We start from the raw sequence: 57671 nt of genomic DNA on the forward strand, positions 1-57671 counted from the left end.
CCGAGCTCGCCGAGCTGCTCGCCGACCACGGCGTCCGCGTCACCCAGGCCACGCTGAGCCGTGACCTCGTCGAGCTCGACGCGGTGAAGGTGCGCAGCGCGGACGGCGCGCTGGTCTACGCCGTCCCCGGTGAGGGCGGGGACCGCTCCGCCCAGGCGCCGCGCGAGAGCGCCGCCGGGCGCGAACGGCTCGCCCGGCTCTGCGCCGAGCTCCTGGTGAGTGCGGAGGCCAGCGCCAACCTGGTCGTGCTCCGCACCCCGCCCGGGGCCGCGCAGTTCCTGGCGAGCGCCTTCGACAAGGCCGACCTCGGCGACATCCTCGGCACCATCGCCGGCGACGACACCCTCCTGGTCATCGGCCGCGACCCGCAGGGCGGCGACGCCCTGGCGCAGCGGTTCCTCGACCTGGCCAATGACCACCACCACGCCGGCTCCACCCACACCAGCACTGAAAAGGACTCCCAGTGAGCAAGGTCCTCACCTCCCTTCCCGTCGGCGAGCGCGTCGGCATCGCCTTCTCCGGCGGGCTCGACACGTCCGTGGCCGTCGCCTGGATGCGCGCCAAGGGCGCGGTCCCGTGCACCTACACCGCCGACATCGGCCAGTACGACGAGCCCGACATCTCCGGCGTCCCGTCCCGCGCGATGCAGTACGGCGCCGAGCTCGCGCGCGCCGTCGACTGCAAGACCCAGCTCGTCGAGGAGGGCCTCGCCGCCCTCGCCTGCGGCGCCTTCCACATCCGCTCGGGCGGCCGCGCGTACTTCAACACCACGCCGCTCGGACGCGCCGTGACCGGCACCATGCTGGTCCGCGCGATGCACGACGACGACGTCAACATCTGGGGCGACGGCTCGACCTTCAAGGGCAACGACATCGAGCGGTTCTACCGCTACGGCCTGCTCGCCAACCCCGACCTGCGCATCTACAAGCCGTGGCTCGACGCCGACTTCGTCACCGAGCTCGGCGGGCGCCACGAGATGAGCGCCTGGCTCACCGAGCAGGGCCTGCCCTACCGCGACAGCCAGGAGAAGGCGTACTCCACCGACGCCAACATCTGGGGCGCGACCCACGAGGCCAAGACCCTCGAGCACCTCGACGTCTCGCTGGAGACGGTCGAGCCGATCATGGGCGTGAAGTTCTGGGACCCGTCGGTCTCGATCGAGGCCGAGGACGTCACCATCCGGTTCGACCAGGGGCGCCCGGTGGCGATCAACGGCACCCGCTACGACGACCCGGTGGCGCTGGTCCACGAGGCCAACGCGATCGGCGGGCGCCACGGGCTCGGGATGTCCGACCAGATCGAGAACCGGATCATCGAGGCCAAGTCGCGCGGCATCTACGAGGCGCCGGCGATGGCGCTGCTGTTCATCGCCTACGAGCGGCTGGTCAACGCGATCCACAACGAGGACACCGTCGCGCAGTACCACAACGAGGGCCGCAAGCTCGGGCGGCTGCTCTACGAGGGACGCTGGCTCGACCCGCAGGCGCTGATGATCCGCGAGTCGGTCCAGCGCTGGATCGCCTCCCTCGTGACCGGCGAGGTGACGCTCCGGCTGCGCCGCGGCGAGGACTACACGATCCTGCGGACCGACGGCCCGGCGTTCTCCTACCACCCCGACAAGCTGTCGATGGAGCGCACCGAGAACGCCGCGTTCGGCCCGACCGACCGGATCGGCCAGCTCACGATGCGCAACCTCGACATCGCCGACTCCCGCGCCAAGCTCGAGCTCTACGCCTCGCAGCCGCTCGACCAGGGCCAGGTCCTCGTCGAGAACGGCACGCTCTACGGCGCGATCGAGGCGGGCGGCTTCGACCGGATCACCGGCAGCGCGTCCGGCGACGAGACGGACGGCGAGCCCCTCGACGAGTCCGCCCTCGACAACGCCGCGATGGAGTTCGGCACGGACTGAGCCCACGGACGCAGCACGCCGACGCACCGGCGCCCGGGGTCGAGGACCCCGGGCGCCGCTGCACGCACGAGGCGTGTCACTCCACGTCGTCGTCGACCCAGTCCAGGGTCTTGGTGACCGCCTTCTTCCAGTTGCGGTAGAGGCGCTCGCGCTCGTCCTCGGGCATCTGCGGGCTCCAGCGCTTGTCCTCGCCCCAGTTGTCGCGGATGTCGTCCTCGTTCTCCCAGTAGCCCACGGCGAGGCCGGCGGCGTACGCCGCACCGAGCGCCGTCGTCTCCGCGACCTTCGGACGGACCACGTCGACGCCGAGGATGTCGGCCTGGAACTGCATGAGCGTCTCGTTGACCACCATGCCGCCGTCGACGCGCAGCTCGGTGAGCGGGACGCCGGAGTCGGCGTTCATCGCGTCGAGCACCTCGCGGGTCTGGAAGGCGGTCGACTCGAGCACCGCGCGGGCGATGTGGTTGCGGTTGACGTAGCGGGTCAGGCCGACGAGCGCGCCGCGCGCGTCGGGGCGCCAGTGCGGGGCGAAGAGGCCCGAGAACGCCGGCACGAAGTACGCGCCGCCGTTGTCCTCGACCTTCATCGCCAGCTCCTCGATCTCGGCCGCGGAGCCGATCATGCCGAGGTTGTCCCGGATCCACTGCACGAGCGACCCGGTCACCGCGATCGACCCCTCGAGGGCGTAGACGGTCTCCTGCTCGCCGATCTTGTAGCAGACCGTCGTGAGCAGGCCGTTCTCGCTCGGCACCTGCTCGGTGCCGGTGTTGAGGAGCATGAAGTTGCCCGTGCCGTAGGTGTTCTTGGCGGTGCCCTTCTCCAGGCACGCCTGGCCGAAGGTCGCCGCCTGCTGGTCGCCGAGGATGCCGGCGATCGGGGTGCCGTTGAGGACGCCCGGCTTGCACTCGCCGTAGACCTCCGAGGACGACTTGATCTCGGGCAGCATCGACATCGGGATGCCCATGTCCGCAGCGATCGACTCGTCCCACGTCTGGTCCTCGAGCCGCATCAGCATGGTGCGGCTGGCGTTGGTCACGTCGGTGACGTGGACGCCGTCGTTGTCGGCGCCGCCGGTGAGGTTCCACAGCACCCAGGTGTCGGTGTTGCCGAAGACCAGGTCCCCGGCCTCGGCCTTCTCCCGCGCCCCGTCGACGTTGTCGAGGATCCACTTCACCTTCGGGCCCGAGAAGTACGTCGCCAGCGGGAGGCCGCAGATGGCCTTGTAGCGCTCGACGCCCTCGTCGCCGGCCAGCGCGTCGACGATCTTCTGGGTGCGGGTGTCCTGCCACACGATGGCGTTGTAGACCGGCTGCCCGGTGGTCTTGTCCCACACCACGGCGGTCTCACGCTGGTTGGTGATGCCCACCGCCGCGATGTTCTTGCTGTTGAGGTTGGCCTTCGCCAGCGCCCCGCCGATCACCTTGCGGGTGTTCTCCCAGATCTCGATCGGGTCGTGCTCGACCCAGCCGGCGCGCGGGAAGATCTGCTCGTGCTCGACCTGGTCGACCGCCACGACCGAGCCGGAGTGGTCGAAGATCATCGCGCGCGTGCTGGTGGTGCCCTGGTCGATGGACAGGATGTAGGTCGTGGGCATCGGTTGCCTCCGTGGGGTTTCCGTGTGGGGTGGGTGCTGGACGTGGACGTGCGGACGGTGGGGCGGGTGGCTCAGACGAAGCCGACGACGTTGGCGGCGAGGCCGCCGAGGATGCCGCCGACGAGGGGTGCCACGACCGGCACCCAGGCGTAGTCCCAGCCGCTGCTGCCCTTGCGGGGGATCGGCAGCAGGGCGTGCATGATGCGCGGGCCCAGGTCGCGGGCGGGGTTGATGGCGTACCCCGTGGGGCCGCCGAGGCTGGCGCCGATCGCGACGACGAGCAGGGCGACGGCCAGCGGACCGACCTCGGTGGGGGTGCGGCCGAACGAGAGGATCACGAACACCAGCACGAAGGTGCCGATCACCTCGGTGACGACGTTCCAGCCGTTCGAACGGATCGTCGGCATGGTGCTGAAGACTCCGAGCTTGGAGCCCTCGTCGGCGTCCGGGTCGTCGAAGTGCTTCTTGTACGCCGCCCACGCGAGCGTCGCGCCGAGCATCGCGCCGAGCATCTGGCCTGCGAGGTAGGTGAGCACGTCGGCGAACGAGAGGCCGGAGTCGCCGGCGGCGAGGATGCCGAACGTGACGGCCGGGTTGAGGTGGGCGCCGGACTTGTAGGCGACGTAGACGCCCGAGTAGACCGCCAGGCCCCAGCCGAAGTTGATCATCAGGGTGCCGCCGGCGTTGCCACCGGTCTTCGGCAGCAGGACGTTGGCCACCACGCCGCAGCCGAGCAGGATGAGGATCGCGGTCCCCATCAGCTCGGGGAGGAAGATGTCGCTGATCACGCGTTGCCTCTCGTCGAGAGTCGGAACGCCCGAGAACGTGACGCAGGCCACAGGCGTTGGGTCCCGGGCATCCTTGCACAGTGCCTAAGCGGTGCCGGGACGCAGAAATGCCGTCGGGGCAGGCTGAGTAGGGTGGTGACGACCCCACGCCACCCGTCTCACGGAGGTGCCTCGCCATGCCTCGTTCGTCCCGTCTCGGTCCCGAGGAGCGCGCCGCCGGCTGGCACTCGCTCGCCGACGCCGACATCGACGTGCTGGTCATCGGTGGTGGGGTCACCGGCGCCGGCGTCGCCCTCGACGCGGCCACCCGCGGTCTGCGCGTCGTCCTCGTCGAGCAGCGCGACCTCGCGTCCGGGACGTCGTCGCGCAGCTCCAAGCTGTTCCACGGCGGCCTGCGCTACCTCGAGCAGATGAACTTCTCGCTCGTCCGCGAGGCGCTGCGCGAGCGCGAGCTCATGCTGACCCGCATCGCCCCCCACCTCGTCCGCCCGGTGTCGTTCCTCTACCCGCTCCAGCACCGCGTCTGGGAGCGCCCCTACGTCACGGCCGGCCTGACCCTGTACGACACGATGGGCGGCGCCCGCTCGCTCCCGCGGCATCGCCAGCTCACCCGCTCCGGCGCGCTCAAGCTCGCGCCCGGCCTGCGCCGCGACGCCCTCGCCGGCGGCCTGCTCTACTACGACGCCCAGGCCGACGACGCCCGCCACACGATGATGCTGGCGCGCACCGCCGCGTCCTACGGCGCGACCGTGCTGCCCTCGGTCAAGGTCACCGGTCTGACCCGTGCCGGCGAGCGGATCGTCGGCGCGACCGTCACCGACGTCGAGACGGGGGAGGAGCAGACCCTCTCCTCGCGCGTCGTCATCAACTGCGCCGGCGTGTGGACCGACGAGGTCCAGACGATGGCGGGCGGTCGCGGCCGCTTCAACGTCCGCGCCTCCAAGGGCGTCCACATCGTCGTCCCTCGCGACCGGATCAACTCCGAGACCGGCATGATCCTGCGCACCGAGAAGTCCGTGCTGTTCGTCATCCCGTGGGGCACCCACTGGATCGTCGGCACCACCGACACCGACTGGGAGCTCGACCGCGCCCACCCGGCCGCCAGCCGCGCCGACATCGACTACATCCTCGACCACGTCAACACCGTGCTCGCCAAGCCGCTGACCCACGACGACATCGAGGGCGTCTACGCCGGCCTGCGGCCGTTGCTGAGCGGCGAGAGCGAGGCCACCTCCAGCCTGTCGCGCGAGCACGCGGTCGCCCGGCCGCAGCCCGGCCTCATCTCGATCGCGGGCGGCAAGTACACGACCTACCGCGTCATGGCAGCGGACGCGGTCGACGCTGCCCTGGTCGACCTGCCCTCGGGCGTCGGCACCTGCGTCACCGACCAGATCCCGCTGGTCGGTGCCCAGGGCTACCAGGCGCTGACCAACCAGACCGACCGGCTGGCCCGCGAGCGGCACCTGCCGACCTGGCGGATCACCCACCTGCTCGAGCGCTACGGCTCGCTGCTCGACGAGGTGCTCGAGCTGGCCGACGACGACGCCTCGCTGCTGGAACCGCTCCCGGGCGCCGAGGAGTACCTCAAGGTCGAGGTCGTCTACGCCGCCTCCCACGAGGGCGCGCTGCACCTCGACGACCTGCTCGCCCGCCGCACCCGCATCTCCATCGAGGCGCACGACCGGGGCGTTGCCTGCGCCGACGACGCCGCTCGGCTGGTCGCGCCCGTGCTCGGGTGGGACGACGAGCGGGTCGCCGACGAGGTGGCCGCGTACCGCGCCCGCGTGGCCGCCGAGCGCGAGTCGCAGGTCGAGGCCGACGACCTCGCCGCCAACGCCGAGCGCCTCGCGGCGCCCGACATCCGGGCCCGTGCCGTCGGGCGCGCGCTCGACTGACAGACTCAGGGTCGTGAGCGAGCCGGAGCAGACGACCGCGCCCGAGACCTCCGACGAGGCTGCCGCGGACGGGGCGACCCACCGCGGGAGCCTGTGGGGCGGGCGCTTCGCCAGCGGGCCGTCGCCCGAGCTGCAGGCGCTGTCCCGGTCGACCCACTTCGACTGGCAGCTCACGCCCTACGACCTCGCCGGCTCGCGCGCCCACGCCAACGCGCTGCACCGCGCGGGCCTGCTCACCGACGCCGACCACGCCGAGCTGCTCCGCGGGCTCCGGGTGCTGGGGGAGCGGTACTCCTCCGGCGACCTGCTGCCCGACCCCTCCGACGAGGACGTGCACGGCGCCCTCGAGCGTCTCCTGCTGGAGGAGGTCGGCCCCGAGGTCGGTGGCCGCCTCCGCGCCGGACGCTCGCGCAACGACCAGGTCGCCACGCTGTTCCGGGCGTACCTGCGCGACCACGCCCGGACCATCGCGTCCCTCGTGCTCGACCTGGTCGACGTGCTCGCCGACCAGGCTGCCGACCACCTCGCCTCCGGGCGCGAGACCGTGATGCCGGGCCGCACCCACCTTCAGCACGCACAGCCGGTGCTGCTGTCGCACCACCTGCTCGCCCACGCGTGGCCCCTGCTGCGTGACGTCGAGCGGCTGCGCGACTGGGATGCGCGCGTCGCGGCCGACTCGCCCTACGGCTCGGGGGCGCTCGCCGGGCAGACGCTCGGCCTCGACCCGGAAGCCGTCGCGGGCGAGCTCGGCTTCTCCGGGTCGTCGGCCAACTCGATCGACGGCACCGCGTCGCGCGACTTCGCGGCCGAGTTCGCGTTCGTCACCGCGCAGATCGGGGTCGACCTCTCGCGGCTCTCCGAGGAGGTCATCCTCTGGGCCACGCGGGAGTTCGACTTCGCGACGCTGCACGACTCCTGGTCGACCGGGTCCAGCATCATGCCGCAGAAGAAGAACCCGGACATCGCCGAGCTCGCACGCGGCAAGGCCGGCCGACTGGTCGGCAACCTGACCGGCCTGATGGCCACGCTCAAGGGCCTGCCGCTGGCCTACAACCGCGACCTGCAGGAGGACAAGGAGCCGGTCTTCGACTCCGTCTCCACCCTCGAGGTGCTGGTGCCCGCCGTGACCGGGATGGTCGCGACCCTGACCTTCAACGCCGACCGGATGGCCGAGCTCGCCCCGCAGGGGTTCTCGCTCGCCACCGACGTCGCCGAGTGGCTCGTACGCCAGGGGGTGCCGTTCCGGGACGCCCACGAGCTCGCCGGGGCGTGCGTGCGGCGGTGCGAGGAGCTCGGGTGCGACCTGCCGGACCTCGACGACGAGCAGCTCGCCGCGATCTCCCCGGCCCTGACGCCCGAGGTCCGCACCGTCCTCACCGTCGAGGGCTCTGTGGCCTCGCGCTCGGGACGGGGCGGCACCGCGCCGGTCCGGGTGCGCGAGCAGCTCGACGCACTCCGCGCCGCCAGCGCCACGCACCGTGGCCGGCTGGGCTGAGGGCGATCCCCTCGAGGTCGCTCCCCGCCTGCTGGGAGCGGTGCTCACCCATGCCGGGGTCTCGGTCCGCCTGACCGAGGTGGAGGCCTACCGGGGTCCGGACGACCCGGGCTCGCACGCCTTCCGCGGCCGCACCGCGCGCAACGCCACGATGTTCGGTCCGCCCGGACGGCTCTACGTCTACTTCGTCTACGGCATGCACCACTGCGCCAACCTCGTCACCGGACCGGAGGGCGACCCGGGTGCGGTGCTGCTCCGTGCAGGCGAGGTGGTCGACGGGCTCGCGACCGCGCGGGCCCGCCGTCCCGGGGCGGCAGACCGCGACCTCGCTCGGGGCCCGGCCCGGCTGTGCCGCGCCCTCGCGATCGACCTCGCCCACGACGGGACGCCGGCCGTCCTGGCAGCGGGGGAGCCGACCGCGGACGCGATGACCGTCGCGACCGGTCCGAGGGTCGGCCTGCGGCACGCCGCCGAGCGGCCGTGGCGCTTCTGGATCGACGGCCACGCCACTGTCAGCAGCTACCGACCAGCGGCACCGCGTGGTCAGGCAGGCCGCTGACCTGCGGTTTTGCGTGAGGGGTACCCCCGGTTTGGCACACCCGGCGGGATGGGTCTAATGTTTTCTCTGTCGCCAGGGAGCGGCGGGGAGCAAGGCCGGTCAGGCCGGGCTCCCGGCCCCGAGGCGATCGGCTCGAAGCGATCATCGGTCACGGTGACACCACCGAGCACAGCACGACCAGTTGCTCCACGCGACCGGGGTCCTGATGGGATCGCGATGTGGGTGCGTCTGATTCTTGAGAACTCAACAGTGTGTTTGATTAGTCGACGAATTAGTTTGTTATGCCCCGTTGGCGCCAGGCTTTGGTTTGGTGTCGCGGTTTCTTTGACAATGATTCTGGCTGATGCCCATGGCTTTGGTTGTGGGTGTCTTTCGCTAGTTTTGTTCAGTCAGGGGATGTGGCTCTTATTGATTGTCGCTCCTGCTGCTGGCGTCCTTTTGTGGGTGTTGGTGGGGGGGTGGTGTTTTTCGATGGAGAGTTTGATCCTGGCTCAGGACGAACGCTGGCGGCGTGCTTAACACATGCAAGTCGAGCGGAAAGGCCTCTTCGGGGGTACTCGAGCGGCGAACGGGTGAGTAACACGTGAGTAATCTGCCCCTGGCTTTGGGATAGCCACCGGAAACGGTGATTAATACCGGATATGACCACTTTACGCATGTTTGGTGGTGGAAAGTTTTTCGGCCAGGGATGTGCTCGCGGCCTATCAGCTTGATGGTGAGGTAATGGCTCACCATGGCTTCGACGGGTAGCCGGCCTGAGAGGGTGACCGGTCACACTGGGACTGAGACACGGCCCAGACTCCTACGGGAGGCAGCAGTGGGGAATATTGGACAATGGGCGGAAGCCTGATCCAGCAACGCCGCGTGAGGGATGACGGCCTTCGGGTTGTAAACCTCTTTCAGTAGGGACGAAGCGCGAGTGACGGTACCTACAGAAGAAGCACCGGCCAACTACGTGCCAGCAGCCGCGGTAATACGTAGGGTGCGAGCGTTGTCCGGAATTATTGGGCGTAAAGGGCTCGTAGGCGGTTTGTCGCGTCGGGAGTGAAAACGCCGTGCTTAACACGGCGCTTGCTTTCGATACGGGCAGACTAGAGGTATTCAGGGGAGAACGGAATTCCTGGTGTAGCGGTGAAATGCGCAGATATCAGGAGGAACACCGGTGGCGAAGGCGGTTCTCTGGGAATATCCTGACGCTGAGGAGCGAAAGTGTGGGGAGCGAACAGGATTAGATACCCTGGTAGTCCACACCGTAAACGTTGGGCGCTAGGTGTGGGGTCCATTCCACGGATTCCGTGCCGCAGCTAACGCATTAAGCGCCCCGCCTGGGGAGTACGGCCGCAAGGCTAAAACTCAAAGGAATTGACGGGGGCCCGCACAAGCGGCGGAGCATGCGGATTAATTCGATGCAACGCGAAGAACCTTACCTGGGTTTGACATACACCCTGCCGCTCCAGAGATGGGGCTTCTTTTGGGGGTGTACAGGTGGTGCATGGCTGTCGTCAGCTCGTGTCGTGAGATGTTGGGTTAAGTCCCGCAACGAGCGCAACCCTCGTTCTATGTTGCCAGCACGCCCTTTGGGGTGGTGGGGACTCATAGGAGACTGCCGGGGTCAACTCGGAGGAAGGTGGGGATGACGTCAAGTCATCATGCCCCTTATGTCCAGGGCTTCACGCATGCTACAATGGCCGGTACAAAGGGCTGCGATCCCGTGAGGGGGAGCGAATCCCAAAAAGCCGGTCTCAGTTCGGATTGGGGTCTGCAACTCGACCCCATGAAGTCGGAGTCGCTAGTAATCGCAGATCAGCAACGCTGCGGTGAATACGTTCCCGGGCCTTGTACACACCGCCCGTCACGTCACGAAAGTCGGCAACACCCGAAGCCGGTGGCCCAACCCTTGTGGAGGGAGCCGTCGAAGGTGGGGCTGGCGATTGGGACGAAGTCGTAACAAGGTAGCCGTACCGGAAGGTGCGGCTGGATCACCTCCTTTCTAAGGAGCACGCACCCCGACCATCAGCTGGCTGGCCACAAGGTCCAGTGCTGTCTGGTGGCGCATGGTGGTGTCTCACTAGTGGAATCGTCGACTGCCAGGTGTCTCGTGGTGTCTGGTGGGTGCAGCTTGCTGTGCTCGCAGATGCAGGGGCGCCTGGTCATGGGCCCCGCGTTGGTGGGGGCGTGGTTGGACACACTGTTGGGTCCTGAAGGATCAGCCGTGGGGTGCATGCCGTGAGGTGTGTGTCTTCGGGGCCGGGGTTTGTTCCTTGGCTTGGGTTGGTGTCTTCTGGTTCCTCCTGCTACCTGTTCGCGCCTGTGGGGTGTGGGTGGGGGTTGGTGGGGTTGTTGTTTGAGATCTGCATAGTGGACGCGAGCATCTTTCACAATCAGGTGTTTTCTGGCTGGTTGATCCTTCGGGTGAGGCTGGTTGGTTGAGAACTGGTTGTGGATAGTGTTTTTGCTGGCTGGTTCTTCCTTGTCTTGAGGGGGCTGGCCGGCGTTGCTGGTCTGCCCTGTGATTGTGGGGTGGGCTGGTGTTGTTCTTTGTGTTTGTTTTGGGACGTGTGTTGTTTTGACGTTGTTGAGACAAGCTATGAAGGGCACATGGTGGATGCCTTGGCATCAAGAGCCGATGAAGGACGTTGGAGCCTGCGATAAGCCCTGGGGAGTTGGCAACCGAGCTGTGATCCGGGGGTGTCCGAATGGGGAAACCCAGCACGAGTCATGTCGTGTTACCCGCATCTGAACACATAGGGTGTGTGGAGGGAACGTCGGGAAGTGAAACATCTCAGTACCGACAGGAAGAGAAAACAACAGTGATTCCGAGAGTAGTGGCGAGCGAAATCGGATGAGGCTAAACCGCGGTTGTGTGATACCCGGCAGGGGTTGCAGTCGCGGGGTCGTGGGACCTCTCATCACGTGCTGCCGTGCGTGGAGGAAGTAAGAAACCAGTGTGGAAGTCGAAGTCGGTTGGAAAGCCGTACCGTAGAGGGTGATAGGCCCGTAGACGTCAAGCGCTGGCTTCCGAGAGTGTTCCCAAGTAACACGGAACCCCTGAAATTCCGTGTGAATCTGGCGGGACCACCCGTTAAGCCTAAATACTCCTTGATGACCGATAGCGGACAAGTACCGTGAGGGAAAGGTGAAAAGTACCCCTGGCGGGGAGTGAAATAGTACCTGAAACCGTGTGCCTACAATCCGTCGGAGCCTTCACCTTGTGTGGGGGTGACGGCGTGCCTTTTGAAGAATGAGCCTGCGAGTTTGCGGTGTGTTGCGAGGTTAACCCGTGTGGGGAAGCCGTAGCGAAAGCGAGTCCGAACAGGGCGATTCAGTAGCGCGCTCAAGACCCGAAGCGAAGTGATCTATCCATGGGCAGGTTGAAGCGTCGGTAAGACGACGTGGAGGACCGAACCCACTTAGGTTGAAAACTGAGGGGATGACCTGTGGATAGGGGTGAAAGGCCAATCAAACTTCGTGATAGCTGGTTCTCCCCGAAATGCATTTAGGTGCAGCGTTGTGTGTTTCTTGCCGGAGGTAGAGCACTGGATAGCCGATGGGCCCTACAAGGTTACTGACGTTAGCCAAACTCCGAATGCCGGTAAGTGAGAGCGCAGCAGTGAGACTGCGGGGGATAAGCTCCGTAGTCGAGAGGGAAACAGCCCAGACCATCAGCTAAGGCCCCTAAGCGGTGACTAAGTGGAAAAGGATGTGGAGTCGCATTGACAACCAGGAGGTTGGCTTGGAAGCAGCCACCCTTGAAAGAGTGCGTAATAGCTCACTGGTCAAGTGATTCCGCGCCGACAATGTAGCGGGGCTCAAGTCATCCGCCGAAGCTATGGCATTCAGCGAATACATCAGCACCTACTTGATGGGTGTTCAGTGCGCTGGATGGGTAGGGGAGCGTCGTGTGGGCAGTGAAGCGCCGGAGTGATCCAGGTGTGGAGGCCACACGAGTGAGAATGCAGGCATGAGTAGCGAATCACGGGTGAGAAACCCGTGCGCCGAATGATCAAGGGTTCCAGGGTCAAGCTAATCTGCCCTGGGTAAGTCGGGACCTAAGGCGAGGCCGACAGGCGTAGTCGATGGACAACGGGTTGATATTCCCGTACCGGCGAAGTTTCGCCCATGACGAACCTGGTGATGCTAACCACCCGAAGCTCATCGGACCGGACCCTTCGGGGCGAGGCTGGTGGGTGGAGCGTGGGACCCGAGCTGGTAGTAGTCAAGCGATGGGGTGACGCAGGAAGGTAGCCCAACCACAGCGATGGTTGTCTGTGGGCAAGCGTGTAGGACGTCTGGTAGGCAAATCCGCCAGATCCACTTGGGTGTGGAGTCTGAGACGTGACGCGGAGCCAATACTGGCGAAGTGGGTGATCCTATGCTGTCGAGAAAAACCTCTAGCGAGAAACGAGCCGCCCGTACCCCAAACCGACTCAGGTGATCAAGTAGAGAATACTAAGGCGATCGAGACAACCATGGTTAAGGAACTCGGCAAAATGCCCCCGTAACTTCGGGAGAAGGGGGGCCGGATCCGTGAACCCACTTGCTGGGGGAAGCGGTGATGGCCGCAGAGACCAGGGGAAAGCGACTGTTTACTAAAAACACAGGTCCGTGCGAAGTTGTAAGACGATGTATACGGACTGACTCCTGCCCGGTGCTGGAAGGTTAAGAGGACCGGTTAGATTCCTTCGGGAGTCGAAGCTGAGAATTTAAGCCCCAGTAAACGGCGGTGGTAACTATAACCATCCTAAGGTAGCGAAATTCCTTGTCGGGTAAGTTCCGACCTGCACGAATGGAGTAACGACTTTCCCACTGTCTCAACCATGGACTCGGCGAAATTGCACTACGAGTAAAGATGCTCGTTACGCGCGGCAGGACGGAAAGACCCCGGGACCTTTACTATAGTTTGGTATTGGTGTTTGGTACGGCTTGTGTAGGATAGGTGGGAGACTGTGAAACCTCGACGCCAGTTGGGGTGGAGTCAACGTTGAAATACCACTCTGGTCGTACTAGATGTCTAACCTAGGTCCGTTATCCGGATCAGGGACAGTGCCTGATGGGTAGTTTAACTGGGGCGGTTGCCTCCTAAAATGTAACGGAGGCGCTCAAAGGTTCCCTCAGCCTGGTTGGCAATCAGGTGGCGAGTGTAAGTGCACAAGGGAGCTTGACTGTGAGACAGACATGTCGAGCAGGGACGAAAGTCGGAACTAGTGATCTGGCCACGGCATGTGGAAGCGTGGTCACTCAACGGATAAAAGGTACCCCGGGGATAACAGGCTGATCTTCCCCAAGAGTCCATATCGACGGGATGGTTTGGCACCTCGATGTCGGCTCGTCGCATCCTGGGGCTGGAGTAGGTCCCAAGGGTTGGGCTGTTCGCCCATTAAAGCGGCACGCGAGCTGGGTTTAGAACGTCGTGAGACAGTTCGGTCCCTATCCGCCGCGCGCGCAGGAAACTTGAGAAAGGCTGTCCCTAGTACGAGAGGACCGGGATGGACGAACCTCTGGTGTGCCAGTTGTTCTGCCAAGAGCACGGCTGGTTGGCTACGTTCGGAAGTGATAACCGCTGAATGCATCTAAGCGGGAAGCACGTTTCAAGATGAGGTTTCCCACCACGTAAGTGGGTAAGGCCCCCCACAGAACATGGGGTTGATAGGCCGGAGGTGTACAGCAGTAATGCCCAGCCGACCGGTACTAATAGGCCGAGGGCTTGTCCCAACCACGTACAAAACCACACACACCCACGCACACACGACCACGTGTGCGTACACGCGCAAAGACGAACACACATGTTCGCGTCCACTAGGCAGTTCCCAACCAACACACCCACCACCACCAGCACCAGCTGGAACGTAGGGGATGAGGTTGAAAGAGTTACGGCGGCCATAGCGAAACGGGAAACACCCGGTCCCATACCGAACCCGGAAGTTAAGCCTTTCAGCGCCGATGGTACTGCAACCGAGAGGTTGTGGGAGAGTAGGACGCCGCCGGACAACCATTGTGAAAGTGGGGTCGCCCTTCGGGGCGGCCCCACTTTTGCATACCCCCACACAGCCGGATCGATCTCGTCCTGCTCGAGGCCCGATGCCCAGCTGGATCGTCCGACCCGGTAGGTCCTGGGATGGGGGGGACAGGTCAGGACCAGGTCCAGACCGGGCTGCTCCGCGCGAGTCGGCCGGGCTGCAGCAGGGGTGACCCGTGCTGCGGCTGGATCCTCACGCATGCCTGCGCGTTGATCGGCGTTGTCGCGGGGGAGCGGTGCCCGTCCTCAGCGCGGGACGTACGTTCGGTTCGGTGGCGCCCGACCACCGGTGCCGCCGAAGAGTGGGTGATCTTTGCCTCGCCCGCCTGTGGCGAGAGCTCGAGCCGTGGAGCGCGTGTCCGAGGTCGGTCTGTCTCGCCCGGCGCCTGGTGACGCCGGCTCGCCGGGTCCGGGCGGCGCGCGATGGGGGTGGCAGCTTCGAGGATCGGCCCGCTCGAGACGTCTGCGTGCCGGCCCGGACGTGGCACCGCGCGGTCGGGCAGGCCGCTGACCTGCGGTTTTGCGTGAGGGGTACCCCCGGTTTGGCACACCCGGGGGGATGGGTCTACTGTTCTTCCTGTCGCCGCAAGCGGCGCCGCCACCCGGCCAGAAGGCCGGATGAGGCGGAGACCAGCTGCGACCACCGAAGCACGACGAAGCGCCAGTTTGACGGCGCGGAAGCGGCCCGGTAAGTTTCTGCAGGTTGCCCCGGTGGCCGAGCCAGTCAACTGGTGAGGGTCGGGTGCGTCTGATTCTTGAGAACTCAACAGTGTGTTTGATTAGTCGACGAATTAGTTTGTTATGCCCCGTTGGCGCCAGGCTTTGGTTTGGTGTCGCGGTTTCTTTGACAATGATTCTGGCTGATGCCCATGGCTTTGGTTGTGGGTGTCTTTCGCTAGTTTTGTTCAGTCAGGGGATGTGGCTCTTATTGATTGTCGCTCCTGCTGCTGGCGTCCTTTTGTGGGTGTTGGTGGTGGGGGTGGTGTTTTTCGATGGAGAGTTTGATCCTGGCTCAGGACGAACGCTGGCGGCGTGCTTAACACATGCAAGTCGAGCGGAAAGGCCTCTTCGGGGGTACTCGAGCGGCGAACGGGTGAGTAACACGTGAGTAATCTGCCCCTGGCTTTGGGATAGCCACCGGAAACGGTGATTAATACCGGATATGACCACTTTACGCATGTTTGGTGGTGGAAAGTTTTTCGGCCAGGGATGTGCTCGCGGCCTATCAGCTTGATGGTGAGGTAATGGCTCACCATGGCTTCGACGGGTAGCCGGCCTGAGAGGGTGACCGGTCACACTGGGACTGAGACACGGCCCAGACTCCTACGGGAGGCAGCAGTGGGGAATATTGGACAATGGGCGGAAGCCTGATCCAGCAACGCCGCGTGAGGGATGACGGCCTTCGGGTTGTAAACCTCTTTCAGTAGGGACGAAGCGCGAGTGACGGTACCTACAGAAGAAGCACCGGCCAACTACGTGCCAGCAGCCGCGGTAATACGTAGGGTGCGAGCGTTGTCCGGAATTATTGGGCGTAAAGGGCTCGTAGGCGGTTTGTCGCGTCGGGAGTGAAAACGCCGTGCTTAACACGGCGCTTGCTTTCGATACGGGCAGACTAGAGGTATTCAGGGGAGAACGGAATTCCTGGTGTAGCGGTGAAATGCGCAGATATCAGGAGGAACACCGGTGGCGAAGGCGGTTCTCTGGGAATATCCTGACGCTGAGGAGCGAAAGTGTGGGGAGCGAACAGGATTAGATACCCTGGTAGTCCACACCGTAAACGTTGGGCGCTAGGTGTGGGGTCCATTCCACGGATTCCGTGCCGCAGCTAACGCATTAAGCGCCCCGCCTGGGGAGTACGGCCGCAAGGCTAAAACTCAAAGGAATTGACGGGGGCCCGCACAAGCGGCGGAGCATGCGGATTAATTCGATGCAACGCGAAGAACCTTACCTGGGTTTGACATACACCCTGCCGCTCCAGAGATGGGGCTTCTTTTGGGGGTGTACAGGTGGTGCATGGCTGTCGTCAGCTCGTGTCGTGAGATGTTGGGTTAAGTCCCGCAACGAGCGCAACCCTCGTTCTATGTTGCCAGCACGCCCTTTGGGGTGGTGGGGACTCATAGGAGACTGCCGGGGTCAACTCGGAGGAAGGTGGGGATGACGTCAAGTCATCATGCCCCTTATGTCCAGGGCTTCACGCATGCTACAATGGCCGGTACAAAGGGCTGCGATCCCGTGAGGGGGAGCGAATCCCAAAAAGCCGGTCTCAGTTCGGATTGGGGTCTGCAACTCGACCCCATGAAGTCGGAGTCGCTAGTAATCGCAGATCAGCAACGCTGCGGTGAATACGTTCCCGGGCCTTGTACACACCGCCCGTCACGTCACGAAAGTCGGCAACACCCGAAGCCGGTGGCCCAACCCTTGTGGAGGGAGCCGTCGAAGGTGGGGCTGGCGATTGGGACGAAGTCGTAACAAGGTAGCCGTACCGGAAGGTGCGGCTGGATCACCTCCTTTCTAAGGAGCACGCACCCCGACCATCAGCTGGCTGGCCACAAGGTCCAGTGCTGTCTGGTGGCGCATGGTGGTGTCTCACTAGTGGAATCGTCGACTGCCAGGTGTCTCGTGGTGTCTGGTGGGTGCAGCTTGCTGTGCTCGCAGATGCAGGGGCGCCTGGTCATGGGCCCCGCGTTGGTGGGGGCGTGGTTGGACACACTGTTGGGTCCTGAAGGATCAGCCGTGGGGTGCATGCCGTGAGGTGTGTGTCTTCGGGGCCGGGGTTTGTTCCTTGGCTTGGGTTGGTGTCTTCTGGTTCCTCCTGCTACCTGTTCGCGCCTGTGGGGTGTGGGTGGGGGTTGGTGGGGTTGTTGTTTGAGATCTGCATAGTGGACGCGAGCATCTTTCACAATCAGGTGTTTTCTGGCTGGTTGATCCTTCGGGTGAGGCTGGTTGGTTGAGAACTGGTTGTGGATAGTGTTTTTGCTGGCTGGTTCTTCCTTGTCTTGAGGGGGCTGGCCGGCGTTGCTGGTCTGCCCTGTGATTGTGGGGTGGGCTGGTGTTGTTCTTTGTGTTTGTTTTGGGACGTGTGTTGTTTTGACGTTGTTGAGACAAGCTATGAAGGGCACATGGTGGATGCCTTGGCATCAAGAGCCGATGAAGGACGTTGGAGCCTGCGATAAGCCCTGGGGAGTTGGCAACCGAGCTGTGATCCGGGGGTGTCCGAATGGGGAAACCCAGCACGAGTCATGTCGTGTTACCCGCATCTGAACACATAGGGTGTGTGGAGGGAACGTCGGGAAGTGAAACATCTCAGTACCGACAGGAAGAGAAAACAACAGTGATTCCGAGAGTAGTGGCGAGCGAAATCGGATGAGGCTAAACCGCGGTTGTGTGATACCCGGCAGGGGTTGCAGTCGCGGGGTCGTGGGACCTCTCATCACGTGCTGCCGTGCGTGGAGGAAGTAAGAAACCAGTGTGGAAGTCGAAGTCGGTTGGAAAGCCGTACCGTAGAGGGTGATAGGCCCGTAGACGTCAAGCGCTGGCTTCCGAGAGTGTTCCCAAGTAACACGGAACCCCTGAAATTCCGTGTGAATCTGGCGGGACCACCCGTTAAGCCTAAATACTCCTTGATGACCGATAGCGGACAAGTACCGTGAGGGAAAGGTGAAAAGTACCCCTGGCGGGGAGTGAAATAGTACCTGAAACCGTGTGCCTACAATCCGTCGGAGCCTTACACCTTGTGTGGGGGTGACGGCGTGCCTTTTGAAGAATGAGCCTGCGAGTTTGCGGTGTGTTGCGAGGTTAACCCGTGTGGGGAAGCCGTAGCGAAAGCGAGTCCGAATAGGGCGATTCAGTAGCGCGCTCAAGACCCGAAGCGAAGTGATCTATCCATGGGCAGGTTGAAGCGTCGGTAAGACGACGTGGAGGACCGAACCCACTTAGGTTGAAAACTGAGGGGATGACCTGTGGATAGGGGTGAAAGGCCAATCAAACTTCGTGATAGCTGGTTCTCCCCGAAATGCATTTAGGTGCAGCGTTGTGTGTTTCTTGCCGGAGGTAGAGCACTGGATAGCCGATGGGCCCTACAAGGTTACTGACGTTAGCCAAACTCCGAATGCCGGTAAGTGAGAGCGCAGCAGTGAGACTGCGGGGGATAAGCTCCGTAGTCGAGAGGGAAACAGCCCAGACCATCAGCTAAGGCCCCTAAGCGGTGACTAAGTGGAAAAGGATGTGGAGTCGCATTGACAACCAGGAGGTTGGCTTGGAAGCAGCCACCCTTGAAAGAGTGCGTAATAGCTCACTGGTCAAGTGATTCCGCGCCGACAATGTAGCGGGGCTCAAGTCATCCGCCGAAGCTATGGCATTCAGCGAATACATCAGCACCTACTTGATGGGTGTTCAGTGCGCTGGATGGGTAGGGGAGCGTCGTGTGGGCAGTGAAGCGCCGGAGTGATCCAGGTGTGGAGGCCACACGAGTGAGAATGCAGGCATGAGTAGCGAATCACGGGTGAGAAACCCGTGCGCCGAATGATCAAGGGTTCCAGGGTCAAGCTAATCTGCCCTGGGTAAGTCGGGACCTAAGGCGAGGCCGACAGGCGTAGTCGATGGACAACGGGTTGATATTCCCGTACCGGCGAAGTTTCGCCCATGACGAACCTGGTGATGCTAACCACCCGAAGCTCATCGGACCGGACCCTTCGGGGCGAGGCTGGTGGGTGGAGCGTGGGACCCGAGCTGGTAGTAGTCAAGCGATGGGGTGACGCAGGAAGGTAGCCCAACCACAGCGATGGTTGTCTGTGGGCAAGCGTGTAGGACGTCTGGTAGGCAAATCCGCCAGATCCACTTGGGTGTGGAGTCTGAGACGTGACGCGGAGCCAATACTGGCGAAGTGGGTGATCCTATGCTGTCGAGAAAAACCTCTAGCGAGAAACGAGCCGCCCGTACCCCAAACCGACTCAGGTGATCAAGTAGAGAATACTAAGGCGATCGAGACAACCATGGTTAAGGAACTCGGCAAAATGCCCCCGTAACTTCGGGAGAAGGGGGGCCGGATCCGTGAACCCACTTGCTGGGGGAAGCGGTGATGGCCGCAGAGACCAGGGGAAAGCGACTGTTTACTAAAAACACAGGTCCGTGCGAAGTTGTAAGACGATGTATACGGACTGACTCCTGCCCGGTGCTGGAAGGTTAAGAGGACCGGTTAGATTCCTTCGGGAGTCGAAGCTGAGAATTTAAGCCCCAGTAAACGGCGGTGGTAACTATAACCATCCTAAGGTAGCGAAATTCCTTGTCGGGTAAGTTCCGACCTGCACGAATGGAGTAACGACTTTCCCACTGTCTCAACCATGGACTCGGCGAAATTGCACTACGAGTAAAGATGCTCGTTACGCGCGGCAGGACGGAAAGACCCCGGGACCTTTACTATAGTTTGGTATTGGTGTTTGGTACGGCTTGTGTAGGATAGGTGGGAGACTGTGAAACCTCGACGCCAGTTGGGGTGGAGTCAACGTTGAAATACCACTCTGGTCGTACTAGATGTCTAACCTAGGTCCGTTATCCGGATCAGGGACAGTGCCTGATGGGTAGTTTAACTGGGGCGGTTGCCTCCTAAAATGTAACGGAGGCGCTCAAAGGTTCCCTCAGCCTGGTTGGCAATCAGGTGGCGAGTGTAAGTGCACAAGGGAGCTTGACTGTGAGACAGACATGTCGAGCAGGGACGAAAGTCGGAACTAGTGATCTGGCCACGGCATGTGGAAGCGTGGTCACTCAACGGATAAAAGGTACCCCGGGGATAACAGGCTGATCTTCCCCAAGAGTCCATATCGACGGGATGGTTTGGCACCTCGATGTCGGCTCGTCGCATCCTGGGGCTGGAGTAGGTCCCAAGGGTTGGGCTGTTCGCCCATTAAAGCGGCACGCGAGCTGGGTTTAGAACGTCGTGAGACAGTTCGGTCCCTATCCGCCGCGCGCGCAGGAAACTTGAGAAAGGCTGTCCCTAGTACGAGAGGACCGGGATGGACGAACCTCTGGTGTGCCAGTTGTTCTGCCAAGAGCACGGCTGGTTGGCTACGTTCGGAAGTGATAACCGCTGAATGCATCTAAGCGGGAAGCACGTTTCAAGATGAGGTTTCCCACCACGTAAGTGGGTAAGGCCCCCCACAGAACATGGGGTTGATAGGCCGGAGGTGTACAGCAGTAATGCCCAGCCGACCGGTACTAATAGGCCGAGGGCTTGTCCCAACCACGTACAAAACCACACACACCCACGCACACACGACCACGTGTGCGTACACGCGCAAAGACGAACACACATGTTCGCGTCCACTAGGCAGTTCCCAACCAACACACCCACCACCACCAGCACCAGCTGGAACGTAGGGGATGAGGTTGAAAGAGTTACGGCGGCCATAGCGAAACGGGAAACACCCGGTCCCATACCGAACCCGGAAGTTAAGCCTTTCAGCGCCGATGGTACTGCAACCGAGAGGTTGTGGGAGAGTAGGACGCCGCCGGACAACCATTGTGAAAGTGGGGTCGCCCTTCGGGGCGGCCCCACTTTTGCATACCCACACGCCGGAGTACGCCGGCAACTGTCCACAGCGCCCTTTCAGCACGCATCCTCCACAGGCCCCAGGTCGCACGGTCGGTGATCGTCGGTCGTCTCGATCAGGGTGGTCCCAGGAGGTGACGCTGTGGAGCGGACACGAACGACGGACCAGGTCGAGCTGGTCAACGAAGCACGGCTCGTGGGGACGGTGACGCGACGCCCCGAGGCCAGGACGATGCCGAGCGGCGACGAGGTCGTCACGCTGCGGGTGTCGGTGCCCCGGGGCGACCGTGCCCTCGGGAGGACATCGAGTGGGGCGCCCGGTACGGACTCGGTGCCGTGCATCGTGTGGGCGGGTCGCGCCCGCCGTAGCGTGCTGACCTGGCGGCCCGGAGACGTCGTCGAGGTGACCGGTCCGGTCCGGGTCCGGTTCTTCCACGCAGGCGGTAGTACCCAGTCGCGGATCGAGGTCGAGGTGACCTCGGCCCGCGTCATGCGTCGCGCAACGGCCTCATGAGCACGCCGAGGCTCGGTTTGGGCTGGAACGAGGTGGCCTTCTCGGGCAGGAGCCCGCCGGCCTCGACGAGGTCCTTGACCTGTTCGAAGTCGGGGCTCGGGAGCAGGATCGCCGGGCACGATGGTCCGGCCAGCGCGAGTGCCTCCTCCACGCTGTGGTGGTGGTCGACCCGGCTGACGGCACGGGGGAGGAGAGGCAGGACCTCCTCGTGCAGCCAGGCCACCGCTGCGCGGTGCTCGAGACCGTGGGGGGCGATGGTCACCCAGGCGGTGCCGTCGGTCAGCGCGAGATGCGTGCTGTCGAGGACGGCAAGCGCAGCGTCGCGAGATGCTGCGGCGACGTCTGCGCCGGCCGCACGTGCGGCAGAGACGAGCTCGTCGAGGCTGCTGCCGGCGAGGGTGCGATGGATCGCGCCGAGGAACAGCGGCGTGTCGTCCTGGTCGACGAGCATCGCCAGCCCGCTGTCCCACGCCGTGCCCGGGTGTTGCTGCTGGAGCCGGAGATAGGCGGCGTAGCGGTGGTGGCCGTCGGCGATGAGACAGGTCGTCCGGGCCAGCAGGTCGTCGAGGCGTGCGAGCCGGTCCGGGTCGCGCACGGCCCAGATCCGTTGACGCTGGCCGGTGCGGTCGAGGTAGGACCAGTCGGGCGCCAGCCGCGCCACCTCGTCCAGCAGCGCTCGGAGGTCCGCGGACCCGTGGTGCACGAGCAGGATGGGTGCGGGGTTGAGCGCCATCTGCTGCATCCGGTCGGCGAGCTCACCGGCCTGGTCCGGGTGGATGGCCTCGTGCGGCCACACCGCGCGGTCGGCGGCGTCGGCGGCGCGACGTGCGACGTCGAGCGCGCCGACCAGTCCCCGGACCGTGAGGCCTTCGACGGTGTACTCGTGCAGGTAGATCGCAGGTGCCTGGTCCGCGCTCGCGCGTCCTTCGTCGATCCAGCGGGTCAGCCGGGTCGCGACGTCGCGGTAGGGTCGCGCGAGTGCCCGGGCAGAGGCCGGGTCCCCCACGCGTCCGGGAGCCAGCATCACCGCCGTGAACGGCACGAGCCGGAACGGCTTCGCGACGTAGGGGGGCACGATCGCCGCGACGTCCATCGGAGCATCGTAGGGGGACGACCGTCACAGCCCGGAGAGGGGTGGAACATGCTCGAGGAGTCCGCGGGACCGGTCCTGGAGGACCACGACCTGGTCATGTTCGACCTCGACGGCGTGGTCTATGTCGGTGACGCCGGCGTCGACGGCGCGGCCGACCGGATCGAGGAGGTCCGAGCGGCCGGTGCCCACGTGGCGTTCGTGACGAACAACGCCTCGCGCACCCCGGCGCAGGTCGCCGCGAAGCTCGAGGGGGTCGGGGTCCGAGCGGCGCCCACCGACGTCGTCACCTCCGCCCAGGCGGCCGCGCACCTGCTCGTGGAGGAGCACGGCGAGGGGGCGCGGATCCTCGCGCTGGGCGGCGAGGGACTCTGGACCGCCCTGGAGGAGGCCGGGCTCCGGCCGGTCGCTGACCCCGACGGGGCCGTCGCGGTCGTGAGCGGCTACGGCCCGGACGTGCGGTGGCGCGAGATCATGCGGGTCGCGACCCTGGTGCGTGACGGGCTGCCCTACGTCGCGAGCAACACCGACCTGACGATCCCGACGGCCTACGGGCTGGCGCCCGGCCACGGCGTGCTGGTGGAGACGATCGCGCGGTTCTCCGGAGTGACGCCGACGGTGGCGGGCAAGCCGGCCCGCCCGCTGATGGACGAGACCGTCCGCCGGGTCGGGGGAGAGCGGCCGCTGATGGTGGGTGACCGGCTCGACACCGACATCGAGGGCGCGCACGCCGTCGGCGTACCGTCCCTGCTGGTCCTGACCGGGGTCAGTGGGCTGGCCGACCTGGCGTCGGCCGGGGCGGACCTGCGCCCGACCTACATCTCGCCCACCCTGGGCGGCCTGTTCGAGCCGCACCCGGTGCCCACGGCAGACGAGGACCGGGTCGAGCTCGGCGGCTGGTCGGCCAGGGTCGAGGACGGGCGCCTCGTCGTGTCCGGTTCCGGTGCCGAGGCCGACTGGTGGCGGGTAGCCGCAACGGCGTGCTGGCTGCACCTCGACAGCTCCGGGAAGCCGGCCGACGTCTCCGACACGACGCCTCCCGGACCTGTCCGCCCCTCGCGACGCGAGTAGGCTCCCCGCCATGGACGAAGCAGTCGAGAGCGGACGCGACCGCGTGCCTGCTGCGCCGCTGCCCGACCTCGAGCCCACGGGTGTCGAGTCCGTCGACCGCGTCCTGACCGAGGTGGCCGCACTGGCCGACCGCCCCGTGGCCGAGCACGTCGCGGTCTTCGAGGGAGCCCACGAGCAGCTGCGCCGTGCCCTCGACGCGACTCCCGCGAGCCCTGTGGCCGACGAGCGGGGTGCCTGAGCGACCGTGCCGCCACGCCGACTCCGCCTGGACCAGGAGCTGGTCCGCCGTGGCCTCGCCCGCTCGCGCGAGCACGCCAGCGAGCTCGTCGCCGCCGGACGGGTGACCGTGTCCGGCGCCGTGGCGAGCAAGCCCGCGACGGGCGTCACGACCGACGTCGCGATCGTGGTCCGCGACGACCCGGACCGGGTCGACTACGTGTCGCGCGGTGGCCACAAGCTGGCCGGCGCGCTGCGCGCGTTCGCTGCCCACGGGCTCGAGGTCGAGGGCAGCCGCTGCCTCGACGCGGGCGCGTCGACCGGTGGCTTCACCGACGTGCTCCTGCGCGCCGGTGCCCGCGAGGTCGTCGCGGTCGACGTCGGCTACGGCCAGCTCGCCTGGTCGCTGCAGAGCGACGAGCGGGTCGTCGTCCACGACCGCACCAACATCCGGGAGCTGACCCCGGAGGTCGTCGGGGAGCCCGTCGACCTCGTGGTCGGCGACCTCTCCTTCATCTCCCTGGCACTCGTGCTGGACCCGCTCCTCTCGGTCACCCGGGACGACGGCGCACTGGCCCTGATGGTCAAGCCGCAGTTCGAGGTCGGCAAGGAACGCGTGGGCAAGGGCGGGGTGGTCCGCGACCTCGCGCTCCGTGCCGAGGCTGTCACGTCGATCGCCGACCTCGCCGCGGAGCGCGGCTGGGGCGCCGTCGCCGTGACGGTCAGCCCGCTGCCCGGGCCGTCGGGCAACGTGGAGTTCTTCCTGCTGCTGCGACACGGGCCCGCGGCGATCGGTGCCGAGGACGTTCGTGCGGAGGTGGAGCGCGCCGCGTCGTTGGGGGTGGCGGGTGAGAGGGTGGACCCGTGACGACAGCCAGCCCCGGCCGCCGGGTACTCGTGCTCGCCCACACCGGCCGCGCCGAGGTGCGTGACGTCGCCCGTGCCTGCGTCGTCGCCCTCAACGAGCACGGCCTCGCCGTCCGGTTGCTGACGGACGAGGCGTCCGACCTCGGCCTGGTGCCGGAGGACGGTCGCATCGAGACGACCAGCGCCGCGTCCGGTCCGGGCGAGGGCTGCGAGCTCGCACTGGTGATCGGCGGCGACGGGACCATCCTGCGCGCGGCCGAGCTCACTCGCGAGACCAGCACGCCGTTGCTGGGCGTCAACCTCGGCCACGTGGGCTTCCTCGCCGAGGCCGAGCAGGAGGACGTCGAGTCCACCATCGCCGCGATCGTGCACCGCGCCTACACCGCCGAGGACCGGCTGACCCTCGATGTGCGGGTCCTGCAGGGCAAGGAGGTCGTGGCGTCGACCTTCGCCCTCAACGAGGCGTCGGTGGAGAAGGCGTCGCGCGAGCGGATGCTCGAGGTGGTCGTCGAGGTCGACGGGCGCCCGCTGTCGCGCTGGGGCTGCGACGGTGTGGTCTGTGCGACACCCACCGGCTCGACGGCCTACAACTTCAGCGCCGGTGGCCCGGTCGTGTGGCCCGAGGTCGAGGCGCTGCTGATGGTCCCGCTGAGCGCGCACGCGCTGTTCGCCCGTCCGATGGTGGTCGCTCCCACGTCGGTGCTCGCGGTCGAGGTGCTCTCGACCACGGTGAGCGCGGGCGTGCTGTGGTGCGACGGCCGGCGCACCGTCGAGCTCCGGCCGGGGGCACGGATCGAGGTCCGGCGCGGCGACCGGCCGGTGCGGCTGGTGCGGTTGCACCGGGCGCCCTTCACCGACCGCCTGGTCGCCAAGTTCGACCTCCCGGTCGACGGGTGGCGCGGCGCGGCGGAGCGCGAGCGGCGACGCCGGGACGGGGGCGAGAGCGATGCTTGAGGAGATCCGGATCAGCCAGCTCGGGGTCATCGACTCCTCGACCCTCGAGCTCGGCCCGGGCCTGACCGTCATCACTGGTGAGACGGGCGCAGGCAAGACCATGGTCGTGACCGCGCTCGGCCTCCTGCTGGGAGGCCGGGCCGACAGCGGTGCGGTGCGCTCCGGTGCCAGGCAGGCGCGGGTCGAGGGCGTCGTGTCGACCGCCGACGCGTCGTCCACGCTCGGGTCCTTCCGCGAAGCCGTCGAGGAGACCGGGGGAGAGGTCGAGGACGAGCAGGTCGTGCTCGCCCGCAACGTCGCCGCCCAGGGTCGCTCGCGCGCGTGGGTGGGAGGCGCGTCGGTCCCGGTGACGACCCTCGCGGAGGTGGCCGAGCCGCTCGTCGCCGTGCACGGGCAGTCCGACCAGCACCGGCTGCTGCGCTCCGGGGCCCAGCGGGCGGCGCTCGACCGGTTCGGCGGCCCGGCTCTCGCGGCGACCGCGGCGACGTACGCCGACCTCTGGGCCGAGCTGGCGCGCACCGAGCGCACCCTCGTCGAGGTCGTGGGCTCCGCGCGCGAGCGGGCGCGGGAGGCCGACCAGCTGCGCTTCGGCCTCGGCGAGGTGGAGGCGGTCGACCCGCAGCCGGGCGAGGACGCCGACCTGGCGGCCGAGGAGACCCGTCTGGGGTTTGCCGACACCCTGCGCACCGCCGCGGAGTCCGCACGCGAGGCACTCTCGAGCGAGGAGGGCGCGCCGGACGCGCTCGGCACGACGAGCGCCGCACGGCAGGCGCTCGAGGGGGTACGACAGCACGACCCGACGGCCGGGGAGCTCGCCGACCGGCTCGCCGAGCTCGGTCACCTGCTGGTCGACGTGGCGGGCGACGTCGCGTCGTACGCCTCGAGCCTCGACACCGACCCCGCCCGCCTGGCCGCCGTCTCGGAGCGGCGCGCGGCGCTCAGCGCGCTGACGCGGAAGTACGGCGACAGCATCGACGAGGTGCTCCTGTGGGCCGAGGACGGCGCCAAGCGGCTGCTCGACCTGGAGGACACCGACGGCCAGATCGCCGAGCTCGAGGAGCGTCGCGACGCGATCCGCGCGGAGCTGGGCACGCTCGCCGCGAAGCTGACGAAGCAGCGCGTGGCGGCAGCAAAGAAGCTCGGGAAGGCGGTCAGCGACGAGCTGACGTCGCTGGCCATGCCGCACGCGACCGTGACCATCGCGGTCTCGCAGGCCGAGGTACCGACGCCCACGACCCCGGCCGGACCGCAGCTCCTCGTCGACGGCCGGTGGGTGCGGGGGACCGCGCACGGCGTCGACGAGGTGGAGTTCCTGCTCGCCGCCAACACCGGCGCCGACGCCCGGCCCCTGCACAAGGGCGCCTCCGGCGGCGAGCTGTCCCGCGTGATGCTCGCGCTCGAGGTGTCCCTCGCCGAGACCGGGTCGGTGCCGACGTTCGTGTTCGACGAGGTGGACGCGGGTGTCGGCGGTCGGGCCGCCATCGAGGTGGGACGCCGGCTCGCGGCACTCGCCCGGTCCTCCCAGGTGCTGGTGGTGACCCACCTGCCGCAGGTCGCGGCGTACGCCGACCGCCACGTCGTGGTCCACAAGTCCAGCGACGGGTCGGTGACCACGTCGGGTCTCGTGACCCTCGACGAGGCCGACCGCGAGCGCGAGCTCTCGCGGATGCTGGCCGGGGTCGAGGACTCCGACAGTGCCCGCGCGCATGCCCGCGAGCTGCTCGACGCCGCCGCGCCCGAGCGGGCGTGCCTCCCCGAAGGGCAGGGTCGCGGCTGACACCATGGCGCGGTCATGAAGTTCGCAGTCCGCACCCGTCCAGCCCACGCCCTGCCCGGCGTCCAGGGGCCCGCCCGGCTCCACCGGCGCACCGCCGCGATCCTCGGCCGGCTCGCGCCGGGTGACGTCGCCGTCCTCGACCACCTCGACCTCGACCGCGAGACCGCCCAGGCCCTGGTCGACGCGGGCGTGGTGGGGGTCGTCAACGCCGGCCCGATGATCTCCGGGCGCTTCGCCAACCTCGGTCCCCAGCTGCTGGTCGAGGCCGGTGTGGTCGTCGTCGACAACGCGGGCGCCGAGGTCTTCGACCGGCTCAAGGACGGAACGACCGTCCGTCTCGACGCGGGTGTGGTGCACGCCGGTGACACCCTCGTCGCCACCGCGCGCGAGCTGACTCCGGAGCTGGTGCGCAGCGAGATGACGGCAGCCCGGAGCGGGCTCGCCGCCCAGCTCGAGAGCTTCACCCACAACAGCACCGAGTTCCTGCGCCGCGAGCAGGACCTGCTCCTGCACGGCCACGGCGTCCCGCGCACGGAGACCTCGATGGCCGGTCGGCCGGTCGTGGTCGTCGTGCGGTCGCACGGCTGGGAGACCGAGCTGCGCGGGATCAAGGCGTTCGTGCGCGAGCAGCGACCCGTCCTCATCGGGGTGGACCACGGCGCGGACGCGCTCGCCAGCGCCGGCCACCGTCCCGACGTCGTCGTGGTCACCGGGGGCACCGACGACCTGCCGAGCGGAGCGGTGCTGCGCAAGGCACGCGACGTGGTGGTGCTCGTCGAGCGCGACGCCCCGCGGAGCGTGACCGAGAACTTCGAGCGGATGGGCATCCGTCCGCTGCGCTTCGAGACCTCCGCGACGACCGAGGACGCCGCGCTGCTCCTCGCCGCCGCCCGCGAGCCCGCGCTCGTCGTCGGCGTCGGGATGCACGCCACGCTCGACGAGTTCCTCGACCGGCGTCGCTCCGGCCTCGCCAGCACCTTCCTGACCCGGCTCAAGCTCGGGCCAGACCTGGTCGACGCGGCCGCGATCCCACGCCTCTACGACGGCGCCGTCCGTCCGCGCCACCTGCTCGGCGCGGTCGTCGCGGGCGTGCTCGCCGTCGCCGCCGCGATCAGCGTGACGCCGGTCGGCCAGCAGTGGGTCGACGACGCCACCCCCGTCGTCTCCCGGACCACCTCCGACCTGCTCCACGACGTACGAGGACTGTTTTCGTGATCACCCTGCGCCACCACCTCCTGACCATCGTCGCCGTCTTCCTGGCGCTCGCGGCCGGCATCGTCCTCGGCGGCGGTCCGCTGTCCGACGTCGGCGCCTCGGTCGCGAGCTCGAGCCAGGACGAGCCCACGGCCGCCGCCGGTGACCAGCCCGGCGCCGCCTACGACGCGGCGTCGCTGGAGGCGCTCGCGCCCTCCTACGTCGCCGGACGGCTCGCCGAGCGGTCCGTCGCCGTGGTCAGCGTGCCGGGCGCCGACGAGCGGCTCGTGACCGCGCTCGCGGACGGCATCGCCGCAGCGGGCGGATCGGTCAGCGGGCGCTACACGCTCACCGACGAGCTGGTCGACCCCGGCCAGAAGTCGCTCGTCGACACCCTCGGCGCCCAGCTGGTCACCCAGCAGGTGAAGGACGCCGTACCGGCCGAGGCGTCGACCTACGACCGGATGGGCCAGCTCCTCGGCCTCGCCGTCGCGACGAAGACTCCGGAGGGCGACGAGGTCAGCGGCAAGTCGCGCGCGGTCGTGGAGGCCGTCGCCGGCGCCGGCCTGCTGGCCGAGCCCGGCGACGTCTCGCAGCGTGCCCCGCTGGTGCTCCTCGTCCTCGGGCCCGACGCGAACGACGAGGGTGCGGACGCCGTGATCGGCGGCCTCGCGCAGGGCCTGGGCGCGCAGGCCGCGGGTGTCGTGGTCGCCGGGACCACCGCGGACGGCGGCGCGGGCCAGCTCGGCCGCTTCCGTGCCACTCCGGCCGCCGCCACCGTGGCGACCGTCGACGGGATCGACACGCCGGCCGGCCGCCTCGCGACTCTTCTCACACTGCAGCGCTCCCTGAGCGCACCGGGCGGTGCCTTCGGTGCGTCGGGTGCGGACGGCGCCCTTCCTCTCGGGTAGGATCGAAGCCCGTGAAGAGCCCGACGCCGACCAAGCACGTATTCGTCACCGGAGGCGTCGCCTCCTCCCTCGGCAAGGGGCTCACGGCCTCCAGCCTGGGCAACCTGCTGAAGTCGCGCGGTCTGCGCGTGACGATGCAGAAGCTCGACCCGTACCTCAACGTGGACCCGGGCACGATGAACCCGTTCCAGCACGGCGAGGTCTTCGTGACCAACGACGGGGCCGAGACCGACCTCGACATCGGTCACTACGAGCGGTTCCTCGACACCGACCTCAACCAGATCGCGAACGTCACGACCGGGCAGGTCTACTCGACGGTGATCGCCAAGGAGCGCCGCGGCGACTACCTCGGCGACACGGTGCAAGTGATCCCGCACATCACCAACGAGATCAAGGACCGGATCCTCGCCATGGGCGGTCCGGACATCGACGTGGTCATCACCGAGGTCGGCGGCACCGTCGGCGACATCGAGTCGCTGCCGTTCCTCGAGGCCGCGCGCCAGACCCGCCACGAGATCGGGCGCGACAACTGCTTCTTCATCCACGTCTCGCTGGTGCCCTACATCGGCCCGTCGGGCGAGCTGAAGACCAAGCCGACCCAGCACTCGGTCGCCGCGCTCCGCTCGATCGGCATCCAGCCCGACGCGATCGTGTGCCGCGCGGACCGCGAGCTGCCCGAAGGCATCAAGCGCAAGATCGCGCTGATGTGCGACGTCGACGACGACGCCGTCGTGACCGCCGCGGACGCGCCGTCGATCTACGACATCCCCAAGGTGCTCCACCGCGAGGGCCTCGACGCGTACGTGGTGCGTCGCCTCGACCTGCCCTTCCGCGACGTCGACTGGACCACGTGGGACGACCTGCTGCGCCGGGTGCACCACCCGTCGGAGGAGGTCACGGTCGCGCTGGTCGGCAAGTACATCGACCTGCCCGACGCCTACCTCTCCGTCAGTGAGGCGCTGCGCGCCGGTGGCTTCGCGCACGAGGCCAAGGTCAACATCCGCTGGGTCGCCTCCGACACGTGCGACACCGAGGCCGGTGCCGCCAAGCAGCTCGGCGACGTCGACGCGGTGCTGGTGCCCGGCGGCTTCGGCGTGCGCGGGATCGAGGGCAAGCTCGGCGCGCTGCGCTACACCCGCACCCACGGCATCCCGACGCTGGGGCTGTGCCTGGGCCTGCAGTGCATGGTGATCGAGTACGCCCGCAACGTCGCGGGCCTCGAGAAGGCCGGGTCCACCGAGTTCGACCCGGACACGGTCGAGCCGGTCATCTCCACGATCGAGGAGCAGAAGAAGTACGTCGAGGGTGCCGGCGACCTCGGCGGCACGATGCGCCTGGGCCTGCAGAAGGCGGAGCTCGCCGAGGGCAGCGTCGTGCGCGGTGCTTACGGTTCCGGCACGGTCGAGGAGCGGCACCGCCACCGCTACGAGTTCAACGACGCCTACCGCGAGACCCTCGCCGAGGCCGGGCTGGTCTTCTCCGGCGTCAACCCCGAGCTCGGGCTGGTCGAGTTCGTCGAGCTGCCCGCCGACGTCCACCCGTACTACGTCGCGACCCAGGCGCACCCCGAGCTGCGCTCGCGTCCGACCCGCCCGCACCCGCTCTTCGCCGGTCTGGTCGGTGCGGCCATCGAGCGTCAGCGCTCCGAGCGCTTCCCGCTCGACGAGTCGGGCCTGCGCCGCAAGGACGAGTCGCCCGCCGACGCCTGACGCCCGTACGGCCGGACTTGTCAGGCTCTTCCTGAACATGTCAGGCCGTGCACGGCCTGACATGTTCAGCGATCCCCGGTCAGCCGGGGATCGCTGAAAGGGCGCGAGGAAGCGCCCGGTCGGCCCGGTCAGAGGCGGCGGGCGGCGAGGACCCGGCCGAGCACGAACGAGTTCGAGCGCAGCTGGTTGCGGGCGTAGGCCATCAGGCTGGTGTCGTCGGCCGCGGCCTCCGCGGCGGCGAGGAAGGTCTCGTCGCCGGCGCCGAGGGGGTACATCGCCCGGATGGTGAGGCCCTGGTTGAGCAGGCCGCCCTTGAGCATGTGCAGCTCGTCGAGGTAGCGGTGGGTGAAGGGCGCGAGCAGCTCCGCCTGGCCGGGACGCCAGAAGGTGGAGCCGAGCACGAGCGTCTCGCGGCTGGCGGGGACGGCGTAGTCGACGAAGAACGCCTTCCAGACCTCCTCCTTCGCCTCCACCGTGGGATGGGCCGCGAGCACCGCGAGGCGGCGCATCCCGGCGTCGGGGTCCGGGTCGGACTCGAGCAGCCGCGCCACCCGGTCCTCGTCGAGGTCGCCGAGCTCGGAGCGGCGCACGGCGCACCGCCACGCGAGGTCGAGGTCGGTGGCCTGCTCGACCGCGCGGTCGAGCACGGCCCAGTGTTCGTCGGTCGAGGCGGACGCCGCGAGCGTGCGCAGGGCGGCCTGCCGGGCGTCGGGGACGTCGACGAGGCCCACGACGGCGTCGGCCAGCGCGCGCAGGAGGGCGGGTGACTCGGTGGCCGGTGCCCACCGGTCGGCGACGAGCAGCGCCTGGGCGAGGAACGGCTCGACGAGCGCCGGGCTGGTCTCCGAGGCGAGCGCGCGGGTGAGCGCGGCGGCCACGTCGCGCGGGGCCACGTCACCGAGCAGCAGCAGCTGGCCGGCGGTCGCGGCGACGAGGGACCGGTCCAGCGGGTCGTCGAGCTGGTCGATCCGCTCCAGCATCAGCCGCAGGGAGTCGGCGTCGGGCTTGACCGCGGCGAAGGTGAGGTCGCCGGCGTTGAGCAGGCGCAGGTCGCCGGCGGGCAGGTCGACCGGCGTCGAGGTGCCGCCGATCTCCACCGACGTCCGCCCGACGGGGGACAGGCCCTCGTCGGTGGCGTCGAACACCGCGACGTCGAGGCGGTGCGGGCGGGGCTCCTGCCCGTCGGGCGTCTCGACGACGAGGGTGTCGCCCTCCAGGGAGATCACGTCGGTGCCGGCCTCGTCGAGCCACGCCTTCGTCCACGCCGACAGGTCGCGGCCGGACGCGCGCGAGTAGCAGTCCATCAGGTCGTCGAGGCGGGTGTTGGTGAAGGCGTAGCGCGCGAAGTAGTCGCGCAGGCCCTCGACGAAGGCGTCCTCGCCGATGTAGGCGACGAGCTGGTGGAGCACGCTCTGGCCCTTGACGTAGGTGATCGCGTCGAAGTTCGACATCGCCGACGACACGTCGGCCACGTCGCCGCGGATGGCGTGGCGCGCGGGGCTCATGTCCATCTCGTACGCAGTGCGCTTGCCGGCGGCGAGGAAGGTGGCCCACTGGTCGGTGAACTCGCTGGCACCGGCCATGCCCCAGTTGGCGGCCCACGACGCGAACGCCTCGTTGAGCCACAGGTCGTCCCACCACTGCATGGTCACCAGGTCCCCGAACCACATGTGGGCCATCTCGTGGAAGATGAACTCCGCGCGGACGCCCCGCTGGGCGTGGGTCGGGGGAGTGCGGAAGAGCTGGCCGTCGCCGTAGGTGACGCAGCCCCAGTTCTCCATGGCCCCGCCGAGGTTCGGCACGAAGACCTGGTCGTAGCGCTCCTGCGGGAACGGACAGGCGAACCGCTCGCCGAAGAACGCGAGGCCCTGGCGGGTCAGGGTGACCAGCTCGTCGAGGTCGCGCTCGAGCACCGGCACCAGGGACTGGCGGCAGTAGAAGCCGAGGTCGTGGCCGTCGTGCTGGCGGCGCACCTCGTGGAAGGGGCCGGCGTTGACGACCACGACGTAGGTCGACAGGCGCGGGGTGTCGGGGTAGGTCCACACGCGGGCGTCGCCGTCCTCCGCGTCGACGACCGACTCGGGGGCGCCGTTGGAGGTCACCAGCCACGAGGACGGGGCGGTGACGACGAAGCGGTGCGGCGCCTTGAGGTCGGGCTGGTCGAAGCAGGCCCACACCCGGCGCGCCTCGTCAGGCTCCAGGCTGGTCCAGACGTAGACGAGCTTGTCGGTCGGGTCGACCGTGCGCAGGATCCCCTCGCCGGACGAGGTGTTGGTGGTGGACGCCTCGACGACGAGCACGTTGTCGGCGGCCAGCGCGGGCAGCGGCAGCCGGCCGTCGGCGCAGGCCGAGACGTCGAGGTCGGCGCCGTTGAGGGTCGCGCGCGCGACGTCCATCGCGACGTCGACGAAGGTCGTGGCGCCCGGCTCGGAGCAGGTGAACGTGATCGTGCTCCGCGAGGCGAACAGCTCGCCCTCGAGCAGCCCGGTCATGTCGACCTCGATGTCGTAGCGCTGCACCTCCAGCAGCGCGGAGCGGGCGGCGGCTTCGTCCTGGGTCAGGCTCGACAACGTCAACGTCATGAAGGTGACGCTACTCACTCCGGGCGCCGCGCTAGCGTGCGGGGCATGACCGACCCGAGCGCTGGACCTCCCGTCGACGCGATCTCCGACCGTCCGCAGACGTGGCCGGTGGTCTCGACGCGCGACCTGCACCGCGACGACTGGGTGGTCGCGCTGCGTGAGGACGTGATCACCCGGCCCGGCCACCCGGAGCAGTTCAGCAGGGTCAGCCTCGAGCACCCGGGAGCGGTCGTGGTCCTCGCCGTCGACGACGACGAGCGCGTGATGTGCCTGCGGCAGTACCGCCACACCACCGCCCACGAGTTCGTCGAGCTGCCGGCCGGCCTGCGGGACGCCGGCGACGAGCCCGCGGTCGAGACGGCGAAGCGCGAGCTGCGCGAGGAGGTCGAGCTGGAGGCGTCGAGCTGGCGGCGGCTGCTGAGCACGTACGCCAGCGCGGGGATCAGCGAGGAGGTGCACGAGATCTTCCTCGCCCGGGGCCTCACCCACGCGCCCCGCGGCGACTTCGAGATGCGGCACGAGGAGGCGGAGATGGAGCGCTTCTGGGCGCCGTTCGCCGACCTCCTCGACGCGGTGCTCGAGGGCCGGGTCCGGCAGGGTCCGCTGGTCCAGGCGGTGCTCGCCTACGAGGTGCACCGGCAGCGCGGGACCCTCGACGCCCCCTCCCCGTCGGCGGGGGCGGATCGGGAGTAGTCTCGCTCCCGCTGTGAGGCGAGCCACACCCGTGGCCCCTCTCTGATCCCTAGGAGCAAGGCAGATGAAGGTCGGAGTCCCGAAGGAAGTCAAGAACCGCGAGTACCGCGTGGCCCTGACCCCGATCGGTGTCCACGAGCTGGTCCAGCACGGTCACGAGGTCGTGATCGAGAAGTCCGCCGGTGTCGGCTCGCAGATCCCCGACGAGGAGTACGTCGCGGCGGGCGCCACGATGCTCGACTCCGCGGACGACGTGTGGGGATCCGCGGACATGATCCTCAAGGTCAAGGAGCCCGTCGCCGAGGAGTACGCGCGGATGCGGGAGGGCCAGACCCTCTTCACCTACCTCCACCTCGCCGCCGACAAGCCCCTCACCGAGGAGCTGATCAGCCGCAAGGTGACCGGCATCGCCTACGAGACGGTGCAGCTGCCGTCCGGCGGGCTGCCGCTGCTCTACCCGATGTCCGAGGTCGCGGGCTGCCTCGCGCCCCAGGTCGGGGCGTACTCGCTGATGAAGGCCAACGGCGGCCGCGGCGTCCTGATGGGCGGCGTCGGCGGCGTGGCCAACGCGAAGGTCGTCATCATCGGCGCCGGCGTCTCGGGCCAGAACGCCGCGAACATCGCGCTCGGCATGGGCGCCGACGTCACGCTGCTCGACACCGACCTGGACAAGCTGCGGATGTCGTTCTGGCGCTACAACAACCGCGTCCACGGCCTCGCGTCCTCCAAGCTCGCCATCGAGCAGCAGGTCATGGAGGCCGACATGGTCATCGGCGCCGTGCTGATCCCCGGCGCGGCCGCGCCCAAGCTGGTCACCAACGACCTCGTGTCGCGGATGAAGCCGGGCTCCGTGCTCGTCGACATCGCGATCGACCAGGGTGGCTGCTTCGAGGACTCCCACGCCACCACGCACGACGACCCGACCTACGAGGTCCACAACTCGGTGTTCTACTGCGTGGCCAACATGCCGGGCGCGGTGCCGAACACCTCGACCTACGCGCTGACCAACGCGACGCTGCCCTACGCCGTCGCGCTGGCCGACAAGGGCTGGAAGCAGGCGCTGCGCGACGACCGCAGCCTCGCGCTCGGCCTCAACACCCACGACGGCCACCTCACCAACGCGCCCGTCGGCACCGCGGTCGGCATCGAGTCGGTGGACCTGGACAGCGTCCTGGGATGATCCCGGGGTGAGTGCGGGGGCCACACCGGGACGAGCCGCCAGGACCTACCTCGACCACCTCGCGGTCGAGCGGGGCCTGGCGGCCAACACCCTCAGCTCCTACCGGCGCGACCTGGCTCGCTACCAGGAGTTCCTGGACGGGCAGGGCGTCGACGACCTGGACGCCGTCACCGAGGCGACGGTGACGGCGTTCCTGGTGAGCCTGCGCGAGGGCAGCGAGGGCCACCCGCCGCTGAGCGCGACCTCGGCGGCGCGCACGGTCGTCGCGGTCCGCGGCTTCCACAAGTTCGCGGTCTCCGACGGGCTGGCCGCCGCCGACCCGGCCGCGGCGGTGAAGCCACCGTCGCCGACCAAGCGCCTGCCGAAGGCGCTGCCGCTCGCGGACGTCGAGGCGATCCTGGACGCCGCCGGCGCGCCGGAGACGGTGCTGGCGCTGCGCGACCGGGCGCTGCTGGAGGTGCTCTACGGCACCGGCGCGCGGATCTCGGAGGCCGTCGGCCTCGACGTCGACGACCTCGACACGGTCGACGGCACGGTGCTGCTGCGCGGCAAGGGTGGCAAGGAGCGGCTGGTGCCGGTCGGCGGGTACGCCCGCGAGGCGGTGGCGGCCTACGTCGCCCGCGCCCGGCCCGAGCTCGTCGGCTCCGGACGCGGGGGACCGGCGATGTTCCTCAACTCCCGCGGCGGACGGCTCTCGCGACAGAGCGCGTGGGCGGTGCTCGTGAAGGCGGCCGAGCGGGCCGGCGTGACCGCGTCGGTCTCGCCGCACACGCTGCGGCACTCCTTCGCGACCCACCTCCTCGACGGCGGCGCCGACGTCCGCGTCGTGCAGGAGCTGCTCGGGCACGCGTCGGTGACCACGACGCAGGTCTACACGCTCGTGACGGTCGACAACCTGCGCGAGGTGTTCGCCACGGCGCACCCGCGGGCCCGCGAGTGACCGGATCGCCGGTGCGGCTGCGCCTCCTGGACGCCCCGACCTGGGCCGGCGCCCCCATCGTCGGCGCCCGCCCGCAGGCGCTGCTCGCCGCGCTGGTTCTCGAGCCGCGCGGGCTGAGCGTGGCCCAGCTGGTCGAGCAGGTGTGGGAGGACGAGCCGCCGGCCAACCCGGGCAAGGCGCTCCAGGTCCTGGTCTCGCGGGTCCGCGCGGCGACCTCCCCGGACGTGGTGGACCTGACCCCCACCGGCTACCGCCTCGGCCTCGAGCCGACCGAGGTCGACGTGCTGGCGCTCGGCCTGCAGGTCGGCGCGGCGCGCGACGCGCTGCGCGAGGGAGACGCCGTCCGGGCGGCGGTGCTGGCCGAGGAGGCCCGCGGCTGGCCCGACCCCGACCCCGAGGGCGCCGCCGGCCCGCTCGGCCGCCTGCGGTCGCTCGCCGGACGGACGGCGGATGCCGCCGACGACCTGCTCGGGCGCGCGCTCGGACGTCAGGGCCGCCACGTCGAGGCGCTGCCGCTCCTCGAGGCGGCCGCCGGGCGCTGGACCGACGACTCCGCGGTGCTGGCCGACCTGCTGCGCACGGTCGCCGCAGTCGGGGGTCCGGCCGTCGCGCTCGGGAGGTACGAGGCGTACCGGAGCGACCTGGCCTCCCGGCTCGGCGTCGACCCCGGCCCCGAGCTCCAGCGCCTGCACCGCGAGCTGCTCGCCGCGGACCGTCCGGTGCGCACGGGCGTCGACCTCGGCACAGGTGACCTGCTCGGACGGACCGAGGACCTCGCCCGGATCCGGGCAGGTCTGGCGACGGGCCGCCTCACCACCATCGTGGGACCGGGCGGCATCGGCAAGACGAGCGCGGCGCAGCTCGTCGCGCGGGAGTCCCCGCTGGCGCGGGTCCACGTCGTCGAGCTGGTCGGCGTCGGCACCGGCGACGACGTCGTCGCGGCGGTCGGCGCCGCGCTGGGCGTCCGCGGCTCGGTCACCACGCGGCTCGCCCTCACCCCGGCCCAGCAGGCCGACGTGAGGGGTCGCCTCGTGCAGGAGCTCGACCAGGGCCCGACCCTGCTGGTCCTCGACAACTGCGAGCACGTCCTGGAGCCGGTCGCCTCGCTGGTCGCCTTCCTGCTCGCCTCGACGCGTGACCTCGTCGTCCTCACCACCAGCCGCGCACCGCTGCGGCTCGCCGCCGAGCGGGTGGTGCCGCTGACCCAGCTCGCCGGTGAGGATGCCGCCGAGCTGTTCGTGCGGCGTGCGCGTGCGGTGCGCCCCGACGCGGGACTCGACCCGGACGCGGTGCGTGCGGTGGTCGAGCGGCTCGACGGTCTGCCGCTGGCGGTGGAGCTGGCCGCGGCGCGGATCCGCACGATGACCCTGTCGGAGGTGGCGGCCGCCCTCGACGACCGGTTCGCCACGCTGCGCAGCCGCGACCGCAGCACCCCCGACCGGCACCGCACGCTCGAGGCGGTCATCGGGTGGTCGTGGGACCTGCTCGCGCCCGACGAGCAGCGCGCCCTCGCCTGGCTGTCGGTGTTCCAGGACGGCTTTGACCGCGCGGCTGCCGTGAGCGTCCTCGGGCCGGACGGCTCCGACCTCGTCGACGTCCTCCTGGAGCAGTCGCTGCTGGTGCTCACCGAGGACGCCGGCACCGCGCGGCTGCGCGCGCTGGAGACGATCCGCGAGTACGCCGCGGCCCGGCTGGCCGGCAGCGGCAGCGCGGACCAGGCCGCGGGGGCGCAGCGCCGGTGGGCCCTCGGCCTGGCCGACCGGTGCCGCGACCTCGTGGTCGCGGCCGACCAGGCCGACCTCGTGGACGTCCTCGTGCGCGAGCAGAACAACCTCACCGACGTGCTGCGCCACGGACTCGGGACGGGCGACCGACCGCTCGTGGCCCGTCTGGTCGCCCTGCTGGGCAGCCTGTGGACCATCACCGGCGACCAGCCCCGCGTCTTCGCGGTCTGCGACGCCGCAGCGGAGGTGCTGACCGGGTGGGACGTGCCGGACGACCTGCGCCGCGACGCCCAGGAGGCCGCCGGCGTGCTGATGATCCACCTCAGCTGGATGCCCGGGGTGGAGCTGGGCGGGCTCCGCCACCTGCTGCTCCAGGGCGGCGCTCCGGAGGGGACGTGGGCCCTCATCGCGCACACGGTCCACGTGGACGACGGCCCGGCCACCGTCCGGCTCGCGGAGGTGGCGGCCGGCCAGTCGCGTCCCGAGCTGGCTGGCGCGCTGCTGCTGTGGGCGGCGATCGTCGCCGAGAACGACGGCGACGTCGAGGTCGCGCGCACCCATGCCGAGGCGGCTCTGGCCCACCGGCTCCCCCCGTACCTCGAGGCGTCGGTGCACGCCGAGCTCAGCCAGCTCGCGATGGCGGTCGGCGACCACCACCGGGCGGCGCGGCATGCCGAGGTGGCGTGGCCGCTGCTGGAGCGCATGCACGCCGTCACCGACGCCTACAGCCTCCAGGTCGCCACCGCGATCTCGCCGCTGCTGGAGGGCCGGGTCGAGGAGGCGGAGGCCATCCTCGACCGGTTCGGTCCGCCTGCAGGGGACACGGCCCAGACCGGTGCCCGGATGACGTGGCTGGTCGCACGGGCGGAAGTGGCCCTCGCGCGCGGCCGGCTCGACGAGGCGATCCGCGGCTACGACGCCGTGGTGGACATGGCCACCGACACCGTCGCGGGGGCGGGACCCGTCGCATCGCCCTGGGTGGCGCTCGCGGCGTCCGCGGCGCTGGTGGGCCGCGTCCGGCACGGGACCGACGACCCGGACCCGCGGGCCGACGAGCTGCGCGACCTCGTGGTCGCAGACGGCGGACCCGTGGCGGGGTCGCTCTGGTTCACCGACCTGCCGCTCAACGGCGTGCTGCTCGTCGCGTTGGCTGCGTGGACCCTGCGGTTCGGGCCCGACGACCAGCACGACGACGCCGCGCTGCTGCTCGCGGTGGCGCACCGCTGGGCCTACAACCGCAGCATCCCGGTGATGGCGTGGGAGCCGCTCGTGGAGCTGGCCGACGCCCGCGTCCCGGGGCGGGTCGGCGCGCTCGTCGCGGAGCTCGCCGACCGTCCGGGACCGGGCCTCGTGGGGGAGACCGCCGCCATCGTCGACCGGCTGCGGCGGGCCTGGATCACATCCGCCGGTTGAAGGCCCGCACCGAGAGCGGCGCGAAGATCGCGATGACCACCGCGCAGCCGACGAACGCCCACCCCACGTCGGCGGTCACCGCTCCCTCGTTGGCGAGGTCGCGGATCGCGGAGATGACCAGCGAGACCGGGTTGACCTCGGCGAAGGCGCGCAGCGGGCCGGGCATCGTGCCGGTCGGGACGAACGCGTTGGAGAGGAAGGTCAGCGGGAACATCACGAGCAGCGAGATCCCCTGCACGCCCTGGGCGTTGCGGCCGAGGATGCCGAAGAGCGTGAAGATCCACGCCAGCGACCATCCGGCGACCATCGCGAGCACGATCGCTCCGGCGACGCCCAGGATCCCGCCACCGGGGCGGTAGCCGATCGCGATGCCGACGACGAAGGTCAGCACCGACGCGATGAAGTAGCGCAGCAGGTCGGCCACCATCGGTCCCGCGAGCGGCGCGATGCGCGAGATCGGCAGCACCTTGAAGCGGTCGAAGACGCCGGTGTCCATGTCCGTGCGGAGCTGGACGCCGGTGGCGACGCAGGCGGTCAGCACCGTCTGGCCGATCAGGCCGGGGATGATCAGCGGCAGGTAGCTGCCGACGTCGCCGGAGATCGCGCCGCCGAAGATGTAGGCGAACATCGCGGTGAAGACCAGCGGCTGGATGGTGACGTCGAACATCACCTCGAGGCTGCGGCGCATCTTCATGGTCGCGCGCCACGCCAGGGTCAGGGTCTGGCTCACGGTGTCTGCGAGGGTGACCCGCTCGTCGGCGGTGCCGGTCTGGTGCTCGGTGGGGTCGGTGACGGTCACGGCGCTCATCGGGCTGCCTCCATGGTCTGGTCGTCGTGTGCGGCGTCGGTGTGGTCAGCGGCACCGGGCTCGGGGTCCGTGGTGGTGTCGTGCCCCGTGAGGGCGAGGAAGACCTCGTCGAGCGAGGGCTTCTGGACCGTCACCGACTCGATCGCGATGCCGCGGTCGCGGAGCGCGACGAGGACGTCGACGGCCTGGTCGGTGCGGGTGAGGGGGACGTTGACGCGGCGGGCCTCGGGCGTCAGGACGGCTTCCTCCCGGACCAGCCGGCGGGCCTCCTCGGCGACGACGGCGAGGTCGCCCGGGTCGGCGAGCTGGAGCTGGAGCGTGGACTGGCCCACCGACGACTTGAGCTCGTCGGCGGTGCCCTCGGCGACCTTGACGCCGCGGTCGATCACCGCGATGCGGTCGGCGAGCTGGTCGGCCTCGTCGAGGTACTGCGTGGTGAGGAGCACCGTGCAGCCGCTGCGGACCAGGTCGCGGATGGTGTCCCACATCTGCCCGCGGGTGCGCGGGTCGAGGCCGGTCGTGGGCTCGTCGAGGAAGATCAACGGTGGGCGGGTGAGCAGGCTGGCGGCGAGGTCGAGCCGGCGGCGCATGCCGCCGGAGAACGCCGAGATCGGCTTCTTCGCCGCCTCGGTGAGGTCGAACTGCTCGAGCAGCTCGGCGCCGCGGGTGCGAGCCTCGGTGCGGCCGATGCCCTGGAGCCGCGCGAACAACCAGAGGTTCTCGGTGGCGGTGAGGTTCTCGTCGACCGACGCGTACTGGCCGGTGACGCCGAGGAGGCGGCGTACGGCGTGGGGCTCGGTGCGCACGTCGCGGCCGAAGACCGCGGCGTCGCCCTCGTCGATGTGGAGGAGGGTGGCGAGCATCCGGAGCATGGTCGTCTTGCCGGCGCCGTTGGGCCCGAGGACGCCGAAGACCTCGCCGCGGGCGACCTCGAGGTCGATGCCGTCGACGGCGCGCTGGCCGCCGAACTGCTTGACGAGCCCGCGGGCAAGCACGGCCGGCTCGCGGCCGGTGTGGGTGTGGGTGGTCATGGGACGAGCGTGGCGCCGCTCGGTTTCACGGCGGTTGCACGGCGGATGCACGGCGGCTTCGCCGGCCCGGGCGGCGGGTGGTTGGATCGGTGCATGCCGGACCGCGTACGCCTCGACACGCTCGTGCCGGCCGGGACGGACCCCGACGCGGTCTACGACGCGTTCTCCGGCTGGGCGTCGGACCGTGGGCTGCCGCTCTACCCGCACCAGGACGAGGCGGTCATCGAGCTGCTCGGCGGCAACCACGTCGTCCTCGCCACCCCGACCGGGTCGGGGAAGTCGATGGTGGCGCTCGGTGCCCACGCCGCCGCGCTGGCCCGCGACGAGGTGAGCTTCTACACCGCGCCGATCAAGGCGCTGGTGAGCGAGAAGTTCTTCGCCCTGATCGAGGTCTTCGGCGCCGACAACGTCGGCATGCTGACCGGGGACGCCGCGGTCAACCCGGACGCCCCGATCATCTGCTGCACCGCCGAGGTCCTCGCCAACATCGCGCTGCGCGAGGGCCGGTCGGCCGACGTCGGCGTGGTGGTGATGGACGAGTTCCACTTCTACGCCGAGCACGACCGCGGGTGGGCGTGGCAGGTCCCGCTGCTCGAGCTGGTCGACGCGCAGTTCCTGCTGATGTCGGCCACGCTCGGCGACGTGTCGTCGTTCGTCGAGGACCTGCTGCGTCGCACGGGTCGCGGGACCGCGGTCGTCGACGACGCGGAGCGCCCGGTCCCGCTGTCGTTCCGCTGGTCGATGGAGCCGATCGACGACACCCTCGAGGAGCTGGTCTCGACCGGTCAGGACCCGGTCTACGTCGTGCACTTCACCCAGGCCGCCGCCGTCGAGCACGCCACGAACCTGCTCCGCGGTCTCGCGACGGGCGTGAGAGCGCCCTCCTCGACCAACGGGCTGCGCGCGGACAAGGACGCGATCGCCGAGCGGATCGGCGCGTTCCGCTTCGGCGCCGGCTTCGGCAAGACCCTGTCGCGGCTGGTGCGCAACGGGATCGGGGTCCACCACGCCGGGATGCTGCCGAAGTACCGCCGGCTCGTGGAGACGCTCGCGCAGGCCGGGCTGCTGCGGGTGATCTGCGGCACCGACACCCTCGGGGTCGGGATCAACGTCCCCATCCGCACCGTGCTGTTCACCGGGCTGGCGAAGTTCGACGGCAGCCGCCAGCGGGTGCTGCGCACGCGGGAGTTCCAGCAGATCGCGGGGCGCGCCGGGCGGGCCGGCTACGACACCGCCGGCTACGTCGTCGTGCAGGCGCCCGAGCACGTCATCGAGAACGAGCAGGCCAAGGCCAAGGCGGCCGCCCGGGTCGCGGCCGGGAAGAAGAAGTCCAAGGCGCAGCTCAAGAAGCCGCCGGAGGGCACGGTGGTGTGGACCGAGCAGACCTTCGACAAGCTCGTGGCCGGCGTGCCGGAGCAGCTGGTCAGCCGGATGAAGGTCGACAACGCGATGCTGGTCAACGTGCTGTCCCGGGAAGAGGACGCCTTCCCCGTCCTGCGCCGGCTGATGACCGACAACCACGAGGACGCCCGCGGGCGGGTCCGGCTGGCGCGGCGGGCGCTGCGGCTCTCGCGGTCGCTGCTGCGCACCGGCATCGTCACCCGGCTCGACGAGCCCGACGAGCACGGGCGCCGGTTCGTGCTCACCGAGGCGCTGCCCGAGGACTTCGCCCTCAACCAGCCGCTCGCCCACTTCGCGCTCGCCGCCTTCGACGTCCTCGACCCCGAGGCCGAGAGCTACGGGCTCGACGTGGTCTCGGTGGTCGAGGCAGTGCTGGAGGCGCCCCGGCAGATCCTGATGGCGCAGCAGCACGCGGCGCGGGGCGAGGCGATCGGTGAGATGAAGGCCGACGGCCTCGACTACGACGAGCGGATGGCCCTGATCGAGGAGATCACCTGGCCACAGCCCCTGCGCGAGCTGCTCGAGGCGCTCTACGAGACCTACCGGCAGACCCACCCCTGGCTGCCGGACGACGCCCTCGGGCCCAAGTCGGTGGTCCGCGAGATGTGGGAGAACGGGATGGGGTTCACCGACTTCGTGTCCCGCTACCAGCTCGCGCGGTCGGAGGGCCTGGTCCTGCGCTACCTCACCGACGCCTACCGCACGCTGCGCCAGACGGTGCCGGAGGCGCACCGCTCGCCCGAGGTCGAGGACGTCATCGAGTGGCTGGGGGAGACGGTCCGCCAGACCGACTCCTCGCTGCTCGACGAGTGGGAGGCGCTGTCGGACCCCGACCACGCCTCGAGCTCGGTGTCGCACCACGAGCCGCCGCCCCCGCCCCGTCCGCTGTCGCGCCAGGAGCGCCCGTTCCGCGTGATGGTGCGCAACGCGATGTGGGCCCGTGTCGAGGCGGTGGCGCGCGACGACCTCACCACGCTCGTACGCCTCGAGCGGGCGGCGGCCGACCGCACCGACCCGCCGCGCGAGGTGGTCGTGGGTCGCTCGGTGTGGGACGCGGCGCTCGAGGACTACTACGCCGAGCACGACCGCGTCCTCACCGACGCCGACGCGCGCGGGCCCGACCTGCTGGTCGTGGGGGAGGAGCGCACCGGCGAGCCGGTCGGTGCCGAGGAGGGCACCACGGCCCGGCTGCGCGACGTCCGCCAGACGATCCACGACCCGGAGGGCGACCACGACTGGGTGATCGAGGCGGTGGTCGACTGCGACGCCACGGACTCCTCCGGCGAGCTGGTGCTGGCGACCGCCGCGGTGCGCCGGCTCGGCGGCTGAGCGCGTACACAGGTTCGTCCACAACCGGGGCCGCCCCTGTGCACGGGACCGGGGCACCGTGCACAGCACACCGCCCGCGCCTGTGGGACCACGGGTCGGTGTTGGAGGTGCTGCAGGGGTGGTCCTAGAGTCGCGCGGAGGCGATCTCGGAACTGTCGACGTGTCGACAAAGTCCGGGGTGTCGGGCGTGGTCCAATCGGAGCAGTCGTCGACGCGTGAGGAGCGGACATGAGCGGTGCCGGATTCCCGGGTTCGGGGGACGTCGGGAGCAACGCGGCGCAGATGCCGCCGCTGGTCCGACCACCGCAACCCGGCGCGAGCACCGCACCCGCCAGCACCGCCACGTCCGCCGGCGCCCAGCCGGGACCTTCCCCTCGAGACGAGCACACCGTGACCCAGCCCATCCCGTTCGAGCGCCCCCTGGTCGCGGAGGCGCCCGCGGCCGACGTGCCGCTCGGCCCCACGGGCCGGCCGATGCCGGTCTTCCCCGAGCCAGTCGCGGTGAGCGAGCACGGCGGCGCCCGGGTGATCTCGATGTGCAACCAGAAGGGTGGCGTCGGCAAGACCACCACCACGATCAACCTCGGCGCGTCCCTCGCCGAGTTCGGCCGCCGGGTGCTGCTCGTCGACTTCGACCCGCAGGGCTCGCTGTCGGTCGGGCTGGGGCTCAACCCGCACGAGATGGACCTCACCATCTACAACCTGCTGATGGACCGCGAGGTCGCCCTCGACGAGGTCGTGGTGCCGTCGGGCATCGAGGGCATGGACCTGCTGCCCTCCAACATCGACCTGTCCGCCGCCGAGGTGCAGCTGGTGCACGAGGTGGCCCGGGAGCAGACCCTCCAGCGGGTGCTGGCGCCGGCGCTCGAGCACTACGACGTCATCCTCATCGACTGCCAGCCCTCGCTGGGCCTGCTGACCGTCAACGCGCTCACCGCGTCCGACGGCGTCATCGTGCCGCTGGAGTGCGAGTACTTCGCGCTGCGCGGCGTGGCCCTGCTCAAGACCACGATCGACAAGGTGCGCGAGCGGCTCAACCCCAAGCTCGAGATCGACGGGGTCGTCGGCACGATGTTCGACGGACGCACGCTGCACAGCCGCGAGGTCATGGAGCGGCTGGTCTCGGCCTGGGGCGACAAGGTGTTCCACACCGTCATCCGGCGCACCGTCAAGTTCTCCGACGCGACGGTCGCCGGCGAGCCGATCACGTCCTACGCGTCGTCCTCGACCGGTGCCGACGCCTACCGCCAGCTCGCGAAGGAGGTGCTCACCCGGTGGCCCGCCGAGTGAGCATGCCGGCCGCGGACGACCTGTTCCGGCCGACCTCGCCGAACGCCCCGACCACCCCCGCCGAGCCGGGGCCGCGACGCGTCCGCGCCGTCGAGGAGGCCGAGCCGGGCCCGCGCCGGCCCAGCGGCCGGGTGCGGCACGACGAGAAGATGACCGTCTACGTCACCGCCGACGAGCTGCTCGACATCGAGCACGCCCGCCTCACCCTGCGCCGTGCGCACGGCCTCGCCGTCGACCGCGGCCGGCTGGTGCGCGAGGCGCTCGCGCTGGTGCTCGCCGACCTCGAGGCGCAGGGCGTCGACAGCCCCCTGGTGCAGCGGCTGCTCGACGAGTGAGCGCACCCGCCGACCAGGCGCCCGAGGCGCCCGCGTTCGCCGTCCGGCTCGACAACTTCGAAGGCCCCTTCGACCTGCTGCTGGGGCTCATCGCCAAGCACAAGCTCGACATCACCGAGGTCGCGCTGTCGCAGGTCACCGACGAGTTCATCGCCCACGTCAAGGCGCTGGGCGAGACGTGGGACCTCGAGCAGACCACGTCGTTCCTCGTCGTGGCCGCCACGCTGCTCGACCTCAAGGCCGCGCGGCTGCTGCCGCAGGGCGACGTGGAGGACGAGGACGACCTCGCGCTGCTCGAGGCGCGCGACCTGCTCTTCGCGCGGCTCATGCAGTACCGCGCCTACAAGCAGGTGGCCGCCGTCCTGGAGCAGCGGCTCGCGGCGGAGGCGCTGCGCCACCCGCGCGCGGTGGGCCTCGAGGAGCGCTTCGCGACGCTGCTCCCCGAGGTGCTGATCGGGGTCGGGCTCGAGCAGTTCGCCCAGCTTGCCGCGCGGGCGATGGAGCCCAAGCCGGTGCTCGAGGTCTCGCTGCAGCACATCCACGCCGCCAAGGTCAGCGTGCGCGAGCAGGCCCAGGTCGTCGTCGACCGGCTGCGCCGCAGCGGCACCCTCACCTTCCGCGCGCTCTGCGGCGACTCGCCCGACCGGCTCACCACCGTGGCGCGGTTCCTGTCGCTGCTCGAGCTGTTCCGCGAGGGCGCGGTCGCCTTCGACCAGGTCACGCCGCTGGGCGAGCTGACCGTGCGCTGGACCGGCGCCGAGGACGGCGACGTCGACATCCACGACGAGTTCGACGGCGCGCCGCCGGCGGACGATGATGAGGCCGGGGCGCCCGGGACGGACGCCCCCGAGGAGGAGCAGTGACCGACCAGCCGGATCCCGCGGGCGAGCCCGCGGAGCCCGACACCCTCGAGGTGCCGCTCGTCGAGCTGCGCCCCGCGCTCGAGGCGATCTTGATGGTCACCGACGAGCCGCTCGACCGGGTGCGGCTCGCGTCGGCGGTCGGCCACCCGGTCGCCGACGTGGAGGCGGCGCTCGAGGAGCTCTCCGCGGACTACACCGCGCAGGGTCGCGGGTTCGACCTGCGCCAGGTCGCCGGCGGGTGGCGGTTCTACTCGCGCCCGGAGCTGGCCTCCGTCGTCGAGTCCTTCGTGCTCGACGGCCAGCAGGCGCGGCTCACCCAGGCGGCGCTGGAGACCCTGTCGGTGGTCGCCTACCAGCAGCCGGTCTCCCGCGCGCGGGTCTCGGCGATCCGCGGCGTCAACGTCGACGGGGTGATGCGCACGCTGCTCAGCCGCGGCCTGGTCGAGGAGGCCGGGCAGGACGAGCACAGCGGCGCGCACCTCTACCGCACGACGTCGTACTTCCTCGAGCGCATCGGCATCGGCTCCCTCGACGAGCTGCCCGAGCTCGCGCCGTACCTCCCCGACATGGACGACCTCGAGGACGAGCTGGCCAGCGTCGCCGGCCTCGACGCGCCAGCGACCCCCGCCGAGACGTCCGCCCCCGACAACGACGAGCCCGCCGCGCGGCCGCACCCGTCGCCGCACAGCGGCAACGGCACCGAGCCCGACGGCGGGACGGAGACCGCATGAAGCCCCACGACGCCCCCGACAACGACCAGCCCGCCTCCCAGCGGCCCGACACCGACGCCGACGGCCAGATCCGCCTGCAGAAGCTCCTGGCCCAGTCGGGCGTGGCGAGCCGGCGCAAGTGCGAGGAGCTGATGCTCGACGGCCTGGTCGAGGTCGACGGCGAGGTCGTCACCCGCCTCGGCACCAAGGTCGACCCGCGCACGGCGGTGATCCGCGTCGAGGGCAAGCGCCTGCCGCCGATCAGCGACAAGGTCTACCTCGTGCTCAACAAGCCGCGCGGCGTGGTGTCGACGATGTCCGACCCCGAGGGCCGGCGCACCCTCGGCGACCTGGTCGCCGACCGACCCGAGCGGCTGTTCCACGTGGGCCGGCTCGACACCGACACCGAGGGCCTGATCATCCTCACCAACGACGGCGACTTCGCCCAGCACCTCGCCCACCCCTCGCACGAGGTCGACAAGACCTACGTCGCGGAGGTCGAGGGCGAGGTCCACGTCCGCACCGTCCGCGAGCTGCTCGCCGGCGTGACCCTCGACGACGGGCCGGTGACCGTCACCCGCGCACGCGTCGTGGGTGGCGATCCGCGCAAGGAGGGCAGCAACCGCTCGATCGTCGAGCTCACGATCCACGAGGGCCGCAACCGGATCGTGCGCCGGCTCCTCGACCACGTCGGCCACCCGGTGCGCCGCCTCACCCGCACCGAGATCGGCCCGGTCACCCTGGCCCGGCTGCGGTCGGGGGAGATGCGCGAGCTGACCGTCGCCGAGCTCGGTGAGCTGATGGACTCCGCGGAGCTCTGACAGCAGGGCGGCCCTTGGCGGTGCGTGAGCGACATTCTGCAGCTCCTGGATGTGGGTGACGCACCGCTCGTGACGTGGCGTCAGAACCACGCGCCCGGCGGTGGTGGCCCAGCCACATTCCACGGACGCAGAACGTGGGTGGCGCACCGCTGGTGAGGCGGACCGGACCTGATCCCGACTGGACGCGCGTACGGTGGCGACATGGCCCCCGTGCACCCGGTGCTGGCGCCGTACGTCGTCTCCGTGACGGCCTACGACGTGGTGCACGCCGCGCCGTCGGGGGTGCACATCGGGATGCCGTCGACCGAGCTGACGTTCGTGCTGCCGGTCGGCGAGCCGCTCGAGGTCTCCTGGGCGGGCGACCCGGGCTCGCGCACCACGACCTGGGCGTCGGCCTCCGGCCTGCACACCTGGCCCGCGTCGATCCACCACGGCCCACGCCAGCGGGGCGTCCAGCTGGCGCTGACCCCCGCCGGAGCACGCGCGCTGTGGGGCACGCCGGCCGCGGACCTGGCGGGCTGCCTGCTCGACCTGCGCGACGTCGATCCCGGGTGGGCCGACCTGCCGGAGCGGCTCGCCGAGGCACCGACCTGGTCGGCTCGCGTGGCGCTCGTGGAGCGCGCGCTGCTGCGGGCGCTGCGTCGGCACGACGCCCCGGTGTTGCGGCCCGAGGTCGGACGCGCGATGGCGCTGCTGACCCGGGGCGCCCGGGTCGAGGCCACGGCGCAGGACGTCGGGTTCAGCCGGCGTCGCCTCTCCACCCTCGTGCGCGACGAGGTGGGCGTGACCCCGCAGGACCTCCAGCGGCTCGGGCGCTTCACCGGAGCGCACCGACGGTGGCGCGCCTGCCTCCTCGCAGGCACCGGCTCGCTCGCAGGCGTGGCGGCCGCGTCGGGGTACGCCGACCAAGCGCACCTCGCGCGGGAGTGGAACGCCTTCGCCGGGTGCAGCCCGACGGAGTGGGCGCGGCGGGAGTTCCCCTCCGTCCAAGCCACGCACGGTCCCGACGCGCCACGCTGACGGCATGACGACCTCCAGCACCGACATCTCCCGCACGACCCTCTGGCACACCTTCTCCGTGCGCGACGCCGACGCGATGACGACGTGGCTGCGCGCGGTCGGCTTCACCGAGCACGCGACCTACCGCGACGAGACCGACCCCTCGGTCGTGGTCCACGCCGAGTGGGCGTGGCCCGGAGGCGGCGGGATCATGTTCGGCTCGGTGCGACCCGACGGCGTGCTCGACGGGACCGGGCCGGCCGCGGCGTACCTCGTGACCCCCGATCCCGATGCGGTCTTTGAGGCTGCGGTCGCGGCCGGAGCGACGGTCGTGCGGCCGATGGTCGACCAGGACTACGGCGGGCGCGGCGGCAGCGTGCTGGACCCGGAGGGAAACCACTGGTCCTTCGGGAGCTACCAGCCCGCCTGATCACCGGCAGGCGAGACACCCCGGTCTGGAGCCGGCCACGCTGGCCTAGGGTTCTGCCATGGCAGTACGGGCAGTGCGAGGCGCGACCCAGCTCGACGAGGACACCCGTGAGCACATGCTCGACCGGGTCGCCGAGCTGGTCACCGACGTGATGGCGGCCAACGGGCTCGCGGTCGACGACTTCATCTCGATCATCTTCACCGCGACCAGCGACCTCACCAGCGAGTTCCCCGCCTATGCCGCGCGCCAGCTCGGCTTCTCCGACGTGCCGCTGGTGTGCGCCCGCGAGCTCGAGATCGAGGGCTCGATGCCCCGCGTCGTGCGGCTGATGGCGCACGTCGAGACCGACCTGCCGCGCGCCGACGTCACCCACGTCTACCTGCACGGCGCCGCCAACCTGCGCCGCGACCTGACCCGCACCACGAGCCATGACTGAGCCGGCCGGTCCGGGGGACGTCCCGGGGCCGGTCCTCGTCGTCGGCACCGGCCTGCTCGGCACGTCGCTGGCGCTCGCCTGCCGCCGCGTCGGGCTGGAGGTGCTGCTCGAGGACGTGTCTTCGGAGCACCTGCGCACCGCGTCCGGCCTCGGCGCCGGACGCCCGCTGCTCGAGGGCGACCAGCCGGGGCTGGTCGTCGTCGCGACCCCGCCCCAGCACCTCGCGGTGAGCATCCGGGCGGCACTTGACACGTGGCCCGACGCCGTCGTCACCGACGTCGGGAGCGTCAAGGAGGCGCCGCTCGTCGCGCTGCGCGAGACGGGGGAGGACGACCTCGAGCGCTACGTCGGCGGGCACCCGATGGCGGGCAGCGAGCGGTCCGGCCCGCTGGCCGCGAGCGCCGCGCTGTTCGACGGACGCCCCTGGGCGGTGACCCCGCACGAGGGGTCCGACCCGGCCGCGGCCGACGCGGTCGAGGCGCTGGCCCGGCTGTGCGGCGCGGTGCCGACCCGGCTGTCGCCCGCCGACCACGACCGCGCCGTCGCGCGTACGTCCCACCTGCCGCACCTCGCGGCCGTCCTCGTCGCCGGCCGGCTCGCCGACGCCCCGTCGGCCCACCTCGCGCTGTCGGGGCAGGGCGTGCGCGACGTGACCCGCGTGGCGGCCAGCGACCCCGCGCTCTGGCTCGAGATCCTGGGCGCCAACTCCACCGCGGTGCTCGACGTCCTCGGCGAGGTACGCGCGGACCTCGAGGCGCTCATCGGCGCCGTCGCGGTGCCCGGCTCGGCGGACCTGACCGCGATCCTGGCGCGCGGCAACGCCGGCACGGCGGCCATCCCGGGCAAGCACGGCGGTCCGGTGCGTCCGACCCGCTCGGTGTTCGTCTCCGTGCCCGACCACCCGGGCGAGCTGGCCCGGCTGTTCGGCGACGCCGGCGAGGTCGGGGTCAACATCGAGGACGTCCACATCGACCACGACCCCGGGCGCCCGGTGGGCCTCACCGAGCTCGTCGTCGAGGAGGCACGCGCCGAGCACCTGCTGGAGGCTCTCGAATCCCGCGGGTGGACCACCCACCGGTAACCTTCTCGCCCGTGAGCAGCGCCGACACCGCACCGATTCCCGGGTCCCTCGTCATCGCCGTCGACGGCACCTCGGGCTCGGGCAAGTCGAGCACGTCGCGCGGCGTCGCCGACCGGCTGGGCCTGCGCTACCTCGACACGGGCGCGATGTTCCGCGCGATGACCTGGTGGCTGCTGCGCGAGGGCGTCGACGTCCACGACGTGGCCGCGGTGACCGCGGCGGCCGGCCGCCCGCGCATCGAGTCGGGCACCGACCCGCTCGGGCCGACCATCACGGTCGACGGCACGGACGTGTCGGTCGAGATCCGCAGCGACGAGGTCAACGCGGCGGTGAGCCCGGTCAGCGCCGTGCCCGAGGTGCGCAGCCGGCTGCTCGACCTCCAGCGCGAGGTGATCGGCGCCGGTGGGATCGTCGTCGAGGGCCGCGACATCGGCTCCGTCGTGTGGCCGCAGGCCGAGGTGAAGGTCTACCTGAGCGCCGACCCCGACGCCCGCGCGGCCCGTCGCGCCGCGGAGGAGGGCGGCTCGGACCTCGCCACCACCCAGCAGTCGCTCCTCGAGCGCGACCGGATCGACTCCGGGCGCGCCACCGCGCCGCTGACGATGGCCGACGGTGCCGTCCACGTCGACAGCACGCACCTCACCCTCGCCGAGGTCATCGACCGCATCGTCGCGCTGGCCACGCAGGCGACCCGCGAGGACGCGTGATCGCCGCCGACCTCCCGGCGAGCAGCACGGAGCACCCGCCCACCCGGATGCTGCACGGGCTCCGGCCGCTGTCGGCCTGGCTGCTGCGGCGCCGCTGGACCGTCCGGGTGCACGGGGCCGAGCACCTGCCGGCAGAAGGTGGCGCGATCCTGGCCGCCAACCACGTCGGCGCGGTCGACGGCCCGCTGCTGGCGATCTTCGCGCCGCGCCCGGTGCACGCGCTGACCAAGCAGGAGATGTTCGCCGGGCCCCTCGGCGCCTTCCTGCGCGGCGCCGGCCAGGTGCCGCTCGACCGGTTCCACCCCGACCCGGCCGCGATCCGCTCGTGCCTGCGGGTCGTGCGGGACGGGGGAGTGGTCGGCGTCTTCCCCGAGGGCACCCGCGGCGCCGGGCTGCTGGACAGGTTCCACCACGGCGCGGCCTACCTCGCGCTGGTGACCGGCGCGCCCGTCGTGCCGGTGACGATGATCGGCACCCGCCCGCCCGGCGGCGGCACCAACGCGCTCCCGCCGCGCGGTGCACCGATCGACATCGTCCTCGGCGAGGCGTGGCGCACGGCACAGCAGCCGTGGCCGCGCACGCGGGAACACGTGGCCGCGGCGTCGGTGTTGTTGCGAGGACACATGCTGTCCGAGCTGGACGGCGCCCTCTCGCGGACGCGGCGATCCTTGCCCGGGCCCCTTCCTGCGGGACAATCCGAGGACGACCCCGAGACCGGGCTCGTCGAGCACCCCAGAGAGCTGTGAGCACGCATGAGTGAGTACGACGCCACCAGCGTCGAGTCGTCCGACCCGACCGACCCCGCCGGGCCCGCCCCGGTCCTCGCGGTCGTGGGCCGCCCCAACGTCGGCAAGTCGACGCTGGTCAACCGGATCATCGGCCGCCGCGAGGCGGTCGTGGAGGACCGTCCCGGCGTGACCCGCGACCGCGTGTCCTACGACGCCGACTGGAACGGCCGGGTCTTCACCGTCGTCGACACCGGCGGCTGGGACCCCGACGCCCGCGGCCTCGCGGAGCGGATCGCCGGGCAGGCCGAGGTCGCGGTGTCGCTGGCCGACGCGGTGCTCTTCGTGGTCGACGCGACGGTCGGCATCACCGACGCCGACGAGGCCGTCGTGCGCATCCTCCGCAAGTCCGGCAAGCCGGTCGTGCTCGCCGCCAACAAGGTCGACGACCAGCGTACCGAGGCCGAGGCGTACGGCCTGTGGAACCTCGGGCTCGGCGAGCCGTTCCCGGTCTCGGCGCTGCACGGCCGCGGCTCGGGCGACATGCTCGACGCGATCCTCGCCGCGCTGCCGGAGACGCCGGAGCAGTCCTTCGAGGAGGTCGGTGGCCCGCGCCGGATCGCGATCGTCGGCAAGCCCAACGTCGGCAAGTCCTCGCTGCTCAACATGCTCGCCAAGGAGGACCGCGTCGTCGTCGACGACGCCTCCGGCACCACCGTCGACCCCGTCGACGAGCTGATCCAGCTCGGCGACCGCACGTGGCGCTTCATCGACACGGCGGGCATCCGCAAGCGGGTCAACCAGGCCTCGGGCCACGAGTACTACGCCTCGCTGCGCACCACGACCGCGATCGACCGCGCCGAGGTCGCGGTGCTGGTGCTCGACGCCAGCCAGACCGTGTCCGAGCAGGACATGCGGATCATCCAGACCATCCGCGACGCGGGCCGGGCCATGGTGATCGCGTTCAACAAGTGGGACCTCGTCGACGAGGAGCGCCGCTACTACCTCGAGCGCGAGATCGAGCGTGACCTCGTCCAGCTGCAGTGGGCGCCCCGGATCAACTTCACCGCCCGCACCGGCTGGCACGTCGACCGCCTCGTGCCCGCGATCGACAAGGCCCTCGAGGGCTGGGAGACGCGCGTCGGGACCGGCGCGCTCAACACGTTCCTCGGCCGCCTCGTCGCCGAGCACCCCCACCCGGTGCGCAGCGGCAAGCAGCCGAAGATCCTCTTCGCGACCCAGCCGTCGGTGGCCCCGCCCACTTTCGTGCTCTTCACCAGCGGCAAGCTCGACGCCGCCTACCTGCGCTTCGTCGAGCGCCGGCTGCGCGAGGAGTTCGGCTTCGTCGGCACGCCGATCGTGATCGAGCAGAAGCCGCGCGAGAAGCGCAAGCGCTGAGGCCGCTCAGGGCGTGACGCCGGCCGCGACCAGCCAGTCGTACGGGTCGATCGGCGCTCCGCCTTCGGGACGCACCTCGAGGTGGAGGTGCGGCCCGGTGGCGTTGCCGCTGTCGCCGACGGCGCCGAGCGGGTCGGCGACGTCGACGTGCTGCCCGGCCTCGACGTCGGTCGCGCTCTGGTGGCAGTACCAGACCTCCGTGCCGTCCGGGAGGGTGACGATGGTCCGCAGTCCGTACGGCCCCGCCTCGGCGACCTCGGTCACGGTGCCTGCCGCGACCGCGACGATCTGCTCGCCGGTCGGTGCGCTGAAGTCCTGCCCGCCGTGCTCGGCCTCCCACAGCGGCCCGGTCAGGCCGAAGCCGGCAGACAGCGAGTAGGACGCCAGCGGCAGGACCGCCGTCACCCGGTCGGGGTCGCCGGTCCACCCGTACGTCGCGAGCACCCGCTGGCGCCCGAGGAGCGCCCGGTCGCGGGCGTCGGCGCGGCGGTTGAGCGAGGCCAGCGACCGCTGGCGCTCGCGGAGACGTCGCTGGAGCAGCATCGCCTGTGCCTGGTGGACGTCCTCGCGCACGTTCGACTCCGGCGCGGCGTCGGCGCGGGGAACGGCGAGCGACAGGCCGGACGTCGCGACGACGACGGCGAGCAGCAGGCCGGCCGGACGGGGGATGGCGCGCACGGGTTCCTCCAGGGGGTGGAGGATCCATGGTCTGGCGGGGTGTCCCGGACGTCCGGGGATCGGCGTGAAATGGCCCGGTCGGGCCCTTCCGTGCAGCCCGGACGGACCACCAGCGGGTCGATTCAACGAGGCCGTTGGTCCTGCGGTAGTGTTCCCCTCGCTCCACCGGCCTCGCGCCTGGAGCACTCGGGCTGTAGCGCAGCTTGGTAGCGCACCTGACTGGGGGTCAGGGGGTCGCAGGTTCAAATCCTGTCAGCCCGACCGAAAAATCGCCTCTGGCCTGCGGACACGCAGGGCAGAGGCGATTTCCGTTATTGACGTGGATCCTCAGAATGGTCGTTTACTGGTCGTAAACGATTTCTCGGTCTACGAATCCGCGCTCGCGTCTTCGCTCTCAGCGAGCCGCTCGAGGACCTCGGAGAGGTCGGCTGAGACCGGTGGCTTGGCGATGTAGTGGTCTCGGGTGACCTGGCTCGAGGAGTGGCCGAGCTGTCGCGAGGCGAGCTCCGACGTCGCTGCCTCGGAGATCAGTGTCGCCACCGTCTTGCGGAACGTGTGCGGGGTCACCCATTCAAAGCCGGTGTCTTTGCGGATCTGCCGCCACCGCCGCTCGATGTTGACGACCTGATGCCACGTGCCGTTGCGTGTCGCGAAGACGGCGTCGTTCTCGTTGGGTGTCGCGAACTCCCGGCGCACGCGTAGCAGCTCGGCCGCGAACCGGGGTAGCACCACGGTTCGCCGGCTGGTGTCCGTTTTCGGTGTGGGCTTGCGATACGTGCCCTTCCCGGTCTCGGTCTTGATCGTGCCCGACACCGTGAGGACGGGCAGGTCCCCATCGAGATCCAGGTCGCTCCAGCGCAGGGCCAGGACCTCGCCGATGCGGCACCCGGTGGCGAGCATCAGGTCGATGATGTCGGCCATGTCACTGGTGGCCCTGGGTCCAGGGCGGTCCGCGTTGACCCACCGGCGTACTGCTGCGCGGATTTCGATCAGGTCCTCGACCCGGAGAGCCTTGGTCTCCTGCCTGGGACGGTGGACCCGGGTCGTCCCGCGGGCAGGGTTCGTCGGGATGGCGTCGTGTCTGACCGCGAGGTCCAGCATGGCCCCGAGGACGACCTTGGCCTTGCGTTGCCGGTTCACGCTCTGATCGCGCAACCGCAGCAGGAGCCGGTCCAGGCGCCCCGTGGTGGCCTCGCGGAGCTTCAGCCCGCCAACACTGGGCAGCACCAGGTTGTCCAGCACCCGGCGGTACTCGTTGATCGTGGTCTGCTCGATCCGTCCTTCAGCCTCAAGACCAGAGATCCACAGGTTGGCCAGCTCGATCAGCCGGGTCTCTGCAGTGATGAGCTCGCCTGCTGGCGCGGTGCGCGTGCTCAGGACGTCTCGAAGCGCTCGCTCCGCAGCCGCCTTGCTCGGACCCGTCGCAGTGACACGACGAGTGTTGCCGTCGGTGTCACGGAACCGGGTCAATGCTCGGTAGCTTCCGTCGCGGATCTTCTCGGTAGTGATGGTTCCCCAGGTGCCGAGGGGCAGTGGCGGCCTGGCCATGGCTCTACTCGCCTGCTGCGGGCTCGAGGTGCTCGACGATCCAGGCGTCGAGGTCCGCGCGGCGGTAGCGCAGGCAACCGCCCATCTTCACGGCGCGTGGTCCGAACCCGGGCCGGCGAGTCCGCCATGTGTAGAGCGTCGCCTTCGGGATCGCGAGGTAGGCCGCCGCCTCGTCGATGGTGAGGATCATGCTCTCGTGGCCCGTGTCGACGGTGGTACTCATCGTGTGCTCCTTCGTGATCACGAGGACCAGGTTTGCCCTCGTAGCTGAAGGTGTGCAGCCCACACCGCGCAGGCTGTGGAGAATTGATCCCTGTTCGACCTCCTGGAGCGATCGCAGGTGTCACGCCGAGCGGGGGGTGCCAACTGGACCGACCGACGGGACTCTCTCGGCGCCCTCTGCTGCTACGTGACGTCGGTGGGCGGGTCGTGATCGAGCTTGCTGTGTTTTGCGCTCTTAGCCAGAGGATTGAGGTTCAAATCCTCTGGTGCGCTCGGCCGCAGCTCGCAGGTGTGCGCGCAGGCGCTCTCTCAATGCACACGGTCGTATTGAGGTCTACCTTGCGTGCGGTTCCTGGCCCCAGGAGTCGAACAGCAGGGTCGAGGAGAGCGCGTTGAACGGCAGGGGAATGCCGTGCTCGAGGCCCTTGAGGTGTGCAGCCTTGAGGTCCTTGAGCAGCACCGCCAGGGCCGTGTCCGCGGTCCACCCTGAGACGGAATCCCAGTTGCGGGCGACCCAGCTGTCCCCGGTGGAGACCTTGAAGAGGCTCAGCAGTTCGGACTCGGGAAGGTCGTAATGCGCGCCGAACCTGAGGCCCTCGGCGACGGCATGCATCGTGATCCCCAGGACGAGGTTGTTGACCAGCTTCGCGGCCTGGCTGTTGCCCGGGTTGGTGCCGTAGTAGAAGGTGTGCGAGCCGACGGCCTCGAAATACGGGCGTGCCGCCTCTACTCGGTCCTCATGACCGGAAGCCATGATGGACAGCGTGCCAGCCTCGGCGCCGGAGGCACCGCCGGACACGGCGGCGGCAATGAGCTTCACGTCGCCGGCTTCCTCCACTCGCTGGCCGAGCTCGTTCATCGAGTCGGGATCGAGGGTGCTCATGACGATGATGGTCAGGCCCTGCGGGTTGGCGGAAAGGAGCCGGTCCTCGCCCAGGATGACATCGACGTTCTGGGCGTAGTCGCGCACCATGGACACGATGGCGTCGTCGGACTTCTCCGCCACCTCCGTGAGGGTCTCGGTGACGGTGATGCCTGCGGCGCGCGCCTTCTGGCGGCTGCCTTCGAAGGCGTCGTAGCCGATCACCTCGAAGCCGGCCTTGTTGAGGTTGACCGCCATGGGCAGCCCCATGGTGCCGAGTCCTACGAACCCGATTCTCTTGCTCATGATCAATTCCCTTCGTCGCGATGGGTCAGTTGGCCGCGGGGTCCGTTGCGCCGCGC

Annotated in this window: 42 protein-coding genes, 1 tRNA gene and 6 rRNA genes (2 of these 49 only partly in view); 38 read left to right on the forward strand and 11 right to left on the reverse strand. The window is 69.5% G+C overall.

Going from position 1 to position 57671, the window contains the following annotated elements; genetic code table 11:
* Both KDN32_RS09140 and argG read left to right on the forward strand, forming a co-directional pair.
* Positions 1 to 467, forward strand: the 3' portion of a protein-coding gene (locus tag KDN32_RS09140) for an arginine repressor (RefSeq protein ID WP_211731685.1). Its footprint begins 85 nt before the window's first position; the window shows 467 of its 552 coding nt (coding positions 86–552); its start codon lies off the left edge, out of view; the stop codon is at positions 465 to 467.
* On the forward strand, positions 464 to 1909 hold the full coding sequence (argG, locus tag KDN32_RS09145) for an argininosuccinate synthase (protein ID WP_211731686.1): 1446 nt from the start codon (positions 464 to 466) through the stop codon (positions 1907 to 1909). Before KDN32_RS09140 ends, argG begins: the two co-directional genes overlap by 4 nt.
* Positions 1910 to 1985: 76 nt before the next feature.
* Here argG and glpK read toward each other — a convergent pair whose 3' ends face one another.
* Together glpK and KDN32_RS09155 are read right to left on the reverse strand one after the other, a co-directional pair.
* Positions 1986 to 3503 (reverse strand): glycerol kinase GlpK, encoded by a 1518-nt coding sequence (glpK, locus tag KDN32_RS09150; RefSeq protein WP_211731687.1) that lies wholly within the window; start codon positions 3501 to 3503, stop codon positions 1986 to 1988.
* 71 nt (positions 3504 to 3574) lie between these two features.
* Complete coding sequence (locus KDN32_RS09155; protein WP_307854002.1) at positions 3575 to 4288, reverse strand: MIP/aquaporin family protein; 714 nt, start codon at positions 4286 to 4288, stop codon at positions 3575 to 3577.
* A 179-nt stretch (positions 4289 to 4467) separates the two neighbouring features.
* Here KDN32_RS09155 and glpD point away from each other — a divergent pair, with 179 nt between their 5' ends.
* The 10 genes from glpD to KDN32_RS09205 all read left to right on the forward strand — a co-directional run bounded on the left by glpD (position 4468) and on the right by KDN32_RS09205 (position 21314).
* Entirely contained in the window at positions 4468 to 6186 is a 1719-nt protein-coding gene (gene glpD, locus KDN32_RS09160; protein WP_211731688.1) for a glycerol-3-phosphate dehydrogenase, read from the forward strand.
* Positions 6187 to 6277: 91 nt separating this feature from the next.
* Positions 6278 to 7681 carry an argininosuccinate lyase gene (gene argH, locus KDN32_RS09165; RefSeq protein WP_249216877.1) on the forward strand — a complete coding sequence of 468 codons (1404 nt, stop codon included), beginning with the start codon at positions 6278 to 6280 and terminating at the stop codon, positions 7679 to 7681.
* A complete protein-coding gene (locus KDN32_RS09170) occupies positions 7665 to 8240 on the forward strand; it encodes a DNA-3-methyladenine glycosylase (RefSeq protein WP_211731690.1) in 576 nt (191 codons plus the stop codon). Before argH ends, KDN32_RS09170 begins: the two co-directional genes overlap by 17 nt.
* A 468-nt stretch (positions 8241 to 8708) precedes the next feature.
* A 16S ribosomal RNA gene (locus KDN32_RS09175) occupies positions 8709 to 10230 on the forward strand.
* Between the two features lie 588 nt (positions 10231 to 10818).
* Positions 10819 to 13952: ribosomal RNA gene (locus tag KDN32_RS09180) — 23S ribosomal RNA — on the forward strand.
* 157 nt (positions 13953 to 14109) lie between these two features.
* A 5S ribosomal RNA gene (rrf, locus tag KDN32_RS09185) occupies positions 14110 to 14227 on the forward strand.
* Positions 14228 to 15245: 1018 nt separating this feature from the next.
* Positions 15246 to 16767, forward strand: a 16S ribosomal RNA gene (locus tag KDN32_RS09190).
* 588 nt (positions 16768 to 17355) lie between these two features.
* Positions 17356 to 20490: ribosomal RNA gene (locus tag KDN32_RS09195) — 23S ribosomal RNA — on the forward strand.
* 157 nt (positions 20491 to 20647) lie between these two features.
* Positions 20648 to 20765 (forward strand): 5S ribosomal RNA (rrf, locus tag KDN32_RS09200).
* Together the 16S, 23S and 5S rRNA genes form the textbook arrangement of a ribosomal RNA operon.
* Positions 20766 to 20942: 177 nt before the next feature.
* Positions 20943 to 21314, forward strand: coding sequence for a single-stranded DNA-binding protein (locus KDN32_RS09205; RefSeq protein ID WP_211731691.1), 372 nt, complete (start codon positions 20943 to 20945; stop codon positions 21312 to 21314).
* Here the strand turns inward: KDN32_RS09205 and KDN32_RS09210 are convergent.
* Positions 21289 to 22407: a DUF1015 family protein gene (locus KDN32_RS09210; protein WP_211731692.1), complete on the reverse strand. Its 1119-nt coding sequence runs from the start codon at positions 22405 to 22407 to the stop codon at positions 21289 to 21291. The two genes, KDN32_RS09205 and KDN32_RS09210, sit on opposite strands and share 26 nt — an antisense overlap.
* 48 nt (positions 22408 to 22455) lie before the next feature.
* Here KDN32_RS09210 and KDN32_RS09215 point away from each other — a divergent pair, with 48 nt between their 5' ends.
* The 8 genes from KDN32_RS09215 to pyrG are packed head-to-tail and all read left to right on the forward strand — an operon-like array spanning position 22456 to position 31103.
* The gene (locus KDN32_RS09215; protein ID WP_249216395.1) at positions 22456 to 23475 is read left to right on the forward strand and encodes an HAD-IIA family hydrolase; all 1020 of its coding nucleotides are present in this window, start codon (positions 22456 to 22458) and stop codon (positions 23473 to 23475) included.
* 10 nt (positions 23476 to 23485) lie between these two features.
* The gene (locus KDN32_RS09220) at positions 23486 to 23713 is read left to right on the forward strand and encodes a hypothetical protein (protein WP_211731693.1); all 228 of its coding nucleotides are present in this window, start codon (positions 23486 to 23488) and stop codon (positions 23711 to 23713) included.
* 6 nt (positions 23714 to 23719) lie between these two features.
* Positions 23720 to 24559, forward strand: coding sequence for a TlyA family RNA methyltransferase (locus KDN32_RS09225; protein WP_211731694.1), 840 nt, complete (start codon positions 23720 to 23722; stop codon positions 24557 to 24559).
* Positions 24556 to 25512: an NAD kinase gene (locus KDN32_RS09230; protein WP_211731695.1), complete on the forward strand. Its 957-nt coding sequence runs from the start codon at positions 24556 to 24558 to the stop codon at positions 25510 to 25512. Before KDN32_RS09225 ends, KDN32_RS09230 begins: the two co-directional genes overlap by 4 nt.
* Positions 25505 to 27289 (forward strand): DNA repair protein RecN, encoded by a 1785-nt coding sequence (gene recN, locus KDN32_RS09235; RefSeq protein WP_211731696.1) that lies wholly within the window; start codon positions 25505 to 25507, stop codon positions 27287 to 27289. Before KDN32_RS09230 ends, recN begins: the two co-directional genes overlap by 8 nt.
* A 15-nt stretch (positions 27290 to 27304) precedes the next feature.
* Positions 27305 to 28504 carry a putative cytokinetic ring protein SteA gene (gene steA / locus KDN32_RS09240; RefSeq protein ID WP_211731697.1) on the forward strand — a complete coding sequence of 400 codons (1200 nt, stop codon included), beginning with the start codon at positions 27305 to 27307 and terminating at the stop codon, positions 28502 to 28504.
* The gene (locus KDN32_RS09245; RefSeq protein ID WP_211731698.1) at positions 28501 to 29394 is read left to right on the forward strand and encodes a copper transporter; all 894 of its coding nucleotides are present in this window, start codon (positions 28501 to 28503) and stop codon (positions 29392 to 29394) included. Before steA ends, KDN32_RS09245 begins: the two co-directional genes overlap by 4 nt.
* Positions 29395 to 29405: 11 nt before the next feature.
* Complete coding sequence (gene pyrG / locus KDN32_RS09250; protein WP_211731699.1) at positions 29406 to 31103, forward strand: CTP synthase; 1698 nt, start codon at positions 29406 to 29408, stop codon at positions 31101 to 31103.
* Between the two features lie 128 nt (positions 31104 to 31231).
* Here the strand turns inward: pyrG and pepN are convergent, their stop codons facing one another.
* Positions 31232 to 33685 (reverse strand): aminopeptidase N, encoded by a 2454-nt coding sequence (gene pepN, locus KDN32_RS09255; protein ID WP_211731700.1) that lies wholly within the window; start codon positions 33683 to 33685, stop codon positions 31232 to 31234.
* A 45-nt stretch (positions 33686 to 33730) separates the two neighbouring features.
* Between pepN and KDN32_RS09260 the strand changes: the two genes are divergently transcribed.
* The 4 genes from KDN32_RS09260 (at position 33731) to KDN32_RS09275 (ending at position 39635) form a co-directional block, all read left to right on the forward strand.
* A complete protein-coding gene (locus KDN32_RS09260; RefSeq protein WP_211731701.1) occupies positions 33731 to 34378 on the forward strand; it encodes an NUDIX domain-containing protein in 648 nt (215 codons plus the stop codon).
* Positions 34379 to 34442: 64 nt separating this feature from the next.
* Positions 34443 to 35558, forward strand: coding sequence for an alanine dehydrogenase (gene ald / locus KDN32_RS09265; protein ID WP_211731702.1), 1116 nt, complete (start codon positions 34443 to 34445; stop codon positions 35556 to 35558).
* 7 nt (positions 35559 to 35565) lie between these two features.
* A complete protein-coding gene (gene xerD, locus KDN32_RS09270) occupies positions 35566 to 36498 on the forward strand; it encodes a site-specific tyrosine recombinase XerD (protein WP_211731703.1) in 933 nt (310 codons plus the stop codon).
* A gap of 11 nt (positions 36499 to 36509) precedes the next feature.
* Positions 36510 to 39635 (forward strand): ATP-binding protein, encoded by a 3126-nt coding sequence (locus tag KDN32_RS09275; protein ID WP_211731704.1) that lies wholly within the window; start codon positions 36510 to 36512, stop codon positions 39633 to 39635.
* On the opposite strand, the gene KDN32_RS09280 is transcribed toward KDN32_RS09275, so the two are convergent.
* Both KDN32_RS09280 and KDN32_RS09285 read right to left on the reverse strand, forming a co-directional pair.
* Positions 39619 to 40443 (reverse strand): ABC transporter permease, encoded by an 825-nt coding sequence (locus KDN32_RS09280; protein ID WP_211731705.1) that lies wholly within the window; start codon positions 40441 to 40443, stop codon positions 39619 to 39621. The two genes, KDN32_RS09275 and KDN32_RS09280, sit on opposite strands and share 17 nt — an antisense overlap.
* Positions 40440 to 41474, reverse strand: coding sequence for an ATP-binding cassette domain-containing protein (locus KDN32_RS09285; protein ID WP_211731706.1), 1035 nt, complete (start codon positions 41472 to 41474; stop codon positions 40440 to 40442). The genes KDN32_RS09280 and KDN32_RS09285 overlap by 4 nt, the downstream gene beginning before the upstream one ends.
* A gap of 93 nt (positions 41475 to 41567) precedes the next feature.
* Between KDN32_RS09285 and KDN32_RS09290 the strand changes: the two genes are divergently transcribed.
* From KDN32_RS09290 to der, 13 genes are all read left to right on the forward strand, one after another.
* Positions 41568 to 44204, forward strand: a complete 2637-nt coding sequence (locus KDN32_RS09290) for a DEAD/DEAH box helicase (RefSeq protein ID WP_211731707.1) — start codon at positions 41568 to 41570, stop codon at positions 44202 to 44204.
* A 390-nt stretch (positions 44205 to 44594) separates the two neighbouring features.
* On the forward strand, positions 44595 to 45494 hold the full coding sequence (locus tag KDN32_RS09295; RefSeq protein ID WP_307853882.1) for a ParA family protein: 900 nt from the start codon (positions 44595 to 44597) through the stop codon (positions 45492 to 45494).
* Entirely contained in the window at positions 45479 to 45829 is a 351-nt protein-coding gene (locus tag KDN32_RS09300; protein WP_307853883.1) for a hypothetical protein, read from the forward strand. Before KDN32_RS09295 ends, KDN32_RS09300 begins: the two co-directional genes overlap by 16 nt.
* A complete protein-coding gene (locus KDN32_RS09305) occupies positions 45826 to 46692 on the forward strand; it encodes a segregation and condensation protein A (RefSeq protein ID WP_211731708.1) in 867 nt (288 codons plus the stop codon). The genes KDN32_RS09300 and KDN32_RS09305 overlap by 4 nt, the downstream gene beginning before the upstream one ends.
* On the forward strand, positions 46689 to 47423 hold the full coding sequence (gene scpB, locus KDN32_RS09310) for an SMC-Scp complex subunit ScpB (protein WP_211731709.1): 735 nt from the start codon (positions 46689 to 46691) through the stop codon (positions 47421 to 47423). Before KDN32_RS09305 ends, scpB begins: the two co-directional genes overlap by 4 nt.
* Complete coding sequence (locus tag KDN32_RS09315; RefSeq protein ID WP_211731710.1) at positions 47420 to 48223, forward strand: pseudouridine synthase; 804 nt, start codon at positions 47420 to 47422, stop codon at positions 48221 to 48223. The genes scpB and KDN32_RS09315 overlap by 4 nt, the downstream gene beginning before the upstream one ends.
* A 201-nt stretch (positions 48224 to 48424) precedes the next feature.
* A complete protein-coding gene (locus tag KDN32_RS09320; RefSeq protein ID WP_211731711.1) occupies positions 48425 to 49243 on the forward strand; it encodes a helix-turn-helix domain-containing protein in 819 nt (272 codons plus the stop codon).
* A gap of 4 nt (positions 49244 to 49247) precedes the next feature.
* Positions 49248 to 49652: a VOC family protein gene (locus KDN32_RS09325; RefSeq protein ID WP_211731712.1), complete on the forward strand. Its 405-nt coding sequence runs from the start codon at positions 49248 to 49250 to the stop codon at positions 49650 to 49652.
* Positions 49653 to 49710: 58 nt separating this feature from the next.
* Positions 49711 to 50088, forward strand: a complete 378-nt coding sequence (gene aroH / locus KDN32_RS09330) for a chorismate mutase (RefSeq protein WP_211731713.1) — start codon at positions 49711 to 49713, stop codon at positions 50086 to 50088.
* A complete protein-coding gene (locus KDN32_RS09335; RefSeq protein WP_211731714.1) occupies positions 50081 to 51169 on the forward strand; it encodes a prephenate dehydrogenase in 1089 nt (362 codons plus the stop codon). The genes aroH and KDN32_RS09335 overlap by 8 nt, the downstream gene beginning before the upstream one ends.
* Before the next feature lie 11 nt (positions 51170 to 51180).
* Positions 51181 to 51876: a (d)CMP kinase gene (cmk, locus tag KDN32_RS09340; RefSeq protein WP_211731715.1), complete on the forward strand. Its 696-nt coding sequence runs from the start codon at positions 51181 to 51183 to the stop codon at positions 51874 to 51876.
* Positions 51873 to 52622: a lysophospholipid acyltransferase family protein gene (locus KDN32_RS09345; RefSeq protein WP_307853884.1), complete on the forward strand. Its 750-nt coding sequence runs from the start codon at positions 51873 to 51875 to the stop codon at positions 52620 to 52622. Before cmk ends, KDN32_RS09345 begins: the two co-directional genes overlap by 4 nt.
* Positions 52623 to 52628: 6 nt before the next feature.
* Positions 52629 to 53999, forward strand: coding sequence for a ribosome biogenesis GTPase Der (gene der, locus KDN32_RS09350; protein ID WP_211731716.1), 1371 nt, complete (start codon positions 52629 to 52631; stop codon positions 53997 to 53999).
* Positions 54000 to 54005: 6 nt separating this feature from the next.
* Here the strand turns inward: der and KDN32_RS09355 are convergent, their stop codons facing one another.
* The gene (locus tag KDN32_RS09355; protein ID WP_211731717.1) at positions 54006 to 54677 is read right to left on the reverse strand and encodes a M23 family metallopeptidase; all 672 of its coding nucleotides are present in this window, start codon (positions 54675 to 54677) and stop codon (positions 54006 to 54008) included.
* A 187-nt stretch (positions 54678 to 54864) separates the two neighbouring features.
* Between KDN32_RS09355 and KDN32_RS09360 the strand changes: the two genes are divergently transcribed.
* Positions 54865 to 54938, forward strand: a tRNA-Pro gene (locus tag KDN32_RS09360).
* Positions 54939 to 55043: 105 nt separating this feature from the next.
* On the opposite strand, the gene KDN32_RS09365 is transcribed toward KDN32_RS09360, so the two are convergent.
* The 4 genes from KDN32_RS09365 to KDN32_RS09380 all read right to left on the reverse strand — a co-directional run.
* Positions 55044 to 56225, reverse strand: a complete 1182-nt coding sequence (locus KDN32_RS09365) for a tyrosine-type recombinase/integrase (protein ID WP_211731718.1) — start codon at positions 56223 to 56225, stop codon at positions 55044 to 55046.
* A gap of 4 nt (positions 56226 to 56229) precedes the next feature.
* Positions 56230 to 56448, reverse strand: coding sequence for a helix-turn-helix transcriptional regulator (locus tag KDN32_RS09370; protein ID WP_211731719.1), 219 nt, complete (start codon positions 56446 to 56448; stop codon positions 56230 to 56232).
* A gap of 333 nt (positions 56449 to 56781) precedes the next feature.
* The gene (locus tag KDN32_RS09375; protein WP_211731720.1) at positions 56782 to 57615 is read right to left on the reverse strand and encodes an NAD(P)-dependent oxidoreductase; all 834 of its coding nucleotides are present in this window, start codon (positions 57613 to 57615) and stop codon (positions 56782 to 56784) included.
* A gap of 25 nt (positions 57616 to 57640) precedes the next feature.
* Positions 57641 to 57671, reverse strand: the 3' portion of a protein-coding gene (locus KDN32_RS09380) for a carboxymuconolactone decarboxylase family protein (RefSeq protein WP_211731721.1). 395 nt of this gene lie beyond the right edge of the window; the window shows 31 of its 426 coding nt (coding positions 396–426); the start codon falls outside the window, past its right edge; it ends in the stop codon at positions 57641 to 57643.

Source organism: Nocardioides palaemonis (assembly GCF_018275325.1).
Classification (GTDB): Bacteria; Actinomycetota; Actinomycetes; order Propionibacteriales; family Nocardioidaceae; genus Nocardioides; species Nocardioides palaemonis.

Bases quoted from the DNA above. Each gene is read 5' to 3' on its own strand.
- KDN32_RS09290 (WP_211731707.1), top strand. From the start codon at position 41,568: ATGCCGGACCGCGTACGCCTCGACACGCTCGTGCCGGCCGGGACGGAC.
- recN (WP_211731696.1), top strand. From the start codon at position 25,505: ATGCTTGAGGAGATCCGGATCAGCCAGCTCGGGGTCATCGACTCCTCG.
- KDN32_RS09370 (WP_211731719.1), bottom strand. From the start codon at position 56,448: ATGAGTACCACCGTCGACACGGGCCACGAGAGCATGATCCTCACCATC.
- pepN (WP_211731700.1), bottom strand. From the start codon at position 33,685: ATGACGTTGACGTTGTCGAGCCTGACCCAGGACGAAGCCGCCGCCCGC.
- KDN32_RS09210 (WP_211731692.1), bottom strand. From the start codon at position 22,407: ATGGACGTCGCGGCGATCGTGCCCCCCTACGTCGCGAAGCCGTTCCGG.
- glpD (WP_211731688.1), top strand. From the start codon at position 4,468: ATGCCTCGTTCGTCCCGTCTCGGTCCCGAGGAGCGCGCCGCCGGCTGG.
- KDN32_RS09215 (WP_249216395.1), top strand. From the start codon at position 22,456: ATGCTCGAGGAGTCCGCGGGACCGGTCCTGGAGGACCACGACCTGGTC.
- KDN32_RS09285 (WP_211731706.1), bottom strand. From the start codon at position 41,474: ATGACCACCCACACCCACACCGGCCGCGAGCCGGCCGTGCTTGCCCGC.
- KDN32_RS09335 (WP_211731714.1), top strand. From the start codon at position 50,081: ATGACTGAGCCGGCCGGTCCGGGGGACGTCCCGGGGCCGGTCCTCGTC.
- glpK (WP_211731687.1), bottom strand. From the start codon at position 3,503: ATGCCCACGACCTACATCCTGTCCATCGACCAGGGCACCACCAGCACG.
- KDN32_RS09280 (WP_211731705.1), bottom strand. From the start codon at position 40,443: ATGAGCGCCGTGACCGTCACCGACCCCACCGAGCACCAGACCGGCACC.
- KDN32_RS09220 (WP_211731693.1), top strand. From the start codon at position 23,486: ATGGACGAAGCAGTCGAGAGCGGACGCGACCGCGTGCCTGCTGCGCCG.
- steA (WP_211731697.1), top strand. From the start codon at position 27,305: ATGAAGTTCGCAGTCCGCACCCGTCCAGCCCACGCCCTGCCCGGCGTC.
- KDN32_RS09315 (WP_211731710.1), top strand. From the start codon at position 47,420: ATGAAGCCCCACGACGCCCCCGACAACGACCAGCCCGCCTCCCAGCGG.
- KDN32_RS09375 (WP_211731720.1), bottom strand. From the start codon at position 57,615: ATGAGCAAGAGAATCGGGTTCGTAGGACTCGGCACCATGGGGCTGCCC.
- der (WP_211731716.1), top strand. From the start codon at position 52,629: ATGAGTGAGTACGACGCCACCAGCGTCGAGTCGTCCGACCCGACCGAC.
- KDN32_RS09365 (WP_211731718.1), bottom strand. From the start codon at position 56,225: ATGGCCAGGCCGCCACTGCCCCTCGGCACCTGGGGAACCATCACTACC.
- KDN32_RS09325 (WP_211731712.1), top strand. From the start codon at position 49,248: ATGACGACCTCCAGCACCGACATCTCCCGCACGACCCTCTGGCACACC.
- aroH (WP_211731713.1), top strand. From the start codon at position 49,711: ATGGCAGTACGGGCAGTGCGAGGCGCGACCCAGCTCGACGAGGACACC.
- ald (WP_211731702.1), top strand. From the start codon at position 34,443: ATGAAGGTCGGAGTCCCGAAGGAAGTCAAGAACCGCGAGTACCGCGTG.
- KDN32_RS09260 (WP_211731701.1), top strand. From the start codon at position 33,731: ATGACCGACCCGAGCGCTGGACCTCCCGTCGACGCGATCTCCGACCGT.
- KDN32_RS09320 (WP_211731711.1), top strand. From the start codon at position 48,425: ATGGCCCCCGTGCACCCGGTGCTGGCGCCGTACGTCGTCTCCGTGACG.